Source organism: Mucilaginibacter sp., assembly GCF_964263795.1.
GTDB lineage: Bacteria > Bacteroidota > Bacteroidia > Sphingobacteriales > Sphingobacteriaceae > Mucilaginibacter.
Genome location: NZ_CAXVWK010000024.1, coordinates 1 through 40,400, shown reverse-complemented (window position 1 = coordinate 40,400; position 40,400 = coordinate 1). Strand labels below are relative to the sequence as shown.

The window sequence follows — 40,400 nt, the reverse complement described above, 5'->3', positions numbered from 1 at the left end:
ATCTCCATGCCCGACAAGTGGGAGTATCCCTGGTTTGCCGCCTGGGACCTTGCATTCCATTGTATTCCGCTGGCAAGCATTGATATGGCTTTTGCTAAGCGCCAGCTTAATCTTCTGGTACGCGATTGGTATATGCACCCCAATGGGCAGTTACCAGCTTACGAATGGGATTTTAGCGACGCCAACCCGCCGGTGCATGCCATGGCTACCTGGAAAATTTATCAATTAGATAAGGCCAACAATAATGGCAAGGGCGATACTTTTTTCCTGGAGCGTATTTTTCACAAGCTGATGCTCAATTTTACCTGGTGGGTAAACCGCAAAGATGAGGTAGGCAACAACATCTTCGAAGGTGGTTTTTTGGGATTGGACAACATCGGTGTTTTTGACAGGAATATTCGTTTCAATAACGGCACCCACCTGGAGCAGGTTGATGGTACAAGCTGGATGGCTATGTATGCCCTTAACTTACTCCGGATTGCTACGGAACTTGCCGAAACCAATAAAGCTTATGCTGATATTGCCTCAAAATTCTTTGAGCATTTTATTTACATAGCCGGAGCTATGGCCAACCTGGGCGAAGGTGGCAATAACGGCCTATGGGACGATGCCGACGGCTACTTTTATGACCAGCTGCGTTTTGCCGACGGAACTGCCGAAAAAATGAAAGTGCGCAGTATTGTAGGTTTGATCCCCATGTTTGCAACGGAAGTTTTAAATGATACCGATATCCTGAACAATCCCATTTTTAAGGGCAGGATGGATTGGTTTGCTACCAACCGACCGGACCTGGCAAGTTTGGTATCGCACTGGAATGAAAGCAGTAAGACAGGTAAGCACCTCATAAGCCTTTTGCGCGGCCACCGCATGAAAGGGATTTTGCGGTACATGTTAAACGAGGATGAGTTTTTAAGCCCTTACGGCATCCGCTCCTTGTCAAAATATCACCTGGAACATCCTTATACGGCAAAGGTTGGCGGGAGTGATTTTGGAATTAAATATATTCCTGCGGAAAGTGACAGCAGGATGTTTGGCGGCAACAGCAACTGGCGTGGCCCGGTATGGATGCCTATTAATTATCTGATCATCCAAAGCCTGAATACTTATTATGAGTATTACGGCGACGATTTTACTGTTGAGTGCCCGGTAGGATCGGGGCAGATGATGAACCTGAAAGAGGTTGCCAACGAAATTTATCGAAGGGTATCTAAATTATTTCTTCGTGACGAAAACGGTTTACGCCCGGTTTCCGGCAAGAATGCCAAAGTACAAAACGACCCTCATTTTAAAGATCATATCTTATTTTACGAGTATTTTGACGGCGATACGGGCGAGGGCTTAGGCGCCGCCCACCAAACCGGGTGGACAGGTTTAATAGCCAACTGTTTATATCATTGACAGAACTTGCCGTTGAGATAGTCGAATTAATAGAAATGTCATGGTCGAAGAAAACCTGATCTTAAATTTGCAGTTTGTAACTACCTCAAATTCTCCATTTGCAAACGTTGGTTCCTATTCGTTAACTCTATCGATGAGTGGTAATGCGTTAGTTTGACACAATAAATTCTTTGAATTCAGATTAATTGCTTTAGATTTACTTAACCAGTTATCAATAAACCAATTAATATGAATTTAAACAGACGTAAATTTTTGCAGAATACAAGTGCGCTTGCACTTGGTAGCCTGGCATTATCCGGCAAAGCGGCCAATTTGTTAATGGCTAAACATACCGTAGGTATCCAACTTTTTACCTTTTTTAATGTGATGGACGCTGATGTTAAAGGCACGCTAACAAAAGTTGCTGCTGCCGGATACAAAGACATCGAATCGGCCTTCAGCAAGTTGGGCGGTTATTATGGCATGCCTCCTAAACAATTTAAAGCAATGATCAATGATCTGGGGATGACCTGGAAATCGCACCATGTTTTGGGCGCGCCGTTTAAAATGCCTGCAGGCACAAAAATGCCCGAAGGACCAGATGGTAAACCAATGGTTATACCACCAATGAAAAACTTAACCAGCAACATGCAACAGTTAGTTGATGAGGCTGCGGAAGGCGGCGTTAAATACCTGGTTTGCGCCAACATTCCTACAGGAACCCTGGATGAAGTTAAAGCTGCTATCCCGGTGTTAAACAAAACCGGCGAGGCTGCCAGGAAAGCCGGCATGCAGTTTTGCTACCACAATCATGATATGGAATTTGTGGCTGTAGATGGTAAAGTACCGTACGATATGTTTTTAACGGAGACAGACCCTAAGCTGGTAAAAATGGAACTTGACCTTGCCTGGGCTGTTAAAGCAGGCAAAAACCCGGTTGATATGTTCAAAGCCCATCCCGGACGTTTCCCGCTTTGGCATGTTAAAGACCTTGACGCAAGCCGAGAGAACATACTACCGGTAGGTAGCGGAACCATCGATTTTAAACCGATTTTCGCTGCTGCAAATATCGCAGGAATGCAAAACTTTTTTGTTGAGCATGATATGCCTAAAGATCCGTTCGCAAGCATGCAAAGCAGCATTGCTTACGTTAATAAAAACCTTAACGTTTAAACGAATGTATAGAATGAGTTTGTACAGGTTACGCTAAGTAGGCCTGTACAAACTCATCATTGTTAATAGCGGTAATCAACCCGTTTATCACTGGTTTAGCAGGCGATTCATTGTCCAAATCGTCAGCGTAATCTTCCAATTCATCCAGATAGGCAACCGCTTCTTCCTCATCTTCAAATAACAAAATAAGGTCGCCGTTAATTTCCGTATCTGTTCCGTTTGGTGTAGTAGGAAGACCATAGTCGTCAAAAATGTTGGCGGTTATAGTATTTTCTGCTGTTGATGGCACATTTATTCTGAGCATGATCTTATCGTTTATATGTCAGGCTAACAGGCGATATCACTTTTTAGTTTTAGGCGAATCTTTTAAGTAACCGTCAAAACTAATGCGCTGACGGTTATTACTTATCACAGCCAGGTTTGTTGCTCCATTTGGCGAAATATTAAAAATAAGCTGATTGGTAGAGCGTGCATCTTTAGGTTTAATTACAATGTAAGATATACCGTTCTTTTTCTTTTCTACCTGGTAATCAAACTTGGTTGAAGTAAATTTGATGCCGTTATCTTCATTGTTATTATAACCTGCGCCAGAATATGCTACACCAAAATAGGGCAGGAATGCTATGACAGAATCTTTGGTGACCCTAACATCATAATCGGTATTAAGGTAGCGCTGGCCACCACCCAAAGGGGACATGTACTGCGCCTGGAATGTGAAATTACGTGTATCAAGCTGGCCTTTTACATCAGCGACTTTTGCCGCCTCGCGAATTTGCTTTTTAGTTTGCGCAGAGGCTGGGTTGTATATTTGAAGTGCTATGATAAGCACAAATGCGATTTTTAATAAAGTTTTCATTCTTAGTTGTTTATATAATATTAACGTTAGTTTAATTAGACTGTTTTACCTGCTCAAAGTTTAATCAGCTACTATTCTGCCAGTGTGCGCCCATGATAGTTTTAGTTATATGATGCAGCTAAATACATTATTCCATAACAACCAAAAATTATCATAAAAAAAGCCACCCGGTTTATCCGGATGGCTTGAAATAACGTGTTATTGTGTGTTAGATCAGGCTCACGCTTCGGTTTACAAACTCGGTCAATTCAGCACCGGTGAGTAAGCCTTGCGAAAGCAGGGCAAGATCGAATGCTTGTTTTGCTAATTGTGCCTGCACGTCAGGATTTTCATCCTGCAATATCCGGCTTATCAGCTTGTGGTTACCGTTAACAATTACCTTATAGTTATCAGGCATGTTGCCATAGAAGCCCATACCACCGCCCATGGCTGCCATATCTTTCATACGGCGCATAAATTCGTCCATGGTAACGGTTACCGGTAGCTCATCGGGGTTTAGGCTTTCCAATTCAACCTTAAAGGCCGGCTTGCTGATTGCCTTATCAAAGATCTCCTTTATTTTGGCAGATTGCTCCTCTGTCAAAACATGCTCAGGTGCATCATCCTTTTTGATTAATTTATCCGCAACATCAGCATCAACTCTTTTCAAAGAGGTTTTCTCCAATTTTTGCTCAAGCTGGCTAATGAAGTGATTATCAATAGGAGAGTTCATTAACAATACATCATAACCCTTCTTGTTGGCCGATTGAATAAACGAATCCTGCTTATCGGGATCGTTGGTGTAAATGTATATCGTTTGGCCGTCTTTGTCGGTCTGATCTGCAGATACTTTATCCTTGTATTCCGGTAGAGTAAAGCTTTCTTTCTTGGTGTTGGTAACCAATACGAAATCTTTTGCTTTATCGTAGAACTTGTCTTCGCTTACCATCCCGTATTTTACAAACAGGCCAATGTCATTCCATTTATCTTCAAACCCTTTACGGTCTGCCTTAAACAAATCGGCCAGTTTATCAGCAACCTTTTTAGTAATGTAGCTGTTGATCTTTTTAACGTTACTATCGGCTTGTAAAAAACTACGGGAAACGTTCAGCGGGATATCCGGCGAATCGATCACGCCATGCAACAGCATTAAAAACTCCGGAACAATATCTTTAACCTCGTCGGTAATAAATACCTGGCGGCTGTATAATTTGATCTTGTTACGGGTGATCTCAAAATCGTTCTTCAGCTTAGGGAAGTACAATACACCGGTAAGATTAAACGGATAGTCAACATTCAGGTGGATCCAAAATAATGGGTCTTCGCTAAAAGGATAAAGTTCCTTATAGAATTTAAGATAATCCTCGTCTGTTAGTTCGCTTGGCGCTTTTGTCCAGATTGGATTGGTATCGTTGATGATGTTAGCAGTATCAACCGATTTGTATTTTGGTTTGCCCTCTTCGTCAACGCCGTCTTCTTCGTCTTGTGAAGTAGTGCCAAACTTGATAGGAACCGGCAAAAATTTACAATATTTATCTAAAATTTCCTGCAATTTATGCTGGTTCAAAAACTCTTCAGATTCTGAATTAATGTGCAGTGTGATCTCCGTACCGCGTTCTTCCAGACTGCCTTCGCTTATTTCAAATTCAGTACTGCCGTCGCAGGTCCAGTGGGCAGGGGTTGCGCCATCCTGGTAAGACAGTGTTTCAATTTCAACCCTGTCTGCCACCATAAATGCCGAGTAAAAACCTAAACCAAAGCGGCCTATGATCTCATTGGCATCTTTAGCTTCTTTAAACTTTTCCATAAACTCGGTAGCACCCGAGAAGGCAATCTGGTTGATATATTTTTTGATCTCATCGGCCGTCATACCTAGGCCGTTATCAGATATGGTAATTGTCTTTTTGTCGGCATCAAAGGCAACTTCAACGCGCAGGTCACCCAATTCGCCGTTGTATTGGCCGAGTGACGACAAACGTTTTATTTTCTGCGTAGCATCAACAGCGTTAGAGACTAACTCGCGCAGAAAGATCTCGTTATCAGAGTATAAGAACTTTTTAATTATCGGGAAAATGTTTTCGGTGTGTATCGAAATCGTTCCTTTTTCTTGCATAATTGTAAGTGTTTAGAATTTTGACTTATTAACTGAAAGCCATTTAGCAATGCCCGTTCCAAAGCGCGGTAAAGTGACGAATTGGCAGGGTACGAGCGTATGAATGCAGAGGTATAAAATCTTTCTACAGCGATAAACTGCCGAGTATTTTCAGAAGACACGTTGAGAACTACAAACCGTAAAAATAACAAAACGTTCACGTTCATCGCCGTGAACGCCTATGCTTTTGTACAAAAGCATGATAATCAGATACTTGTCATTTTTACTACTGACAACACTGTGCCACCATTAATTCAGCAAAATGTTTTATTAGGAAAGGGCCATACATCGTCTCAACTGCGTTTTCGTGAATCAGGACGCAGGGTATTTTACATTTTGACTGAACCTTAATCCCGTAAATTCAGACGATCAGTTATTCGTAAATGTTAGGATAAATGCCGATCCTCTGCCTTCTGTAGATTGTACCTGTATGTTGCCTTTATGCAGCAGCATGATCTGTTTGCATAAACTGAGACCGATGCCGCTGCCCGTTTTGCGTGTGCTGAAAAACGGAATAAAGATCTTGTCTAATAATTCCGGCGGCATGCCCAGGCCGTTGTCTAATACTTTCACCAGCGTTTTACTGCTACTCTGAACCTCGGCGGATAAAGTGATCCGTGGATTTTCCCTGTCTTTAACGGCCTCGATAGCATTAACAAGCAAATTGATCATCACCTGATCTACCAGGTTTACATCCAGTTCGATAGCCAAAGCCGGGTCGCGCAGGATAATCTCTAACTCGATATTCTTTTTCTCTAAGGTAGGGCGCATCAGGCTGGCCAGGTTCTCGAACATATTACGAACCAGCACCTTATTGGTATCCAGGTTGGTGATCTTATTTAAGCTGCGATAGCTTTCTGTAAATTTCAACAAACCCTCGCTACGGCGTTTAATGGTGTCAATCCCTAATGAGATATCCTCCAGATCGGTTCCGTGTATGTTTGCCACAATTTCCGGGCTCTGCAACCGGTTTTTCATGGTATCAGCCAAAGAAGATATGGGCGCAACAGAATTCATGATCTCATGGGTCATCACGTTCAACAACTTTGACCATGCCTTTGATTCTGTTTCATCCAATGCTTCACTTACGTTTTGGAAAGCAATAAGCTTATACATCTTTTCGTCGCTGCGCATAATACTGGCCGTCACCAGCATCTTTATTTGCTGCTGATCGCGGGTAATGGTCATCACCTTTGCCTCGCCGGGTTTAAGTTTTACTACATCGGCATATAAATCAGGCTCGCGCTTGTTGAGCGAATGAATGGTTTTTAAGTAGGGGATGCTGATCAGATTTTTAAAAGCCTCGTTGATCCAGCTGATCTCGCCCGTTTCCTGCTCGTAGGATAGGATGCCCGTATCTACCAGTTCCAATATCTTTTGCAGGTAGTGGTATTGCGTTTCACGCTCACGGCTAATAAGTTTAAAGGTGGTGTTGATGTCGTTGAAACCTTTACGGAGCGGCTTTAGCTCATTTGGCGCTTTGCGCACATCAAAGTGCCGGCTAAAATCCCGGTAATGTATCGACTCAACAAACTGGTTCACCTCGTCCTGCGCTTTTTTATTAAAACGGATCAAATCGAGGAGCGAGTAGACCACCAATGGTACGGTGATTACCGCATACAGATAAATGCCCCGCTCAACAATAATGGCAGTAGCGGTAATTGCAATAAAAAGTAAGATAACGCGCAGCACCAGCCGCCATTCGTAACGGTTAAATATCATACTTACTTAGTCTGCGGTACAGTGCGGTACGGGTTAAGCCCAATTCTTTTGCAGCACGGGTAATATTACCGTTATGCTTTTCTATCACCCTTAAAATGGCGTTTTTTTCTAACGTGCTTAATTGTATGTTGTCTTCATCAATGATATTTTCTCCGGGGGTTTCCAGGATTGAAAAGATCAGGTCGTCCGGCCGCAGGATATGGTCGTCCGCCATGATCACAGCCCTTTCAATGGTGTATTGTAGCTCGCGCACATTACCGGGATAGTTGTACATGCGCAGTTTCTGCAATGCGGCAGCCTCAAACTCCATAGTCGGCTTTAAGTATTTGCCTGCATACATTTTGGCAAAATGTTTAGCCAGGATCACAATATCTTCTGCTCGTTTGCGCAACGGCGGCATGTTAATTTCTACCGTGTTTATCCGGTAAATCAAATCCTTCCGGAATTTGTTCTCATTAGCTAATTCAGTCAGCGGGACGTTGGTAGCACAGATGAGCCGGATGTTAACATCTACCGCCTTGTTAGTGCCTAAACGGGTTACCTGGCGGTTCTGGAGCACGGTTAGTAGCTTAGCCTGTTGCTGAAGGCTGATATTACCAATTTCATCCAGGAATAGGGTACCGCCCTCTGCCTCTTCAAAACGGCCCATGCGGTCTTCACGGGCATCTGTATAAGCGCCTTTTTTATGCCCGAACAACTCACTCTCGAACAGTGAATCGGTCAGTGCGCCTACATCCACCTTAATAAAGGGTTTGTCGGCCCTTAACGATCGCTCATGGATAGCCTTAGCCATCAGGTCCTTGCCGGTTCCATTTTCGCCCAGTATCAAAATATTTGCATCGGTTGGGGCTATCTTATTTACCTTGTGGAAAATGTCGTCCATAATGTCCGATTCGCCCAGTATAGAAGTTTGCCCGTTTCCGGATTTGGATGGCTTGCTGGTTTTAACACCCTCTTTTTTGTCCAAAAGGTCCTTAATGGTATCAATCAATTTTTCGTTGTGCCACGGCTTTACCACAAAGTCGTTTGCACCTTCTTTAAGCGAACGTACCGCCAGGTCAATGTCCCCGTATGCTGTTATCATAATTACGCAAACATTAGGCTTCCATTCTTTTATCTTACGCAGCCAGTAGATACCCTCATTGCCGGTATTAATGGCGCTGTTAAAGTTCATATCCAGCAGCACCAGGTCAACCTGGTTGCGCTGTAATAATGAGTTTAAGTTTTCGGGGTTCTTTTCGGTAATTATTTCCTGCGTTTCAGTTTTCAATAACAACTTTACCGCGGTAAGTACATCGGGGTCGTCATCAACAATTAAAACGGTAGCTTTTTTAAGTATCATTTATTGGATAGGGATTAGTAACTGGTTGCTGCAAAACTGCACTGCAATTTAGTGTTTGCATGTTAAATATCATACCATTTATGCTATAATAGCCATTGGCTTGATAATCAAGTATGATGTGTGGTTAGCCCTTTGCAACGCCCAAAAAATCATTGTATCATAACCGAACACATGCTGTAACAGAAGCGTACGGTGCAATTAGGTAAATTTTACTTAATCAACTGAAAAACAGTTATTTAAATTGTGGCATGTGTTTTTGTATCTCCTTACCAAATATTAATAACTACAGTGGACAGAGTAATTCAAAAAAAGACGTGGAGTACAAAACGACTAATGACCATAGCCGGGATTACAGGTGTGGTATTATTGGTAGGGGGCAGCATATTTTTTACATCAGGTAAGAGCAAGTTAAATGTTGATACAGAACGCATTACAATAAGCGAGATTAAGAAAGGACCTTTCCAGGAATTTATACCGGTTAACGGTGTGGTTTTACCATTGAGCACTATTTACCTGGATGCGATTGAAGGCGGACGGGTTGAAGAAAAATATGTTGAAGATGGCGCGATGCTAAAAAAAGGCGACCCTATCCTGCGCTTATCAAACACCGATCTGGAACTTAGCCTTGCCAACCAGCAGACAGCAGTTTTTAACGTATTGACACAGATGCAGATCTCGCGTGATCAGGCACAGCAAAATACCATCAGCAAATTGAACTCAATGGCTGATGTAGATAACGCACTTAAAGAAGCTGAACGCGTTTACAACCTTGATAAAAGACTTTATGATCAAAAGGCCATAGGTTTACAGGAATACCAGTCGGCTTTAAACTTGTACAATTACCAGGTAAGGCGTAAAAGGCTGGCATCACAAATACTGAAACAGGACACGGTATCTACCAGCGCACAGGTAAAGCAATCTGCCGAATCTTACGCCAACATGAAAGGTACACTTGAACTGATGAAGAAAAAAGTAGGCGATCTGATCGTTCGGGCGCCGATAGATGGACAGCTTACGTCGATGGATGCCGAGATAGGCCAAAGCAAGAACAAAGGCGAACACCTGGGCCAGTTAGATGCACAAAACGGATTTAAAGTGCAGGTTGATGTGGAGGAGCATTACTTATCACGTATCTTCAATGGCCTAACCGGTGATTTCACATTTGCCGATAAAACATACAAATTAGTGATCAAGAAAGTGTTTACACAAGTTACCAACGGGCGTTTTAAAGTGGATATGCAATTTGTTGGTCAGTTGCCTAAAGGCATCCGGAAGGGGCAAACACTACAGATCCGCCTGGCGCTGAGCGACGAGACCACATCACTGCTGGTTCCAAAAGGTGGCTTTTACCAGCAAACAGGTGGTAACTGGATCTTTAAAGTAAGCGAAGACGGTAAAACGGCCTATAAAACAGATATCCAGTTGGGCAGGTACAATACAGACAATTATGAACTGTTGAACGGACTTAAGGTTGGTGATAAGGTAATAACATCCAGCTACGAAAATTATGGCGACATACAGGAACTGGTGTTGAAAAAGTAACTTTTCAGCCAAAAACAGAATAAACAATATTAAAGATATATCAATCACAATTAAATCAAATTTACCCTATGCTTAACCGGCTTAAGGGTTTAAGGGAGGCCAAATGATAAAAATTACAAACCTTGAAAAGTTTTACCGTACAGAAGAGGTAGAAACTATTGCATTGAACAAGCTTTCGATGGAAGTTAACACCGGCGAATTTGTGGCCATAATGGGCCCGTCGGGTTGCGGTAAGTCAACTTTATTGAACATTCTGGGTATGCTGGATGATCCGGATGATGGCAGTTACGTTTTCAACGGTATCGAGATAGCACACTTTAACGAGCGTAAACGTGCCGACCTGCGCAAGCACAATATCGGCTTTGTATTCCAAAGTTTTAACCTGATAGATGAGCTAACCGTATTTGAAAATGTTGAGCTGCCATTGATCTACACCGGCGTAAGCAGTGCAGACAGGATTAAACGCGTAGAAGAAGTATTGGATAAAATGCAGATCATGCACCGCCGCAACCACTACCCGCAGCAGTTATCGGGTGGTCAGCAGCAGCGTGTGGCTATCGCCCGTGCCGTTGTTAATAAGCCAAAACTGATACTTGCCGATGAGCCTACCGGTAACCTGGATAGCAGCAACGGTAATGATGTTATGGAACTGCTAACCGACCTTAACGAACAAGGTACCACAATTATAATGGTTACCCACTCTGAACATGATGCCCGTTACAGCCATCGTATTATCCGCTTATTGGATGGCCAAACTGTAATGGAAAACATTATGGTATAAATATACTACCCTGATTTAGTTGAATTAATATAGTTAAGTGTGTCTCATAGCTACCCACCGCCCTTGCAGGGGCGGTAGGGTGGGTTTGAGAGTGCGCGTTAATCCGCATCGTTATGTTTAAAAATTATCTTAAAATAGCTTACCGCAGCCTCACCAAAAACAAGGCATTTTCGCTTATCCATATACTTGGATTAACCATCGGTATTACAGTGTGCATGATGATCTTCGTTTACATTATGAACGAATTCAGTGTTGATAATTTTCACACTAAGCAAAAGCAAATTTATCGGGTAATGCGCAACTTTAAAGAGATTAAACAAGGCGTACCTTACCTGTCGGGCCCTTACGCGCCGGCGCTGCTTAATGATTTTCCGGCGGATATCAAGCAGGCTGTACGGGTCAATTCAACCCAGGGACTCATCTCCTTTGACAACAAATCCTTTGTTGAGAAAAAGCTTTATGTGACTGATGATGGCTTCTTTAACCTGTTTTCATTCAAGTTACTCAAAGGCAACGCATCAAACGTTTTAAAAAATCCATCCAGCATTGTATTGAGCGAAACTACCGCGAAAAAATATTTTGGAAGCACTGGCAACGCTATGGGTAAAGTGCTCACGCTTGACAAACACCTGCAATTAAAAGTGACCGGTATTAGCCAGGATGTGCCATCGAACTCTCACCTTGACTTTGATATGGTCATCCCGATATCCAACTACGTTAATGAAAGCTATTTTAAAGTGTGGGTCAATAATAACCTTTTTACCTACGTGCTTTTAAACGAGCATACCAACAAGGCAGATCTTGAAAAGAAATTTCCGCAGTTTCTTGACAAGTATATTGGTGCTGAAATGCAACGCGCCGGTATCAAAATGAACCTGTCATTAACACCATTGGCTAACGTATACTTCGATCAGGCATCTTCATTCGATGCGGTTAAGCACGGTGATAAAACCGTGGTATATATTTTCATTTCCATAGCTGTATTGATCATGCTGATCGCATGCATCAATTTCACCAACTTGTCTACCATCCGGGCTATAGAGCGCTCAAAAGAAGTTGGCCTACGCAAGGTACTTGGTGCACACAAAAGCCACCTGGTGCTCCAATTTATAGGCGAGTCCATTTTACTTACTATCGTATCATGCGTATTAGCTATTGGCCTGCTTTTGCTTTGCATGCCCTGGTACAAAGAACTTTTAGGATACAAGCTAAGCGTTTCCTGGAATTCATCGCCAATTTACCTTTTCCTAATTGGCGTTATTTTGATCATCGGTTTTTTAGCAGGCAGTTATCCGGCATTTTTCCTTTCGGCATTTTCACCCATACAGGCATTAAAAGGCAAGTTAAGGTTAGGCAAAAGCGGTAACTTTTTCAGGCAATCATTAGTGGTGGTGCAGTTTAGCATTTCGGTATTGCTGATCATCGGCACCATTGTAATTGTTAAGCAATTGAACTTTGTTAAAGGAAAAGAACTGGGATACGATAAAGAGCAGGTTGTAACTGTTAATTTAGATAACGATGATATTTACAATCATCGCCGGCTATTTAAATCAACGTTAGAAAGCAGCCCGGCTGTAGCGTCTGTTTCGCTCATGTCTGGCGAGCCGGGCGGTTTTCATGATTTGCAAACATTTGAGGTAGAGGGGCAACCCGAAACTTTTAAACCCCGCAGCGAATTTGCTGACTTTGAATACGTAAAGACCCTTGGCCTTAAAATAATTGCCGGCAGGGATTTTTCGCCCCGCTTTGCAACCGATACAACAGATGCGGCATTAATTAATGAGACTGCCGCTCGCAAACTTGGCTTTACACCTAACCAGGCAGTTGGCAAATGGATTAAAAATACCGTTCGCGACAGTGTTAGGCGCCATATCATCGGCGTTATTAAGGATTATAATTTCCTTTCCCTAAAAGAGAATATGGATGCCCTGGTGATCTCACCATCGGAAGACAGGCGGGTGGCAGTGATTAAACTTAAACCAGGTAACCTGCAAAATGCTATAGCTGTTATCAAAGCTGCTTATGCAGAGGCTGCACCCGTTTATCCTTTTGAGTACAGCTTCCTTGACCAAAAATTCGATGTTACCTATAAAACAGACCTGAGGCAACAAACAATGCTGACTATTTTTGCAGGGTTGGCCATCTTCATCGCCTGCCTCGGCTTATTTGGCCTGGCATCGTTCACTGCGGTAAAGAGAACCAAAGAAATTGGCGTTCGTAAAGTCCTGGGCTCGTCAGTATCAAAAATACTTATCCTGCTTTCAAAAGATCTGCTTAAGCCGGTTGCTGTCGCAACCATTATCGCTATCCCGTTAGGGTATTATCTAATGCACGCCTGGCTACAAAACTTTGCGTACCGAACGCCGCTGCAGTGGTGGATTTTTGCTTTTGCCGCATTGATAACATTTATAATAGCTTTTGTTACGGTTAGCTTCAAATCACTCAAGGCAGCCCTGGTTAATCCCGTAAAAAGCTTAAGGAGCGAATAATCAAATTAAAGAATTATTGATCCATTGTGATCGAATTAAAAACAGCATAATTAGCAAAATCATGATCAGAAACTATTTAAAAACAGCCTGGCGTAACATTACCAGTAACAAATTTTACGCGGCTATAAATGTAGCAGGGCTAACTGTAGGCCTTGTCGTAGGAATTTTCATGCTGCTTTGGGTTCAGGATGAATTAAGCTTTGATAAGGCCAACAGCAATGCCGACAATATTTACAAAGTAGGCATTGTGGGTGGTACCGGCATTAGTAAGCAAATATTCAACAATATCATAGCCCCGGTAGCCACCTTTGCCAAAAATGAAATTCCTGAAGTAAAGGATGCCGTAAGGATAATGTGGTTGGGCGATGCGCCTTTTAAGTATAAAGACAAAGTCTTTATCGAGCCGGATTTCGCGTTTGTTGACCCATCTTACTTTACGGTGTTTGATTTTCCGTTGATAAAAGGCGATAAGCGCCATCCGTTTCAGGATAACAGCTCTGTTGTAATTACCGAAAGCACCGCTAAAAAGTATTTTGGCGATGAGGACCCGATAGGCAAGGTGGTGATGATGGGCCAGGATCAGCAGGGCAAGGTTACAGGCGTAATTGCTGATTACCCGGCCAATTCAAGTTTTAAGTATCGCATCTTGATACCTATTTCCATGTATAACTATCAGGCCTACATCAAAACTAAAACGTCATATGATAAAAAGACCGTAGTATCATCCATGGATGCCGATTGGGCACATTTTGGTTTCCAAACGTATTTGTTGCTTAAAGGCAACGTAAATGTGATTGCTTTAGAAAAAAAGTTGCAGGCCATACATGAGCGCAACAAGCCAGAAGATGCACCGGTGCCTTATTTAACCCAACCGCTGCTCAAAATGCATTTATACAAAGCCGATGGTACCGACGGTGGTTTTTCGACCGTGCGCACATTTGCCATTGTAGCACTGATGATATTGATTATAGCCTGTATCAACTATGTTAACCTTTCTACCGCCCGCTCTATGCTGCGGGCTAAAGAGGTTAGTATGCGCAAGATCATCGGTGCAGATAAATTCCAGTTGTTTATGCAATTTATGGTTGAGACTGCTTTGCTGTTTGTGATATCGGCAGTTTTAGCTTTTGCGGTGATGTTTGTTTTGCTTCCGTACTTTAACCAATTCTCCGGCAAGCAAATTACCTTTAGCCTGACCAATTATAATATTTGGCTATGTATAGCAGCAACCTTAGTTGGTACGCTGGCTGCATCAAGCATCTATCCCGCTTTACTTTTATCATCATTTGAGCCGTTAAAAGCGCTGAAGGGTAAGGTATCGGTTGGCATTGGTAACGTGGCGTTCAGGCGCATACTGGTGATTACACAGTTTGCAGTATCCATTGTACTCATCATCGGCACGTTAGTGATAAGTAATCAGTTGCAATACATCCGTAATAAAAATTTGGGTTACGATAAAGAGAACATTATCCTGGTAAATATGCGCCAGGATATGAAACAGCACTTCGATGTAGTAAAAAATGAACTGCTTAAAAATCCGGGTGTACTGTCTGTAACCCGCGCAGGCCGAAATATTGTAACAGACGGCAGTTCGACCGGTGATAACGATTGGGACGGTAAACCTGCTAACTCTAACATGTGGTTCAACCAGATATATGCCGATAAGGACATGATCCCTTTCTTTAAAATGACCCTTACCGAAGGTGATAACTTTAAAGGCGTAGTGGCAGATTCGGCGCACTTTATCATTAATGAAACCGCGGTTAAAGAGATGGGGTTGAAAAACCCTGTAGGTAAACGCTTGCGCGTTCAAAGCATTAACGGAACAATTATAGGGGTCGTAAAAGATTTTCACTTTACCACCATCCATAAAAAGATAGAGCCTGCGGTTTTTCAATATAACCCCGATAATTGCTGGAATCTATACATTAAAACCACCGGGAAGGATGCACACAATGCCATTGCCAGCGCACAAGCGCAATGGAAACAGTATAATAACGATGTGCCTTTTGCCTACGCGTTTTTAGATGAAACGTATGCTAAAATGTATACCACCGAGCAAAAACAAGGATCGCTGTTTAACCTTTTTTCGGCCATTGCCATCATGATCTCCTGCCTGGGTTTATTTGGCTTAGCTACTTACTCGGCACAAGTAAAAACAAGGGAAATTGGCATCCGTAAGGTACTGGGGGCAAGTGTGGGTAAAATCGTCGCCTTGCTGGCATCAGAGTTTATGGTACTCATTATCATTGCTATTGTTATAGCAATGCCATTGGCCTGGTTTGCTATGCAAGGCTGGTTACAGGACTTTGCCTACAAGATTAGCATTAGTTGGGGCGTATTCATTATTGCGGGCGTTGGTGCCACCTTAATAGCCCTGGCTACCATCAGTATTCAGTCAGTAAAAGCGGCACTGGCTAATCCGGTGAAGAGTTTAAAGAACGGCGAATAATCATCAGCGCGTGTTATTTAAATCCATAAGTAAATATTGATTAAAAGCGGTATTGCCAAATAAGCTCAGTATGTACAATTAGTGATAAAGCCCGGATCAAGTTTGATCCGGGCTTTTGTTTTTAAAACAGTTAGTTTAATTATTGTATCGTAACCGAACACCCACTGTTACAGATGCGAACAGAGACCTAAAAATTATAGTTTATAAGCTACTATTAATCAGACAGTTATTATCTTGGTATGTATTTTAGGTAATTAGCTTAAACAGATACCAATTATGCTAAAGAATTATTTTAAAATAGCCTGGCGCAACTTGCAAAAGCACAAAGCTTTTTCATTTATAAATGTATTTGGCCTGGCAGTGGGCATAGCTGCCTTTTGGTTGATTGCACTTTACGTAACCGACGAGTGGAGTTTTGACCGCTATAATTCCAAAGCCGACAGGGTCTTCCGTGTTGTGCAGCATGGGCAATGGGATGGCGGTAAATTTGATATCGCCGTAACATCCCCACCTTATGCGCCGGCTTTAAAGGCCGGGTTTCCGCAAGTTGTTGACGCAGTGCGAATAGATGCCGAAGGCGGCGCCAGGCTTACCCTGGGCGACAAGCAGATAAGTGAGGGCAATATATTGTTCGCGGATAACAGCATCTTTAATATTTTCAGTTATCAATTCCTATACGGCGATCCGCAAACTGCACTGTTGAAACCAAACAGCATTGTATTAACAAAAACACTTGCTCGAAATCTTTTTGGGAATGCAGAAGCTGCTTATAATAAAACCATCATAGTCGACGAACAACCAACTGCGGTAACAGCAATAATTAATGATGTACCGGCAAATTCACACTTTACCTTTAAAGCTTTGCGGGCTATGCCGGCTGGTTACACCGGTAAATGGGGCAATGCAAGCATTTACACCTACCTGCTCCTGAAAGATCATGACAGTTATAAAGGCATAGAGGCCGCATCGGCAGCTTTCTTTAAAAAGAACATTCAGGGCGATATGGGGGCTATGAAATTTAAAATGGAATTGCAGCCGCTAACCGACATTCACCTGCGCTCTAATTTAAGTTATGAACTAGGCGCTAACGGTAACATTACTTATGTTTACGTATTTAGTATCACTGCTTTGCTGATCCTGTTCATTGCAGTTATTAATTATGTGAACCTTACTACTGCACGGTCATCAGTACGCGTAAAGGAGATCGGTGTGCGTAAAGTGATCGGCTCAGACCGAAAACAATTAATGACGATGTTTTTCGCCGAATCCATTTTACTTACGTTTATCGCCACCCTTATTGCAGGCATTATCATCCAGTTTAGTCTCCCTTATTTTAATGAATTATCCGGAAAAAACCTGGTGCTGATGCAGTTTGGTACGGCTAAAACGCTTGCTGTGTTTGCGGTTTTCTCTTTACTAACCGGCTTGTTAAGCGGCGTGTATCCGGCCATGTTTCTATCAGGTTTTAAAACCATTGCAGCCATGAAAGGGCAATTGGGTAACCAGTTGAGCACCATTCTGTTCAGGAAATCACTGGTGGTGTTTCAGTTTGTAGTGACTATTGTGATGATAGCCGGCTCATGCGTGATTTATCAACAACTCAACTTTGTGATGAACAAAGACCTGGGCTTTAATAAAGCGCAAACACTAACCTTTCACATCAGCAAAAGTGTAAGGGGCAGGGTAGACGCCTTAAAGCAGCAATTATTGCAAAACCCCAATATTGAAAGCGTAGGCATAGCAGGGAACCCCATAGGTAATAATAATATAGGCGGCGGCGATTTCAATTTAGGTGCTGATGGTAAGGCCACCTCGCAATCCAAGATCGTTCAGAACTTGTTAATAGATGCCGATTTTATACCAACACTGCAAATCAAAATGGCCGACGGCCGCAATTTCTCCAATGGAAATATAAGTGATGTTAAGGATGCTATAATCGTAAACCAAACGCTGGTTAAAGAACTTGGCTGGAAAAACGCGGTTGGCCGCAGGGTCAACACCGGTATGGACGAGCAGGGGAAAGTGATATCGCAAACCATTATAGGGGTTGTGAAAGATTTTAACACTTATTCGCTGCAGCACAAAATTGCCCCGATGGTACTGGGCATGCCAGCCGAAACCAACGATAAAGACAACGTTTATGTGCGCATCAGCAAAAATAATATTGCGGCTTCACTTGGTTTTATAACCAGGGTTTATAACACATTTGATAACGAAAATAAAGCCGAGTTCCATTTTCTCGACCAAAACTTCGCAGCACAGTACCGAACAGAACAGCGCCAGGGTACCATCCTGCTTATATTTACAATTCTGGCTATCAGCATTGCCTGCCTTGGATTATTTGGGTTAGTAACCTTCACTGCCGAGCAGCGCATCAAAGAGATAGGCATCCGGAAAGTATTAGGTGCAAGCGTTGCCAGCATTGTAAACCTGCTGTCGACAGACCTGATGCGTTTGGTTATCATTGCCACAGTGATTGCCTGCCCGATAGCATGGTATGCTATGAGCACCTGGCTGCAGGATTTTCAATACAAAATAGCTATCAGCTGGTGGGTGTTTGTTCTTGCGGGAACAGGGGCTGCGCTCATCGCAATGGCAACCGTTAGCTTGCAGGCAATAAAGGCGGCGCTATCCAACCCGGTCAAAAGCTTAAAAAGCGAGTAAATCTACGGGATGGGGGTTAACGCAAACCATAAAACTTCTTTGTTTTTGAGATTCAATGCAACTAAATCAACACAGTATTCATCTTATAAAAAACTAAATATTATCATGAAAAAGCACTTCTTATTGTTACTCTTGTCGTCCGCAGTATTTGCAGCATCCGCACAAGATAACCGCACTCCTTACATGACCCGTTCACTGGCTTCTGACGGGATCAAAAACGTGTTTGTAAACACCAGTGGCGGCAGCATTGCTGTTGCCGGCGGGCAAGAGCCCCGTTTAGAAGTTTACGTTGTTGGCAACAACAACCAAAACCTTACGAAAGAGGAGATCAAAAAACGGTTAGACGAGGACTATACCCTGGAGATCTCGGTACACGACGGCGAATTACACGCTACTGCTAAACAAAAGAGAAACATGAATAACTGGCGTCGCAGTCTGAGCATTGGTTTCAAGGTTTATGTAAATAAACAGGCCGAAACCAACCTGAATACCAGCGGTGGCAGTATTAGCCTTGATAACCTTACCGGTAATCAGAATTTTGAAACAAGTGGTGGCAGCCTTAACATCAATAATATCACCGGTGTCATCCGCGGTGAAACCAGCGGCGGCAGTATCAACCTGTCAAACTCCAAACAGGACATTAAACTTAATACAAGTGGCGGCAGCATCACTGCTAATAACTGCTCCGGTAAAATCAGCTTAGAAACATCTGGCGGTTCTTTACGCCTTAATGATTTGAAAGGTAACATCCATGCAACTACCAGTGGTGGCAGCATCAATGGCAGTGAAATAGATGGCGAACTGATTACCGGCACCAGCGGCGGCAGTGTTAATTTAAGCGGCATATCGGGCAGTTTAGATGCATCTACCAGCGGTGGCAGCGTACATGCGCAAATGGTGCGTGTTGGTAAATACGTTAAGTTAGAATCCAGTTCAGGCCATATCGACCTGAGCGTGCCATCCAACGCCGGCATGGACCTTGACCTGCGTGCCGATCGTGTAAATTATGGCCTATCCGGCACATTTAACGGCGAAAAAAGCAAAGACAAAGTGATAGGTAAAGTAAACGGCGGTGGTGGCCGTGTCGAGATCCGCGGCGACAACAGCATCACCATATCATCCGCACGATAGTTGTTGCCATTAGGGCGCCGCTGAATTAACCTGTAACGGAGTAACGAAGCGAGTAAGATAAGTGCGTTAATATTTATTATTGGAAAGCTTTCGGCATTCAGGGATCAGGATTAAAATTTAACATTATGTTCAAAAACTACATCAAAACTGCTTTTCGCAGTTTGAAAAAGAATAAAGGGTTTACAATTATCAACGTATTCGGGCTGGCACTGGGCCTGTGCGTTTGTATGCTGATTGTTTTTTATGTGGTTGACGAGTTAAGTTATGATCGATATAACGTGAATGCCAGTCGTATTTACCGTGTAAACGATGATATCAAGTTTGGGGGTAACGAAAAATCGTACAGCCAATCACCGGCGCCATTAGCCCAAACTTTTTTGAATGATTTGCCCGAGGTTGAAAGCGCGGTAAGGTTCAGGCAGCGCGGGCAGTTCCAGGTTAAAAAGGGCAACCTCAAAATACAGGAATACCGCGCCATTTATGCCGACCCCGGCGTATTGACTATGTTTACCCTGCCGATGATACAGGGCGACCCTAAAACGGCCCTTAACGCCCCTAATAGTGTGGTAATTAACCAAACTACAGCACTTAAATATTTTAACACTACATCCGCTGTCGGGAAAACGCTTACCATAAACGATTCGCTTTACTACAAGGTAACCGGCGTAATTAAAGACATGCCTAAACAATCGCATTTTAAAATCGACCTGTTCATGTCGATGTCGTCATTGCCGGAGGGAAAAGATGATAGCTGGCTAAGCAATAACTTTAATACTTACATTTTAGTAAAGCCCGGCTCTAACGTAAAAGCCCTGGAAGCCAAACTGCCGGCCCTGGTAAAAAAATACGTGGGCAGCCAGTTAGAAGCGGCTATCAAAATGAGCTATGATGATCTGTTAAAAGGCGGCGACTATTTCAAGCTCAATCTTACACCCTTAACGGATATCCACCTTAAATCTAACCGCGATGGGGAGTTAGAAGCCAACAGCAATATTCAATATGTTTATATTTTCCTGGCCATTGCGGTATTTATTTTATTGATCGCTTGTGTAAACTTCATGAACCTGTCTACCGCCCGCTCCGCAAATCGCGCGCGTGAGGTAGGGGTGCGCAAAGTTTTGGGTTCGCCGCGTAAGTATCTGATCGCCCAGTTCCTTTCAGAATCTATTATCGTAACTTTTGCTGCCACATTAATAGCAGTAGCAGGGGCATATATATTATTGCCCACATTTAATAACCTGGCGGGCAAGGATCTGGCTTTTACGGCAAATACCTTTGCCTGGCTGGCACCTGTACTGCTTGCCGCCGTGATCGTGATCGGTTGCCTTGCGGGTTCTTATCCGGCATTCTTTTTATCGGCATTTCAACCGATCGATGTATTAAAGGGTAAGCTGGCCAGTGGTTTTAAAGGCGGTGCGCTACGCAGTTTCCTGGTGGTTTTTCAATTCTCTATCTCCATATTTCTGATTATTGGCACTATGGTGATCTATCATCAACTTAAATTTATTCAAAGTAAAGACCTGGGTTATAACCGCGATCATGTTTTGGTAATTCAAAATACCAATTACCTGGGTAATCAGGCCAAGGCCTTTAAACAGGAACTTAAGCGCATGGCCGGTGTAAAAAACGTAACGTTAACCCCTTTTACCCCAACATCTAATTACCACAACAGCACTACCTTTTTTCAGGATCAGACACGCAACGCCAAAACCGCCTTATCCACCCAATTTTGGGAAGCCGACGAAGATTACCTGGCCACTATGGGCATGAAGCTGATAGCCGGGAGGAATTTTTCTAAAGAGATGAAAACAGATTCATCTGCACTGATCATCAATGAAGCGGCAGCAAAACGTTTAGGCCTTAAGGATCCGATAAATAAAGAGTTGTACTTCCCGATAGATAGTAAGGCCGAGCAGTTAAAAGCGATGCACATCATCGGGATAATTAAAGATTTTAATTTTAATTCCCTTCGCGAAAATATTACCCCATTGGTATTGGTGATGAACGAAAACCGGGGGGCGTTGTCGGTTCGTATTAATTCGGCAGATATACCGGGTGTGTTGGCCCGGATAAAAAGCAAATGGCAAAACTTCGCCACGAACGAAGAATTTACCTACTCGTTTATGGATGAGGATTTTGATGCAGTGTACCGCTCCGAACAGCGCATTGGTCGCATCTTTATTGTTTTTACCAGTATCGCTATCATTATTGCCTGCCTGGGCTTGTTTGGCTTGGCCGCTTACGCCACCGAGCAGCGCACCAAAGAGATCGGCATCCGTAAAATACTGGGTGCCAATGTGGGTATCATCGTTACCCTTTTATCAAAAGATTTCATCAAACTGGTACTGATCTCCATACTTATTGCCTCGCCTTTGGCCTGGCTGTCTATGCAGCAATGGCTGCACGGATTTGCCTACCGCGATGGCATTAAATGGTGGATAGTTGCTGCCGCCGGTGGTGGGGCGATGATGATTGCTTTTATCACTATCAGTCTTCAGTCGGTAAAAGCGGCTATTGCCAACCCGGTAAAAAGTTTAAGAAGCGAGTAGCTGATCAGCACTCTTGAAGTGAATTGCTTTATACGTTAAGAGATGTTAAATTTCTAACAATTAATGTTTTATATACCGATATTGGTTTTATCAAAACCAGTATCGGCATGTTTAACAACTACTTAAAAATCGCACTTCGCAGTTTATTCAATAACCGTTTTTATACGGTAATAAATGTGTTTGGCCTGGCTTTAGGCATCAGTTGCTGTATCATCCTTTTTCAATTTATTACTTACCATCTCAGTTTTGATAAGTACCACAATAATTCTGAAAAGATTTACAGGGTGGTGCACTGGTTAACATTTGAAGATGGTGTACCCATGTATGACCAGGGAGCACCATTGGCACTTGCACGCGATGTAAAGACAAGTGAACCTTTAATAAAAAGCGTTGGAATACTACTGCGAATGCACGATATAAACGTAACCATTGCGCAAAACAGCCTGCAAAGTAAAAAGATGTTTGCTGAACATGAAAATATCGGCATAGCAAATAATGGTTTCTTTGATATTTTTAATTACGATTGGGAGCAGGGGGATAAAAGCAATGCATTAAACAACCCCCATACGGTAGTTATAAGTCATAATATCGCTCAAAAATATTTCGGCAGTCAGGATGTGATTGGCAGGGGTATCACCGTTGACGGCAAAAATACCTTTACGGTAACCGGCGTGATAAAAGATCACCCATCAAACACAGACATCAAGCAGGATATCTTCTTATCGCTATCGTCATTAAATGATATTTACCCGGATGTAGCTAACATCTTAAAAGAACAATGGGGCGCTATCAATTCGACAAACTCCGTTTATCTGTCTTTACGCAATGGAGGCGACCCTAAAACCATTGAACGTAAAATTGCACAATTAAACATTCGGGCTCAGGGTGCCGAAATGGCTAAAGCTTACCATTTTATGCTGTTGCCTCTGAACAAAATGCATTTTGACGGGCGGTTTTCTGGGGTGATACAGCGTTCTTTGTTATTTACCCTAGGGGGAGTTGGCTTTTTACTTATTGTTATTGCCTGTGTCAACTTTGTTAACATGGCAATAGCACAAAGTTTTAAGAGGAGCAGGGAAATAGGTACACGTAAGGTTTTAGGTGGTACGCCGATGAGTATATTTAACCAGTTTATTACCGAAACGGCATGCATCGTTATTTTTTCCGCGCTGTTTGCCTTTATTATTGTTTTGATAGCGCTTCCTGTACTGAATAGCTGGTTGCAGATCCAACTGCATGTCGATCTGCTATCTGATTATCGTCTGCTTTGTTTTATTGTACTTACGTTAACGTCCATTGTGTTTTTAGCGGGTGCGTATCCTGCTGTGTTATTAAGCCGGTTTAAACCGGTCAACGCGCTAAAGAACCAGATAGGTGGCCAGACACATACAGCAGCGCTTGCCCGGAAAGGCTTGATTGTTACCCAGAATGTAATAGCCCAGGTATTGATCATCAGTACAATTATTATTACAATGCAGGTAAGATATCTAAAAACGGCTGATCTTGGCTTTAATAAAAGTTCTGTTCTGATGTTGCCAATACCTGATGCTATTAAAGGAAAAACGGAATACCTGCGCAACAGGTTAATGGCTGACCCTGCGGTCAAAGGCGTTTCTTTTTGCTACCGGGCGCCATCGTCAACGGGATATAAAGGCGGTTCTATTAAATTTGATACACATGATTGGGAGAAGTTTGCCGGCCGTACGCTTATTGGCGATGCTAACTACGTGAAAACGTTCGGGATAAAATTGGTTGCCGGACGCAATATTGCTGAAAGTGACACTGTGCGGGAGTTTTTGATTAACGAAGTTTTGATGCACAAGTTGGGTATTAAAGATCCGCAACAGGTCATAGGCAAACGGTTTACCTCCGGCGACCTGTCCGACAAAGCCGGTATAATTACCGGTGTGGTTAAAGATTTTCATGACGCATCATTATACACAGCCATATCCCCATACTACATCACCACCATGCGAAAAGAGTATCAGTTTGTTGGCGTTAAATTTAGCACCCCTAATGTGAAAGCTATGATCGAGCGGGTTAAACAAACGTGGCAGTCGGCTTATCCGGATAATGTTTTTGAGTATAAATTTCTTGACCAGCAAGTAGACGATTACTATCAAAAAGAGGAGTTGCTCAATAAACTCATTACCTCAAGCGCCATCATAGCAATTCTAATCAGTTGCCTTGGCTTGTTAGGGCTTATATCATTGCTCACTACACAACGCACCAAAGAAATAGGAATTCGTAAGGTGCTTGGCGCATCTGTTACACAAATTACCGGGCTGCTATCTGCGGACTTTATAAAACTTGTGTTAGTGGCGGTTATAATAGCATCGCCTTTAGCGTGGGTAATTGTAAGCCGTTACCTGCAAAGCTTTGCTTACCGTATTGACATCAACTGGTGGGTATTTGTACTTACGGCGGTGCTGGCAATTACAGTAGCTTTTATAACAGTAAGCTTCCAGGCAATTAAAGCGGCGATTGCTAACCCGGTGCAAAGTTTGCGAAACGAATAAAGTTAATAACCATTACCGCAAAAAACAGTGAAAAAGGTTAACAAAGGTTTACACTTTTTTGCCTTTTATTTATTTAAAAAACTGATATCCAATATTTTGTGAAAAAGATGGGTTAACATGGTTTTTGGCCTAAAATCCGGGTATTACGGCAGGGATACGACTCGATTTTATGCCGCAAATCCTTACCTTTATAGCCATGAATTTTTCATCTAAGCTACTGGAGGATGCTGTTGCGGAGTTTGCAAAACTACCGGGGGTAGGGCAAAAAACGGCTTTGCGTTTAGTATTGCATTTGCTTAACCGCGATAAAGAGGAGGTAGCTAAATTTAGCTCGGCTATTAGCCGGTTGCGCAACGAGATACAATTTTGCCGAACCTGCCACAATATATCTGATCTTTCTGTGTGTGAGATCTGCTCATCGCACAAGCGCGATCATACTACTATTTGTGTGGTTGAAGATACCCGGGATGTTATGGCTATTGAAAATACCAACCAATATAATGGGGTGTACCATGTGCTCGGCGGTTTAATATCGCCTATGGACGGCATTGGCCCGGCCGATTTGCAGGTTGATACATTGATTGAAAGATTAAAAGATGATTCGGTTAAAGAAATAATTTTTGCCTTAAGCGCAACCATGGAAGGTGATACCACCATATTTTATTTACACAAGCGCTTAAAGCAATTTAATATAAATATCTCAACCATAGCCCGTGGCATAGCTTTTGGAGGTGAATTGGAGTATGTAGACGAGATTACGTTAGGACGATCTATCGTAACACGTGTACCGTACGAAAATTCATTATCCGGGTAAGTATGAAACTATCTGTCGTTGTAGTTAATCACAACATGTGTACGCTTTTAAAGCAAGGCCTGCCCACTTTAATTAGGGCTTGCAGAAGCATTGATTACGAGTTGATTGTGATTGATGATACATCTACAGATAGATCTGTTGCGATGTTGCAGAACGAGTTTCCGGAAGTAACAGTGATTCAAAACGAAAAGTTCGCAGGTATAGCCAAGTCACGGAATGCCGGTTTAGAGCAAGCTTGCGGTGAGTATGTTTTACTGGTCAATGCGGATACAATTAGCGGCAAAAAAACTTTAGAGAATATAGTTGATTTTATGGATCAGCACCCGGATGCCGGCGGCCTTGGCGTGAGGATGTTAACCCCGCGCGGTAACTTTTTAACAGAATCCCGCACAGGATTTGATAAAGCCTGGTCGCCAATTTTAAAGTTCACCGGCCTAGCGCGTTATTTTCCAAAATCCAGATTGTATAAATCAGATACAGACAGCTGGATAGAAGACGAGGAATTTGATATCACCGAGGTAGATGTGATCAACGGTGCGTTTATGCTGCTGCGCAGATCAGTATTACAGGAGGTAGGACTGATAGACGAACGTTTTAGCAGTTTCGGCCATGATATCGATCTGTCATTCCGTATCAGGCTGGCAGGTTACAAAAATTACTATTATCCAAAAACTTATATCCTGAACTTTGGCAAGCAGTTAAAGCCAAATTTTAGCTGGGCCTACATCAGGCAATTTTATGGTGCGATGATTATATTCGCAGCGAAGTATCTGTTCCACATGCCGGAGATAAAATTACCTGGCATCCCGAGGATCTTCGCCCCGAAATATGAGATTGAACAATAAAGTAGTAATTATAACCGGCGCATCTTCCGGAATTGGCAAAGCCCTCGCTTATCAATTTGCTTTACAGGGCGCCAATTTGGTTTTAGGTGCCCGCCAACATGTTACCTTGTGTGAAATTGCGCAGGATATTGAAAAACAAACACAAGCAAAGGCACTTGCTGTACAATGTGACGTAACTGTTGAGGCCGATTGCGCTGCCCTCATCAAACAAACTCTCCTTACTTTCGGGAAGATAGACATACTGATCAACAACGCGGGCATTAGTATGCGCGCTTTGTTTAAGGATGTTGAGCTGAATGTGCTTAAGTCATTAATGGATGTTAATTTTTGGGGCACTGTTTATTGTACCAGGTATGCATTGCCCGAAATAGTTAAGACACAGGGCAGCATTGTAGGCGTATCATCAATTGCCGGTTATAAAGGGCTGCCAGGCCGGGCCGGTTACTCCGCATCAAAATATGCCATGAACGGCTTTATGGATGCCCTGAGGGTAGAAAACCTTAAAACAGGTGTACACATCATGGTAGCTTGCCCCGGGTTTACGGCTTCTAACATCCGCAATACCGCGCTGGATAAAGACGGTACTCAACAGGGGGAAAGTACGCTGGAAGAAGATAAGATGATGACATCCGAAGAGGTGGCAAGGAAGATTGTCGACGGTGTCATCCATCGCAAACGCACTCTGGTCATGACCTTCCAGGGAAAACTGACCGTTTTGCTTAGCAAATTTTTACCGGCATTTTTAGATAAACAGGTTTACAAAGTATTTGCCAGGGAGAAGAATGCGCTGCTAAAATAGCTTAAAACTTCTCGAACTTATTTATTTTACTCATATCCAAAGTTATACGGCCGGTATCATCTCTATCAAACATCGGGATAAACCTGGCATCCCAAACCATATCACAATATTGATAAGAGGTACGGGAGTGTACCGTTTGCGAAAACGTATCGTCAAAGGCTTTTAGCAAAACAGAAAAGGATGCCTGTGTACGATCAAGCTCTTCTGGAGTAGCTTCGGCAAGGGGGCTGTTTGCATCCAAAGGGTGTACTATCGTCCAGTTAAGTGTTAGGATGCTCACATCACTGCGTTCCAGCTCTAAGGGGAAAAACTTCCTTACAGGTTTCCCGTCAATCATTTCGTTGTATGAAAATATCACCTCGATGTGCAGGTCGATCAGCACGTTGCGCCTCAGGTTTGATATGCGGAACATCAATCCCTTTCCGTTTTCTTTATACGGGCTGATGAGGACATTATTACTGTAAACTATTTTAGCAGTTGGGCGCGAGAAACGGCCGTAAAGCAAACCTGTGGCCAAAGCAAACGCCAGCAAACCCAACATTGATTCGATAGCCGCGATGCTGTTAGCTACGACGCCATGCGGGCTGATATGCCCGTACCCAACTGTTGATATGGTTTGTGCCGAAAAGAAGAACGCGTCGAGGAAATGACTAAGCCCGTTACTGCCACTGGCTCCATCAAGGCTATCGGCCCCAATGAGCACGTAGAGGGATGCAAATACAAGGTTTACGATAAGGTAGCCGCTCAATATAACCACCCAAAACCGGCCCCAGCTCATTTTAATTAGGGTGTGGTAATTATCGGCTGTGTTGAAAGGGGAGAGGCCTTTACGGCGTACGTTGACAGAACCATCTTTATTGATAAGCGGCTGGCTTTTGATAACCGGCTGCGGGCCAAAGCCCAGATCATTTTGAGGGTCTACCTTTTGTTCGCGTATGGCCATTGTTGGTTATTATATTGCAAAGCTATTAAAGTTAAGATATATTCACTTGTGCTGATCGATAAGCATAACCCCTGGCGCAACATTTGAATCCTGTAAAAATATCAATCTGCTTGCTTTTAGTGAAAACTATTTCCATATTTGCCAATCAAAATGCAAACAGTAAACAACAATTGGTGGTGGCTTAACGAGAAATCGTAAGGCAGCCGCATTTTTTGTTTTTAGATATACAAAAGGGTTGCCACATGGTAACCCTTTTTTCGTTATTGCAAATCCTATTACAGGGTAAAGCATTTAAAATTAACAACCAATATTAACTTCAGTACCGCCCATCAGGGGCCGGGAGGTAGCTTATGAAACAGATACTTAATCATCTATTCGAACATAAAACATTTAGCCGCGAGCAGTCAAAAGAAATTTTGATAAATATCGCTTTGGGTAAATACAATAACGCCCAAATGGCGGCCTTTATGACGGCTTATTGTATGCGTAGTATTACTGTCAATGAGTTGGAAGGCTTTCGCGATGCCATGTTAGAACTTTGCCTGCCGGTAAACTTGGAAAACGGCGAACTGATTGACCTTTGCGGCACCGGGGGTGATGGTAAAGACACTTTCAACATCTCCACCCTGGCATCGTTCGTTGTGGCTGGCGCGGGTTATAAGGTAGCCAAACACGGTAATTACGGGGTTTCATCAGGTTGTGGTTCATCAAACGTTATGGAGCATTTGGGTTACGTGTTTACTAACAATACAGATGCCTTAAAGCGCAGTATGGATAAGGCGAACATCTGCTTTTTGCATGCCCCGCTTTTCCACCCCGCTATGAAAACCGTTGCGCCAATCCGCCGCGAGTTGGGCGTAAAAACATTTTTTAATATGCTTGGCCCGTTGGTTAATCCGGCTAAGCCGCAAAACCAGATGGTTGGGGTATTTAATTTAGAATTGGCGCGGGTTTATGCGTACTTATATCAAAAGTCGGGAATTAGATATACTATCCTTAATGCACTGGATGGTTATGATGAAATCTCGCTTACTTGCGATTTTAAAACTTTTTCTGCCGAAGGCGAAAAGATCAACAGTATTGAGGCCCTGGGCTTTACAAAACTAAACGAGGATGAAATTACAGGCGGACATACGGTAAGCGATTCGGCAGATATTTTTACGAAGGTGCTAAATGACGAAGCATCTACCGCGCAGATCAGTGTTGTGTTAAGCAATGCTGCCATGGCTATAAAAACTATTGCGCCCCACAAAAGCTTTGCCGACTGTTTCTATGAAGCAGAGGAGTCGTTAGTCAGCAAAAATGCATTGAAGAGCTTTAAAACTTTAATAGCTAACTAAGTATGAAAATTAAAGTATGCGGGTTGAAGTTTCCGGATAACATTGAAGCTGTCGAGGCATTGCACCCCGATTATATGGGCTTTATACTATATGGGCAATCACCCCGCTTTATAGGCAACCCGGATGAATTCTTTTTAGATAATATTAGTGCAGATATAACTAAGACCGGCGTTTTTGTGAATGAGCACGAAGATGCCATTAGTAAGCTTATTTACAAATACAAACTGGATGCTATACAGCTGCATGGCGCGGAGAGCCCTGAATTTTGCGACCTGTTCAGGCACGAAGTACAGGTGATCAAAGCTTTTGGTGTAGATGAGGCTTTTGATTTCGATATGTTAAAGGCCTATCAGAACAATGTCGACTTTTTCCTGTTCGATACCAAAACGGCAGTTCACGGTGGTTCTGGAGAAACATTTGACTGGAAGGTACTTAACGGATATAAACTGGATATTCCCTTCTTTTTATCGGGCGGGTTAAGTCTGGACAATTTAAACGAGATCAAAAAGATCAGCCACCCCATGTTTTACGGGGTTGATCTGAACAGCCGGTTTGAACTATCACCGGGATTAAAGGACATACAGAAGCTGAACAGGGCTTTTGACTTAATAAACGAGACACAAGGATAATGAAGTACGGAGTTAACGAACAAGGCTATTACGGTGATTTTGGCGGGGCCTACATTCCCGAAATGTTGTACCCTAATGTGGAGGAGCTAAGGCAACAATATATCAAGATCATTAACGATGATGCCTTTAAGGCGGAGTTTAATCAGCTAATGCGCGATTATGTGGGCAGGCCTTCGCCTTTGTACCATGCTAAGCGCTATTCTGAAAAATACGGCGCAAACATTTTCTTTAAGCGTGAGGACCTTAACCATACCGGTTCGCATAAAATAAATAATGCCATAGGCCAGATACTGCTGGCCGAACGCCTGGGCAAAAAACGCATCATCGCCGAAACCGGTGCAGGGCAGCACGGCGTTGCTACGGCCACCGTTTGCGCACTTAAGGGCATTGAGTGTGTGGTGTATATGGGTGAGGTAGATATGAAACGCCAGGCACCTAACGTAGCCCGTATGAAAATGCTCGGTGCAAAAGTAGTCCCGGCAACATCGGGCAGTAAAACCTTAAAGGATGCCACCAACGAGGCCCTGCGCGATTGGATAGGCAACCCCGTTGATACGCATTATATTATCGGTTCGGTGGTGGGGCCGTACCCATATCCGGATATGGTGGCAAAGTTCCAGTCTATTATCTCTGAGGAAACCAAAAAACAATTGCTGGAACAAACCGGTAACGAACTGCCTCAGTTTGTGATGGCTTGCGTTGGTGGTGGTAGTAATGCAATGGGTATGTTTTATCATTTTTTGGATGACGAAGATGTAAAACTGATAGCCGTTGAAGCGGCAGGTAAAGGCGTTAACAGCGGCCATTCGGCTGCCACTACTTTTCTGGGTCGTGAGGGTGTTTTGCACGGCAGCCGCACCATCTTAATGCAAAGCGACGATGGGCAGGTTATAGAGCCTTATTCTATCTCTGCCGGACTGGATTATCCGGGCATAGGCCCGCAGCACGCGCACTTGTTTAAAATTAACAGGGCTACTTATGTGAGTATAACCGACGAGGAATCGTTGAATGCCGGCTTACTTTGCTCGCAGATGGAAGGAATCATCCCCGCTATTGAAACGGCACATGCTTTGGCTTATTTGGAGAAGATGACATTTCAAAAAGACGATAATGTGGTGATCTGCCTATCCGGAAGGGGAGATAAAGATCTGGCTACTTACATAGACCACTTCGGCTTTTAGTGCTGCATCACTAAAAGCAATTGTATCGGAACCGAACACATACTGTTACACTTACGAACATATTGCCGTCTTGCTAATCTATGCAATGATCTCATTATAAGTGATTTATATTTATGGTACATGTTTTAACTTAGTTTAGGCCTAATGCCATAACTATGTTAAAGAACTACTTTAAAATTGCCTGGAGAAACATTGTCCGCCATAAAGGATATTCTCTTATAAATATATCCGGTTTAAGTGTGGGCATTGCTGCCTGCCTGCTCATTTTCGTTGTATTACAATTCGAATTAAGTTTCAACAAGAGTTTCGAAGGCTATAAAAACATTTACCATTTTATAACAGAGCAGCACCAGGACGAGGGTACCACCTATAACCCCGGCACATCGCCGCCGGCTATCAATGCCCTTCGGAATGATTTTCCGCAGATCAAATTTGCTGCCGTCAACTCCAGCTATGGCAGCCAGTTAACCGTGCCCGGCAATGATGCTAACGATCTTTCCGGTGCTAAAAAGTTTACCGAGCCGGTTGGCGTTTTCTTTATGGAACCGCAGTTCTTCGACATTTTTAGCTCACAGTGGTTAACGGGCAATAAGGATGTATTATCACAACCGAATATGGTAGTGATCGATAAAAGCACGGCAACAAAATACTTCGGCGATTGGAAAGATGTAGTAGGCCGTACCCTTAAAATGGATAATGTGCTTACCCTTAAAGTGGCCGGCGTTGTGGCTGATGCACCTACCAACAGCGATTTCCCCTTAAAAGTGATGGTATCTTATATCACCTGGAAACAACATCCTAAAGATTATGGCTATGCCGACAGCTGGGACAACACCAGCAGCAATAACCAGATCTTTTTAAAATTGCCTGAAAATATAGCGGCTAACCAGCTAACAAAACAACTGGTACCATTTACCAAAAAGTATGTGGAGGCTAAAGGGCGCAGGGATAGCCGCGTACACGTTTTACAGCCACTTACCGATCTGCATTTTGATACTCGCGTAGGTAATACCCTTGGCGATCATCTTACCAGTAAAAGCACGCTGCGTACGCTATCATTCATAGCTGTGCTGATCATCGTAATGGCTTCCATTAATTTTATTAATTTGTCTACAGCTCAATCAGTGGGGCGGTCTAAAGAAGTAGGCATCCGGAAGGTTTTGGGCAGCACTCGTAAACAACTCATCGCGCAGGTAATCGGCGAAACAAGTTTAGTGGTTTTATTTTCCGTTTTATTAGCAATCGCAATTGCAAAAATAGCTTTGCCATATTTAAAACACATCGCCAGCGTACCGGATAACATCGGCTTGTTTAGCCTGGGCACTGTATTATTCCTTATTGTAACCATGGTTTTGGTAATATTGCTTTCGGGCATTTACCCTGCATTGGTCGTATCCGGCTTTAAGCCGGTACTGGCCATCAAAAACAAGATCACAGCTGCTTCCATTGGCGGCATCCCGCTGCGCAGAGCATTGGTAGTTGCACAATTCGCAATAGCTCAGCTGCTGATCATCGGTACCCTGGTTGCTGTAAATCAAATGAACTTTGTAAACCAGGCCGACTTAGGTTTTAACAAAAACGCTATTTTAGTTTTGCCTGGTTATACGGATAGTATCAGCCTGAGTAAACTGGATGCATTTAAACAGCAGCTCCTGCAAAAGCCGGGGGTAAAATCGGTTAGCTTTTCTTCCGATCCGCCATCGTCAGATAATAATTGGGGACAAAATTTTTACTTCAATCGTTCAGAAAAAGATCTTGCTTACGTAACCTTCTTAAAATACGGCGATGCAGATTATTTTAAAACCTACGGGATGAAATTTGCAGCCGGTAAAGGTTATGACCAGGCCGACACTACAAGGCAGGCAGTAGTAAACGAAACCTTTATACACAAGCTGGGCATCCAAAAAGCTGAAGATGCCATTGGCAAGGATGTTAAACTGGGCAGCGGCCGCTGGGTGCCGATTGTTGGTGTGGTTAAGGATTTCAAAACCAACTCGCTACGTGATGCGGTTAAACCAATCGTTATCACAGCCCGGAAAAAATTTGAATCACAGGCTGCGGTAAAGATAGAAACACGCAACCTAAGCACTACTGTGGCCGATATTAGGTCTACATGGGAGGCAACCTATCCGGAATACGCCTATAACGGCTATTTCCTTGATGAAAATATTGCCAAATTTTACCAGCAGGAAAACCAACTGGCGCTTGTTTACAAGATCTTTGCTATCATAGCCATTTTTATATCGTGCCTTGGCTTATATGGGTTGGTATCGTTCATGGCCGTACAGCGCACTAAAGAGGTTGGTGTACGTAAAGTACTGGGTGCTTCGGTATTCAGTATTGTTATGCTCTTCTCAAAAGAGTTTATGATCCTTATTGCCATATCCTTTTTTATTGCAATGCCGGCCGCCTGGTATATGATGAGCGAGTGGCTGCAAAATTTTGCCTACCGCATCCCGCTTACTGCTGGTGTATTTGTACTGGCCATTGTCGGGTGTATCGGAATTGCCTGGATCACCGTTGGCTACAAGGCCGTGCGTGCAGCATTGGTAAACCCTGTTAAAAGTTTAAAAAGCGAATAAAGAAACCTTAACCTAACCTTATCACAATTTTATGCTTAAAAATCATTTTAAAATAGCCTTACGAAACCTGTGGCGGCACCGCGGATTTTCGTTCATCAACATTACCGGCCTCTCTGTAGGGATAACCGCTTGCTTTTTTATGTTCATGTACGTAGCTTTTGAATTAAGTTATGACAAGTTTCACACCAAGGTCGACCGAATTTACCGGGTGGTTACCGATCTTAAAACACCGTCGGAAACGCTGAAAATAGACGTTACCTCCTGGGCGTTTGCACCCAATCTTAAAGATGAATTTCCGGAGATAGAATCATTTGTACGCTTAGGCGGCGGCGGCTTTTTGGTGAAAAAAGATAACATCAAATTTCAGGAAGAACAAACCTTATGCGCGGATTCCTCCTTTTTTAAGGTGTTCGATTTTAAGTTGTTGAAGGGCAATCCAAAAACTGCATTAAACGCGCAAATGAGCGTTGTTTTTTCGGAGACTACCGCTAAAAAGTATTTTGGCGATCAGAACCCTCTTGGCCAAACGGTTTTGCTGACAGGCGACAACATCCCTGCTACGGTCACAGGTATAATGCAGGATTTCCCTGCTAATTCGCAAATTAAAGCAGATATGCTGGTTTCCATGTCGTCTTTAACAGAGCGTTTTAGAAAAGGGGTAGACAAAGAGTGGAGCAACTATGGTGTAACATCCTACTTGCTGCTAAAGCCCGGCGTGGATGCTAATGTACTCGAAAAGAAATTCCCTGCCTTTTTTGACAAGCGCAACGGAGTGGAGCAACGGAAGATCCAGATGTTCCCCACCCTGCACCTGGAGCCTATGAAAGATGTGTACCTTTACAGTAAACGTGGCGGGCAGGAAACCGGCAGTATAAGCAATGTTTATACCTTCGGTATTGTTGCCACTTTCATTTTATTAATAGCGTGCATCAACTTTATTAACCTGACCACCGCCCGGTCTGTAGAGCGCGCGAAAGAAGTGGGTATCCGTAAGGTAGTAGGTGCGGCAAAAGGCGAACTGGCGGGCCAGTTTATTGGCGAAACGGTTGTGCTTTGTTTAATGGCATTTGTAATTACGGTAATACTATCGGTACTGCTGTTACCATTATTTAACCAGCTTTCCGGCAAAATCGTTAGTCCGGGAATATTCAGTTCGCCCTGGTCCGTGATCATTTTGTTTGTAGCTTCTATAAGCATAGGTCTACTGGCCGGAATTTACCCGGCATTGGTATTATCGTCATTTAAACCGGTAATGGTGTTAAAAGGCCGGTTCTCTACCGGAACTAAGGGTACCATGTTACGGAAGAGCCTGGTTGTAGCCCAATTCAGTATTTCTATAGCGTTGATCATCGGTACGATAATCGTGTATAATCAGATGGATTTTATGCGCAACCGTGATCTGGGTTTTACCAAAGACCAGGTTGTGGTGTTAGATACCAATAACGACCCAGGCAAAGATGCATTTAAACAAACTATAGCCTCGCTGCCGGGAGTAAAATCTGTCACCACATCATCCTCCATACCCGGTGGTGGTAATGCCGGCGCCTACTCAGAGATCGAAAACAGCAAAGGTGACCTGCAGGTGGCGAATCTTGACCTGTACTTTGTAGATTTTGACTACATCAACCAATTTAAAATAAAAATGGTTGCCGGCAGGCCTTTTCAAAGGGAATTTATGAATACCGATACCGCGCAGGCCATGGTGCTTAACGAAGAAGCCGTACGGTTATTCGGCTACAGATCGCCGCAACAGGCAATAGGCAAGCGCTTTAAACAATGGGGCCGCGAAGGCAAAATAGTTGGGGTGATGAAAGATTTTCACTTCCGCTCGTTACAGGAAAAGATCACACCGCTTAGCATGCGGGTAGAATTGAAAAACCTAAACCTGATATCGGTAAAAGTATCGGGCAGTAACGTTAATGGCACCCTTGCAGCTATTGAAAGTAAATGGAAACAAATATTGCCTAACAGGCCCTACAGTTATTTCTTTCTGGATGAATTCTTTGACAGGCAATACCGAGCAGAACAGCGTTTTGGAAAGCTGTTCTTCAACTTCTCTATCCTGGCCATTGCTATATCATGCTTAGGCTTATTAGGTTTGGCATCATACAGTACTTACCAGCGCACCCGAGAGATCGGTATCCGTAAAGTGTTGGGGGCGTCTACATCCGGTATCGTCAACATGCTCTCTATGGATTTTATGAAATTGGTTTTGATATCATTCTTCATAGCCACACCGGTTGCATGGTATTTTATGCACAAGTGGCTGCAGGATTTCGCCTATCGAATTGATATTCAGTGGTGGGTGTTTGTTGTAGCCGGTATTCTGGCCCTGCTGGTGGCTATCACGACAATTAGTTTCCAGGCCATTAAAGCGGCACTCACCAACCCTGTTAAAAGTTTAAGAAGCGAATAACAAAAAGCCGAATATCAGAAGCCAGGAATTAAGACATCAGTACTTATTTCCTGGCTTTTTGATTTAGAAAGCATTTGCCTGCCAGCTATTGCCGAACAACTGTATCAATACCGTACGCACGTTGTACATAAGCGAACAGTGCACTTTGAATAGATGTATGTATATATTTGATAATCAATGTGTTAAAATTTTGGTATGTTATTGATATATAAATTCACAAATCAATTAAGAAATTGCGACCAGTAAACAACAATTCATTAATCTTAAACCAATAAAATGTTATCACTTCAGCATATTTCAAAGTATTACCAGGTTGGCGGCAATAAAAATTTTGTGATCAATGATATCAGTCTTGACGTAGAAGAAGGTGAGTTTGTATCCATAATGGGCCCATCAGGCTCCGGCAAATCAACCTTGTTAAATATCATAGGGATGTTAGACGAACCATCGACAGGGTACCATTACTTTGTTGATCAGCCCGTACATCAGCTGAAAGAGAAACAGCGCGCTGCCCTTTATAAACAGTACATCGGGTTTGTTTTTCAGGCATATCACCTGATAGACGAGCTTAATGTTTATGAAAACATCGAAACACCGCTGATCTATCAGGACGTTAAAAGTGCTGAACGTAAAGCCATGGTTGCCGATATGTTGGACCGTTTTAACATTGTTGGCAAAAAGGACCTGTTCCCGGCCCAATTGTCTGGCGGGCAGCAGCAGCTGGTGGGTATTGCCCGGGCGCTGATAGCCAAACCTAAACTACTATTAGCCGATGAGCCAACCGGAAACTTAAATTCTAAACAGGGCGAAGAGATCATGGAATTGTTCCGCAAGCTTAACAAAGAAGATGGAGTTACGATCATCCAGGTAACCCACTCCGAAAAAAATGCCGAATACGGATCGCGTATCATTAACCTGCTGGATGGAAGGGTTGAATCTTCCAAAAAATTCTGAACTACAACAAACAATGCGATATTTTAAATACCTAGTTTTTGGCCTGGCCTTAGCCGCACCTGCTTTTGCGCATAGCCAAACTACCGATACCACACTTAGTTTACAGCAATGTATCGACATTGCCATTAAGAACAACCTGGATGTTAAAAAGAGTGAACTGCAATTAGCGACGGCTAAGGTGAACGCTAACCAGGCTAAAGAATATCTTCTGCCGACCATCAACGGCCAGGTTGACCACAGTATCAGCAATGGCCGTGGCATCGACCCATCAACCAACACGTACTTGAATCAGTCGTTTAAATCGGGAAACTATAAGTTAAACAGCGACCTGACTTTATTTAGCGGTTTGCAAAACCTTAATAACATCAAGCAAACGTCGTTAGCCTACCAGGCAGGCCGGATGGATTTTCAGCAGGCAAAAGACCAGGTAACCATAAATGTGATCACCGCTTATTTGATGGTGCTTGATAATACAGAGTTATTGAACCAGGTTAAAAATCAACTTGCTGTTTCTAAACAACAGGTAAGCCGTTTGCAGATCCTGGAAAAGGAGGGGGCCAACAAAACCCCGCAAGACCTTTCAGATCTGAAGGGCCAGTATGCCGATAACCAGCTCGCCGTAGTTAATACCGGCAATACCCTCAAAACATCCAAACTTAACTTGCTTCAGATCCTCAATATCCCCTATAGCGACAGGGTAGGGTTAGAGGCGCTTAATGCCGAATCGTTATCAAAGCAAACCCCAAACTCTGCCGATCAGGTTTACAACGTTGCTTTAAATCAACTGGCATACATAAAAGCCGCCACTTTAAGACGCCAAAGTGCCGAGAAGGGAGTGAGCGTAGCACGGGGCGCATTATCGCCAACCATATCGTTGTTTGGCGGGTTATCTACCAACATATCCAGTTCGCTGCAAATAGCGGGACAAACCCAAAGCTACTACGACCAGTTTAAAAATAACTATGGTACCAATGTTGGGATTAGCTTGCGTGTGCCAATCCTTAATTATTTCCAAACACGTAATAAGGTAACGCTGGCTAAGATACAATTGCAAAACACCGTTTATGTGGAGCAAACTACAAAGGTGCAATTAAGGCAAAATGTCGAGCAGGCTTATCTGAACATGACATCGGCATACGAGCGGTTTAATGTACTTACGTCACAGGTTGAGGCTTACACCGAGTCATTCCGAACAGCAGAGATCAGGTTTAACGCTGGTGTGCTCAATTCAGTTGAATTTGTAATTGCCAAAAATAATTTAGATCGCTCCAAATTCAACCTTATCAACGCCCGGTACGATTGCTACATCTACAATAAAATTTTAGATTACTATCAGGGCAAATTAACCCTCTAAAATTGTTGAATATCTGAATGCCCGGTTTGCCAGTGCAGGCCGGGCATTGCTATTTTACCCTTCCAATCCACACAATTTTGTACTTTTGATGTTTACCTAGAAAATACGAACCTATGAAAAAATTATTCCTTGCATTTTCCATATTTATGGCAGCGGCCACTGTGTCGCAAGCGCAAATTATCCCAAGTATACAAGCCGGTTTAAAAGGCGGTATCAATTTAAGCAGCTTATCTAACTCAACCAGTACCTTTAACAGCAGCAACCGCGCAGGTTACCTGGGTGGTATTTGGGCACGTTTTGGCGCACTCGGCTTTAACTTTCAGCCGGAGGTTTATGTTACCAGTAAAAACGTTGATATTAATAACAGTACACAAAAAATATCGTCTGCAAAATTTACCAGCATTGATGTTCCCCTGCTTTTTGGCGGTAAGATTGGTGCATTCGGTTTTGGCGGCAGGTTTTATGCAGGCCCGTTGTTTTCCTTCGCAATAGATAAGAAAAACAACTTCGGTACCGCAGTAAGCAGCGCTACCCGCTTCGATTACAAAGACTCTAATATCGCATTAACCGCCGGTGCAGGTGTAGATATCCGTAAAATCTCTATCGATCTGCGCTATGAAGCCGGCTTGTCAAAGCAAAACTATCATGAGGGGGCAAGCAACACAGACTATAAAACACGTGTAAGCCTGTTCAACTTGAGTTTGGCTTACGCATTTTTGTAATCACACAATTAAGAGCTTAAGGCCCTTGCAAATGCAGGGGCTTTTTTCGTTTATAGTTGGTTATTATTTTATATTTAGCTGCCAATTATAATCTGATGAATGTTAAAGTCTTTAAATCCGTTGCGTTAACAGCAATAAGTTTCATAGTTACATTTTACTCCGTCAACGCCAGTGCGCAAAGTGAAACAGGCACAAACTCTATCCGTCTTAACCAGATAGGTTTTTATCCTAATGCTACTAAAATTGCAATTATTACCAACGCAGGTAAAGGTGACTTCTACATCCGGACATTAAACAAAAAAACGGTCTTTACCGGACAGTCAAAGCCTGCCGCACAGCTCACATTTGGAGGTAAGCAAATCGCCGTGGCCGATTTTACTGCATTTGCAAAAAATGGAACGTACCTGGTGTATATTCCTTTATCCGGCTACTCGTATCCTTTTACAATTGCCCCTTCTATTCACAAATCAGTTGCAGGAGGATCAATCAAAGCATTTTACTACCAGCGGGCATCTGTCGAACTAATACAGAAGTATGCAGGTAAATGGCACAGGGCAGCAGGGCACCCGGATAACAGGGTGTTAATTCACTCATCCGCGGCGACTGCACAACGTCCCGAGAGTACTGTAGTATCTGCCTCTGGCGGATGGTATGATGCCGGCGACTACAATAAGTACATCGTAAACAGTGGCATCAGCACAGCAACTCTTCTGTCGCTTTATGAAGATTTTCCGGATCATATGAAAACCGTTAGATTGAATATTCCGGAAAGCGACAACCAGATACCTGATGTACTCGATGAAGTATTATGGAACCTGAGATGGATGCTGATGATGCAAGACCCTAATGACGGCGGGGTTTACCATAAATTGACCAATGCACGGTTTGATGGTATGATAATGCCGGAAAAAGCCATAGAAACACGGTATGTGGTACAGAAGAGTACAGCAGCTACACTTGATTTTGCTGCCGTTACTGCACAGGCTGCGCGGATCTTCGCCAGGTTTCGCGGACAACTGCCGGGACTTGCCGATTCATGCCTCAAAGCTTCGGAACTGGCTTATACCTGGGCTTCCAAAAACCCTGATGTAAT

At 43.2% G+C, this 40,400-nt stretch carries 27 protein-coding genes and 1 pseudogene; 22 read left to right on the top strand and 6 right to left on the bottom strand.

What is annotated here, in order from left to right; genetic code table 11:
• Nucleotides 1-1,398 (top strand): annotated as a pseudogene (locus tag ACE5CV_RS05230) (glucosidase); the annotation flags it as partial.
• Nucleotides 1,399-1,626: 228 nt separating this feature from the next.
• Nucleotides 1,627-2,550 carry a sugar phosphate isomerase/epimerase family protein gene (locus ACE5CV_RS05225; RefSeq protein WP_374949111.1) on the top strand — a complete coding sequence of 308 codons (924 nt, stop codon included), beginning with the start codon at nt 1,627-1,629 and terminating at the stop codon, nt 2,548-2,550.
• Between the two features lie 28 nt (nt 2,551-2,578).
• On the opposite strand, the gene ACE5CV_RS05220 is transcribed toward ACE5CV_RS05225, so the two are convergent.
• The 5 genes from ACE5CV_RS05220 to ACE5CV_RS05200 all read right to left on the bottom strand — a co-directional run bounded on the left by ACE5CV_RS05220 (nt 2,579) and on the right by ACE5CV_RS05200 (nt 8,601).
• Nucleotides 2,579-2,854, bottom strand: coding sequence for a hypothetical protein (locus ACE5CV_RS05220; RefSeq protein WP_374949110.1), 276 nt, complete (start codon nt 2,852-2,854; stop codon nt 2,579-2,581).
• 36 nt (nt 2,855-2,890) lie between these two features.
• Nucleotides 2,891-3,406 (bottom strand): DUF4251 domain-containing protein, encoded by a 516-nt coding sequence (locus ACE5CV_RS05215; RefSeq protein ID WP_374949109.1) that lies wholly within the window; start codon nt 3,404-3,406, stop codon nt 2,891-2,893.
• A 208-nt stretch (nt 3,407-3,614) separates the two neighbouring features.
• On the bottom strand, nt 3,615-5,498 hold the full coding sequence (gene htpG / locus ACE5CV_RS05210; RefSeq protein ID WP_374949108.1) for a molecular chaperone HtpG: 1,884 nt from the start codon (nt 5,496-5,498) through the stop codon (nt 3,615-3,617).
• 408 nt (nt 5,499-5,906) lie between these two features.
• Complete coding sequence (locus tag ACE5CV_RS05205; protein ID WP_374949107.1) at nt 5,907-7,259, bottom strand: PAS domain-containing sensor histidine kinase; 1,353 nt, start codon at nt 7,257-7,259, stop codon at nt 5,907-5,909.
• On the bottom strand, nt 7,249-8,601 hold the full coding sequence (locus ACE5CV_RS05200) for a sigma-54-dependent transcriptional regulator (protein WP_374949106.1): 1,353 nt from the start codon (nt 8,599-8,601) through the stop codon (nt 7,249-7,251). Before ACE5CV_RS05200 ends, ACE5CV_RS05205 begins: the two co-directional genes overlap by 11 nt.
• Before the next feature lie 288 nt (nt 8,602-8,889).
• Here ACE5CV_RS05200 and ACE5CV_RS05195 point away from each other — a divergent pair, with 288 nt between their 5' ends.
• From ACE5CV_RS05195 to ACE5CV_RS05145, 11 genes are all read left to right on the top strand, one after another.
• Nucleotides 8,890-10,143: an efflux RND transporter periplasmic adaptor subunit gene (locus ACE5CV_RS05195; RefSeq protein WP_374949105.1), complete on the top strand. Its 1,254-nt coding sequence runs from the start codon at nt 8,890-8,892 to the stop codon at nt 10,141-10,143.
• Nucleotides 10,144-10,246: 103 nt separating this feature from the next.
• Complete coding sequence (locus ACE5CV_RS05190) at nt 10,247-10,924, top strand: ABC transporter ATP-binding protein (protein ID WP_374949104.1); 678 nt, start codon at nt 10,247-10,249, stop codon at nt 10,922-10,924.
• Between the two features lie 113 nt (nt 10,925-11,037).
• Entirely contained in the window at nt 11,038-13,413 is a 2,376-nt protein-coding gene (locus ACE5CV_RS05185; protein ID WP_374949103.1) for an ABC transporter permease, read from the top strand.
• Nucleotides 13,414-13,474: 61 nt separating this feature from the next.
• Entirely contained in the window at nt 13,475-15,865 is a 2,391-nt protein-coding gene (locus tag ACE5CV_RS05180; protein WP_374949102.1) for an ABC transporter permease, read from the top strand.
• A 276-nt stretch (nt 15,866-16,141) separates the two neighbouring features.
• On the top strand, nt 16,142-18,529 hold the full coding sequence (locus tag ACE5CV_RS05175) for an FtsX-like permease family protein (protein WP_374949101.1): 2,388 nt from the start codon (nt 16,142-16,144) through the stop codon (nt 18,527-18,529).
• 105 nt (nt 18,530-18,634) lie between these two features.
• Nucleotides 18,635-19,660 (top strand): DUF4097 domain-containing protein, encoded by a 1,026-nt coding sequence (locus ACE5CV_RS05170; RefSeq protein ID WP_374949100.1) that lies wholly within the window; start codon nt 18,635-18,637, stop codon nt 19,658-19,660.
• A gap of 125 nt (nt 19,661-19,785) precedes the next feature.
• Entirely contained in the window at nt 19,786-22,209 is a 2,424-nt protein-coding gene (locus tag ACE5CV_RS05165) for an ABC transporter permease (protein ID WP_374949099.1), read from the top strand.
• A 107-nt stretch (nt 22,210-22,316) separates the two neighbouring features.
• Nucleotides 22,317-24,728: an ABC transporter permease gene (locus ACE5CV_RS05160; RefSeq protein WP_374949098.1), complete on the top strand. Its 2,412-nt coding sequence runs from the start codon at nt 22,317-22,319 to the stop codon at nt 24,726-24,728.
• 196 nt (nt 24,729-24,924) lie between these two features.
• The gene (recR, locus tag ACE5CV_RS05155; protein ID WP_374949112.1) at nt 24,925-25,542 is read left to right on the top strand and encodes a recombination mediator RecR; all 618 of its coding nucleotides are present in this window, start codon (nt 24,925-24,927) and stop codon (nt 25,540-25,542) included.
• 2 nt (nt 25,543-25,544) lie between these two features.
• A complete protein-coding gene (locus ACE5CV_RS05150; protein WP_374949097.1) occupies nt 25,545-26,387 on the top strand; it encodes a glycosyltransferase family 2 protein in 843 nt (280 codons plus the stop codon).
• Entirely contained in the window at nt 26,371-27,186 is an 816-nt protein-coding gene (locus ACE5CV_RS05145; protein WP_374949096.1) for an SDR family oxidoreductase, read from the top strand. The genes ACE5CV_RS05150 and ACE5CV_RS05145 overlap by 17 nt, the downstream gene beginning before the upstream one ends.
• Before the next feature lies 1 nt (nt 27,187).
• Here the strand turns inward: ACE5CV_RS05145 and ACE5CV_RS05140 are convergent, their stop codons facing one another.
• Entirely contained in the window at nt 27,188-28,129 is a 942-nt protein-coding gene (locus ACE5CV_RS05140; RefSeq protein ID WP_374949095.1) for an ion channel, read from the bottom strand.
• 350 nt (nt 28,130-28,479) lie between these two features.
• Between ACE5CV_RS05140 and trpD the strand changes: the two genes are divergently transcribed.
• From trpD to ACE5CV_RS05095, 9 genes are all read left to right on the top strand, one after another.
• Complete coding sequence (trpD, locus tag ACE5CV_RS05135; protein WP_374949094.1) at nt 28,480-29,469, top strand: anthranilate phosphoribosyltransferase; 990 nt, start codon at nt 28,480-28,482, stop codon at nt 29,467-29,469.
• 2 nt (nt 29,470-29,471) lie between these two features.
• Nucleotides 29,472-30,098 (top strand): phosphoribosylanthranilate isomerase, encoded by a 627-nt coding sequence (locus tag ACE5CV_RS05130; RefSeq protein ID WP_374949093.1) that lies wholly within the window; start codon nt 29,472-29,474, stop codon nt 30,096-30,098.
• Entirely contained in the window at nt 30,098-31,279 is a 1,182-nt protein-coding gene (gene trpB, locus ACE5CV_RS05125; protein ID WP_374949092.1) for a tryptophan synthase subunit beta, read from the top strand. The genes ACE5CV_RS05130 and trpB overlap by 1 nt, the downstream gene beginning before the upstream one ends.
• 155 nt (nt 31,280-31,434) lie before the next feature.
• Nucleotides 31,435-33,861 carry an ABC transporter permease gene (locus tag ACE5CV_RS05120; protein WP_374949091.1) on the top strand — a complete coding sequence of 809 codons (2,427 nt, stop codon included), beginning with the start codon at nt 31,435-31,437 and terminating at the stop codon, nt 33,859-33,861.
• Nucleotides 33,862-33,892: 31 nt separating this feature from the next.
• The gene (locus ACE5CV_RS05115; protein ID WP_374949090.1) at nt 33,893-36,277 is read left to right on the top strand and encodes an ABC transporter permease; all 2,385 of its coding nucleotides are present in this window, start codon (nt 33,893-33,895) and stop codon (nt 36,275-36,277) included.
• A gap of 276 nt (nt 36,278-36,553) precedes the next feature.
• Entirely contained in the window at nt 36,554-37,231 is a 678-nt protein-coding gene (locus ACE5CV_RS05110; RefSeq protein ID WP_374949089.1) for an ABC transporter ATP-binding protein, read from the top strand.
• 13 nt (nt 37,232-37,244) lie between these two features.
• A complete protein-coding gene (locus ACE5CV_RS05105; protein ID WP_374949088.1) occupies nt 37,245-38,585 on the top strand; it encodes a TolC family protein in 1,341 nt (446 codons plus the stop codon).
• Between the two features lie 113 nt (nt 38,586-38,698).
• Complete coding sequence (locus ACE5CV_RS05100) at nt 38,699-39,307, top strand: outer membrane beta-barrel protein (protein ID WP_374949087.1); 609 nt, start codon at nt 38,699-38,701, stop codon at nt 39,305-39,307.
• Nucleotides 39,308-39,402: 95 nt separating this feature from the next.
• A partial coding sequence (locus tag ACE5CV_RS05095; RefSeq protein ID WP_374949086.1) for a glycoside hydrolase family 9 protein occupies nt 39,403-40,400 on the top strand: 998 nt, incomplete at its 3' end.

What these genes read in the sequence shown, in the direction of transcription:
- ACE5CV_RS05225 (WP_374949111.1), top strand. Translation starts at nt 1,627, where the DNA reads ATGAATTTAAACAGACGTAAATTTTTGCAGAATACAAGTGCGCTTGCA.
- ACE5CV_RS05220 (WP_374949110.1), bottom strand. Translation starts at nt 2,854, where the DNA reads ATGCTCAGAATAAATGTGCCATCAACAGCAGAAAATACTATAACCGCC.
- ACE5CV_RS05215 (WP_374949109.1), bottom strand. Translation starts at nt 3,406, where the DNA reads ATGAAAACTTTATTAAAAATCGCATTTGTGCTTATCATAGCACTTCAA.
- htpG (WP_374949108.1), bottom strand. Translation starts at nt 5,498, where the DNA reads ATGCAAGAAAAAGGAACGATTTCGATACACACCGAAAACATTTTCCCG.
- ACE5CV_RS05205 (WP_374949107.1), bottom strand. Translation starts at nt 7,259, where the DNA reads ATGATATTTAACCGTTACGAATGGCGGCTGGTGCTGCGCGTTATCTTA.
- ACE5CV_RS05200 (WP_374949106.1), bottom strand. Translation starts at nt 8,601, where the DNA reads ATGATACTTAAAAAAGCTACCGTTTTAATTGTTGATGACGACCCCGAT.
- ACE5CV_RS05190 (WP_374949104.1), top strand. Translation starts at nt 10,247, where the DNA reads ATGATAAAAATTACAAACCTTGAAAAGTTTTACCGTACAGAAGAGGTA.
- ACE5CV_RS05185 (WP_374949103.1), top strand. Translation starts at nt 11,038, where the DNA reads ATGTTTAAAAATTATCTTAAAATAGCTTACCGCAGCCTCACCAAAAAC.
- ACE5CV_RS05180 (WP_374949102.1), top strand. Translation starts at nt 13,475, where the DNA reads ATGATCAGAAACTATTTAAAAACAGCCTGGCGTAACATTACCAGTAAC.
- ACE5CV_RS05175 (WP_374949101.1), top strand. Translation starts at nt 16,142, where the DNA reads ATGCTAAAGAATTATTTTAAAATAGCCTGGCGCAACTTGCAAAAGCAC.
- ACE5CV_RS05170 (WP_374949100.1), top strand. Translation starts at nt 18,635, where the DNA reads ATGAAAAAGCACTTCTTATTGTTACTCTTGTCGTCCGCAGTATTTGCA.
- ACE5CV_RS05165 (WP_374949099.1), top strand. Translation starts at nt 19,786, where the DNA reads ATGTTCAAAAACTACATCAAAACTGCTTTTCGCAGTTTGAAAAAGAAT.
- ACE5CV_RS05160 (WP_374949098.1), top strand. Translation starts at nt 22,317, where the DNA reads ATGTTTAACAACTACTTAAAAATCGCACTTCGCAGTTTATTCAATAAC.
- recR (WP_374949112.1), top strand. Translation starts at nt 24,925, where the DNA reads ATGAATTTTTCATCTAAGCTACTGGAGGATGCTGTTGCGGAGTTTGCA.
- ACE5CV_RS05150 (WP_374949097.1), top strand. Translation starts at nt 25,545, where the DNA reads ATGAAACTATCTGTCGTTGTAGTTAATCACAACATGTGTACGCTTTTA.
- ACE5CV_RS05145 (WP_374949096.1), top strand. Translation starts at nt 26,371, where the DNA reads ATGAGATTGAACAATAAAGTAGTAATTATAACCGGCGCATCTTCCGGA.
- ACE5CV_RS05140 (WP_374949095.1), bottom strand. Translation starts at nt 28,129, where the DNA reads ATGGCCATACGCGAACAAAAGGTAGACCCTCAAAATGATCTGGGCTTT.
- trpD (WP_374949094.1), top strand. Translation starts at nt 28,480, where the DNA reads ATGAAACAGATACTTAATCATCTATTCGAACATAAAACATTTAGCCGC.
- ACE5CV_RS05130 (WP_374949093.1), top strand. Translation starts at nt 29,472, where the DNA reads ATGAAAATTAAAGTATGCGGGTTGAAGTTTCCGGATAACATTGAAGCT.
- trpB (WP_374949092.1), top strand. Translation starts at nt 30,098, where the DNA reads ATGAAGTACGGAGTTAACGAACAAGGCTATTACGGTGATTTTGGCGGG.
- ACE5CV_RS05120 (WP_374949091.1), top strand. Translation starts at nt 31,435, where the DNA reads ATGTTAAAGAACTACTTTAAAATTGCCTGGAGAAACATTGTCCGCCAT.
- ACE5CV_RS05115 (WP_374949090.1), top strand. Translation starts at nt 33,893, where the DNA reads ATGCTTAAAAATCATTTTAAAATAGCCTTACGAAACCTGTGGCGGCAC.
- ACE5CV_RS05110 (WP_374949089.1), top strand. Translation starts at nt 36,554, where the DNA reads ATGTTATCACTTCAGCATATTTCAAAGTATTACCAGGTTGGCGGCAAT.
- ACE5CV_RS05105 (WP_374949088.1), top strand. Translation starts at nt 37,245, where the DNA reads ATGCGATATTTTAAATACCTAGTTTTTGGCCTGGCCTTAGCCGCACCT.
- ACE5CV_RS05100 (WP_374949087.1), top strand. Translation starts at nt 38,699, where the DNA reads ATGAAAAAATTATTCCTTGCATTTTCCATATTTATGGCAGCGGCCACT.